The organism is Kangiella marina (genome assembly GCF_039541235.1).
GTDB classification, from domain to species: Bacteria; Pseudomonadota; Gammaproteobacteria; order Enterobacterales; family Kangiellaceae; genus Kangiella; species Kangiella marina.
The window spans coordinates 1,210,955-1,268,625 of sequence record NZ_BAABFV010000001.1; the positions used below are offsets into that span (position 1 = coordinate 1,210,955).

Annotated in this window: 51 protein-coding genes, 1 other RNA gene and 1 pseudogene (2 of these 53 running past the window's edge); 16 read left to right on the forward strand and 37 right to left on the reverse strand. The window is 45.0% G+C overall.

Translation table 11 applies throughout. From position 1 onward, the window contains the following. From ABD943_RS05420 to ABD943_RS05430, 3 genes are all read right to left on the reverse strand, one after another. On the reverse strand, positions 1 to 44 hold the start of the coding sequence (locus tag ABD943_RS05420; protein WP_345292162.1) for a thymidylate synthase. The gene continues 751 nt to the left of window position 1, outside the view; only the first 44 of its 795 coding nucleotides appear in the window; the start codon lies at positions 42 to 44; the stop codon falls past the left edge of the window. Between the two features lie 207 nt (positions 45 to 251). Next, positions 252 to 1,034 (reverse strand): prolipoprotein diacylglyceryl transferase, encoded by a 783-nt coding sequence (gene lgt, locus ABD943_RS05425; RefSeq protein ID WP_345292163.1) that lies wholly within the window; start codon positions 1,032 to 1,034, stop codon positions 252 to 254. 39 nt (positions 1,035 to 1,073) lie between these two features. Next, entirely contained in the window at positions 1,074 to 1,880 is an 807-nt protein-coding gene (locus ABD943_RS05430) for a sulfite exporter TauE/SafE family protein (RefSeq protein ID WP_345292164.1), read from the reverse strand. 116 nt (positions 1,881 to 1,996) lie between these two features. Between ABD943_RS05430 and ABD943_RS05435 the strand changes: the two genes are divergently transcribed. Beyond that, positions 1,997 to 2,632 (forward strand): DUF938 domain-containing protein, encoded by a 636-nt coding sequence (locus ABD943_RS05435; RefSeq protein WP_345292165.1) that lies wholly within the window; start codon positions 1,997 to 1,999, stop codon positions 2,630 to 2,632. 55 nt (positions 2,633 to 2,687) lie between these two features. Here ABD943_RS05435 and ABD943_RS05440 read toward each other — a convergent pair whose 3' ends face one another. Both ABD943_RS05440 and rppH read right to left on the reverse strand, forming a co-directional pair. Then, positions 2,688 to 2,930, reverse strand: coding sequence for a hypothetical protein (locus ABD943_RS05440; RefSeq protein ID WP_345292166.1), 243 nt, complete (start codon positions 2,928 to 2,930; stop codon positions 2,688 to 2,690). Between the two features lie 285 nt (positions 2,931 to 3,215). Beyond that, a pseudogene (gene rppH, locus ABD943_RS05445) lies at positions 3,216 to 3,740 on the reverse strand (RNA pyrophosphohydrolase); the annotation flags it as partial. Between the two features lie 69 nt (positions 3,741 to 3,809). On the opposite strand from rppH, the gene mutH reads away from it, so the two are divergent. Further along, the gene (gene mutH / locus ABD943_RS05450) at positions 3,810 to 4,481 is read left to right on the forward strand and encodes a DNA mismatch repair endonuclease MutH (protein ID WP_345292168.1); all 672 of its coding nucleotides are present in this window, start codon (positions 3,810 to 3,812) and stop codon (positions 4,479 to 4,481) included. On the opposite strand, the gene ABD943_RS05455 is transcribed toward mutH, so the two are convergent. Continuing rightward, the gene (locus ABD943_RS05455) at positions 4,462 to 5,547 is read right to left on the reverse strand and encodes a tetratricopeptide repeat protein (protein ID WP_345292169.1); all 1,086 of its coding nucleotides are present in this window, start codon (positions 5,545 to 5,547) and stop codon (positions 4,462 to 4,464) included. The genes mutH and ABD943_RS05455 overlap by 20 nt on opposite strands. A gap of 105 nt (positions 5,548 to 5,652) precedes the next feature. Between ABD943_RS05455 and ABD943_RS05460 the strand changes: the two genes are divergently transcribed. After that, entirely contained in the window at positions 5,653 to 6,057 is a 405-nt protein-coding gene (locus tag ABD943_RS05460; RefSeq protein ID WP_345292170.1) for a MutH/Sau3AI family endonuclease, read from the forward strand. A gap of 1 nt (position 6,058) precedes the next feature. Here the strand turns inward: ABD943_RS05460 and ABD943_RS05465 are convergent, their stop codons facing one another. The 8 genes from ABD943_RS05465 to gcvT form a co-directional block, all read right to left on the reverse strand. After that, on the reverse strand, positions 6,059 to 7,123 hold the full coding sequence (locus ABD943_RS05465; RefSeq protein ID WP_345292171.1) for a tetratricopeptide repeat protein: 1,065 nt from the start codon (positions 7,121 to 7,123) through the stop codon (positions 6,059 to 6,061). A 3-nt stretch (positions 7,124 to 7,126) separates the two neighbouring features. Further along, a complete protein-coding gene (locus tag ABD943_RS05470; RefSeq protein ID WP_345292172.1) occupies positions 7,127 to 8,017 on the reverse strand; it encodes a tetratricopeptide repeat protein in 891 nt (296 codons plus the stop codon). Positions 8,018 to 8,201: 184 nt separating this feature from the next. Continuing rightward, the gene (locus ABD943_RS05475) at positions 8,202 to 9,266 is read right to left on the reverse strand and encodes a tetratricopeptide repeat protein (RefSeq protein ID WP_345292173.1); all 1,065 of its coding nucleotides are present in this window, start codon (positions 9,264 to 9,266) and stop codon (positions 8,202 to 8,204) included. A gap of 56 nt (positions 9,267 to 9,322) precedes the next feature. Beyond that, positions 9,323 to 10,105 carry an SAM-dependent methyltransferase gene (locus ABD943_RS05480; RefSeq protein WP_345292174.1) on the reverse strand — a complete coding sequence of 261 codons (783 nt, stop codon included), beginning with the start codon at positions 10,103 to 10,105 and terminating at the stop codon, positions 9,323 to 9,325. Beyond that, positions 10,105 to 10,332 carry a hypothetical protein gene (locus tag ABD943_RS05485; RefSeq protein WP_345292175.1) on the reverse strand — a complete coding sequence of 76 codons (228 nt, stop codon included), beginning with the start codon at positions 10,330 to 10,332 and terminating at the stop codon, positions 10,105 to 10,107. The genes ABD943_RS05480 and ABD943_RS05485 overlap by 1 nt, the downstream gene beginning before the upstream one ends. Positions 10,333 to 10,453: 121 nt before the next feature. After that, positions 10,454 to 13,318 carry an aminomethyl-transferring glycine dehydrogenase gene (gene gcvP / locus ABD943_RS05490; protein ID WP_345292176.1) on the reverse strand — a complete coding sequence of 955 codons (2,865 nt, stop codon included), beginning with the start codon at positions 13,316 to 13,318 and terminating at the stop codon, positions 10,454 to 10,456. A 369-nt stretch (positions 13,319 to 13,687) separates the two neighbouring features. Next, complete coding sequence (gcvH, locus tag ABD943_RS05495; protein WP_345292177.1) at positions 13,688 to 14,074, reverse strand: glycine cleavage system protein GcvH; 387 nt, start codon at positions 14,072 to 14,074, stop codon at positions 13,688 to 13,690. 142 nt (positions 14,075 to 14,216) lie between these two features. Further along, positions 14,217 to 15,305, reverse strand: a complete 1,089-nt coding sequence (gcvT, locus tag ABD943_RS05500) for a glycine cleavage system aminomethyltransferase GcvT (RefSeq protein WP_345292178.1) — start codon at positions 15,303 to 15,305, stop codon at positions 14,217 to 14,219. 218 nt (positions 15,306 to 15,523) lie between these two features. On the opposite strand from gcvT, the gene ABD943_RS05505 reads away from it, so the two are divergent. Beyond that, on the forward strand, positions 15,524 to 15,712 hold the full coding sequence (locus ABD943_RS05505) for a hypothetical protein (RefSeq protein WP_345292179.1): 189 nt from the start codon (positions 15,524 to 15,526) through the stop codon (positions 15,710 to 15,712). Here ABD943_RS05505 and ABD943_RS05510 read toward each other — a convergent pair. The 7 genes from ABD943_RS05510 to ABD943_RS05540 form a co-directional block, all read right to left on the reverse strand. Continuing rightward, on the reverse strand, positions 15,709 to 17,352 hold the full coding sequence (locus tag ABD943_RS05510) for an ABC transporter permease (protein ID WP_345292180.1): 1,644 nt from the start codon (positions 17,350 to 17,352) through the stop codon (positions 15,709 to 15,711). The two genes, ABD943_RS05505 and ABD943_RS05510, sit on opposite strands and share 4 nt — an antisense overlap. 79 nt (positions 17,353 to 17,431) lie before the next feature. Next, on the reverse strand, positions 17,432 to 18,514 hold the full coding sequence (locus tag ABD943_RS05515) for a Fe(3+) ABC transporter substrate-binding protein (protein WP_345292690.1): 1,083 nt from the start codon (positions 18,512 to 18,514) through the stop codon (positions 17,432 to 17,434). Between the two features lie 118 nt (positions 18,515 to 18,632). Continuing rightward, the gene (locus tag ABD943_RS05520; RefSeq protein ID WP_345292181.1) at positions 18,633 to 19,841 is read right to left on the reverse strand and encodes a UbiH/UbiF/VisC/COQ6 family ubiquinone biosynthesis hydroxylase; all 1,209 of its coding nucleotides are present in this window, start codon (positions 19,839 to 19,841) and stop codon (positions 18,633 to 18,635) included. Beyond that, positions 19,838 to 20,815, reverse strand: a complete 978-nt coding sequence (locus ABD943_RS05525; protein ID WP_345292182.1) for a hypothetical protein — start codon at positions 20,813 to 20,815, stop codon at positions 19,838 to 19,840. Before ABD943_RS05525 ends, ABD943_RS05520 begins: the two co-directional genes overlap by 4 nt. Further along, positions 20,805 to 22,028, reverse strand: coding sequence for a 2-octaprenyl-6-methoxyphenyl hydroxylase (ubiH, locus tag ABD943_RS05530; RefSeq protein ID WP_345292183.1), 1,224 nt, complete (start codon positions 22,026 to 22,028; stop codon positions 20,805 to 20,807). The genes ABD943_RS05525 and ubiH overlap by 11 nt, the downstream gene beginning before the upstream one ends. Positions 22,029 to 22,035: 7 nt before the next feature. Continuing rightward, a complete protein-coding gene (locus tag ABD943_RS05535) occupies positions 22,036 to 23,358 on the reverse strand; it encodes an aminopeptidase P N-terminal domain-containing protein (RefSeq protein ID WP_345292184.1) in 1,323 nt (440 codons plus the stop codon). A gap of 14 nt (positions 23,359 to 23,372) precedes the next feature. Continuing rightward, positions 23,373 to 23,930 (reverse strand): UPF0149 family protein, encoded by a 558-nt coding sequence (locus ABD943_RS05540; RefSeq protein ID WP_345292185.1) that lies wholly within the window; start codon positions 23,928 to 23,930, stop codon positions 23,373 to 23,375. Positions 23,931 to 24,125: 195 nt separating this feature from the next. Between ABD943_RS05540 and zapB the strand changes: the two genes are divergently transcribed. The 7 genes from zapB to ABD943_RS05575 all read left to right on the forward strand — a co-directional run bounded on the left by zapB (position 24,126) and on the right by ABD943_RS05575 (position 27,409). Further along, on the forward strand, positions 24,126 to 24,323 hold the full coding sequence (gene zapB / locus ABD943_RS05545; protein ID WP_345292186.1) for a cell division protein ZapB: 198 nt from the start codon (positions 24,126 to 24,128) through the stop codon (positions 24,321 to 24,323). Between the two features lie 96 nt (positions 24,324 to 24,419). Then, a complete protein-coding gene (locus ABD943_RS05550) occupies positions 24,420 to 24,761 on the forward strand; it encodes a cell division protein ZapA (RefSeq protein ID WP_345292187.1) in 342 nt (113 codons plus the stop codon). A gap of 14 nt (positions 24,762 to 24,775) precedes the next feature. Continuing rightward, a non-coding RNA gene (gene ssrS / locus ABD943_RS05555) (6S RNA) lies at positions 24,776 to 24,956 on the forward strand. Continuing rightward, a complete protein-coding gene (locus tag ABD943_RS05560) occupies positions 24,956 to 25,555 on the forward strand; it encodes a 5-formyltetrahydrofolate cyclo-ligase (RefSeq protein ID WP_345292188.1) in 600 nt (199 codons plus the stop codon). The genes ssrS and ABD943_RS05560 overlap by 1 nt, the downstream gene beginning before the upstream one ends. Before the next feature lie 73 nt (positions 25,556 to 25,628). Further along, positions 25,629 to 26,099: an EVE domain-containing protein gene (locus ABD943_RS05565; protein ID WP_345292189.1), complete on the forward strand. Its 471-nt coding sequence runs from the start codon at positions 25,629 to 25,631 to the stop codon at positions 26,097 to 26,099. Then, on the forward strand, positions 26,096 to 26,755 hold the full coding sequence (gene rpiA / locus ABD943_RS05570) for a ribose-5-phosphate isomerase RpiA (RefSeq protein ID WP_345292190.1): 660 nt from the start codon (positions 26,096 to 26,098) through the stop codon (positions 26,753 to 26,755). Before ABD943_RS05565 ends, rpiA begins: the two co-directional genes overlap by 4 nt. A 201-nt stretch (positions 26,756 to 26,956) precedes the next feature. Further along, a complete protein-coding gene (locus ABD943_RS05575) occupies positions 26,957 to 27,409 on the forward strand; it encodes a hypothetical protein (RefSeq protein ID WP_345292191.1) in 453 nt (150 codons plus the stop codon). Between the two features lie 44 nt (positions 27,410 to 27,453). On the opposite strand, the gene prsR is transcribed toward ABD943_RS05575, so the two are convergent. From prsR to ABD943_RS05590, 3 genes are all read right to left on the reverse strand, one after another. Then, positions 27,454 to 28,809, reverse strand: a complete 1,356-nt coding sequence (gene prsR, locus ABD943_RS05580; RefSeq protein WP_345292192.1) for a PEP-CTERM-box response regulator transcription factor — start codon at positions 28,807 to 28,809, stop codon at positions 27,454 to 27,456. Next, the gene (gene prsK, locus ABD943_RS05585) at positions 28,796 to 30,802 is read right to left on the reverse strand and encodes an XrtA/PEP-CTERM system histidine kinase PrsK (protein WP_345292193.1); all 2,007 of its coding nucleotides are present in this window, start codon (positions 30,800 to 30,802) and stop codon (positions 28,796 to 28,798) included. Before prsK ends, prsR begins: the two co-directional genes overlap by 14 nt. A 113-nt stretch (positions 30,803 to 30,915) precedes the next feature. After that, complete coding sequence (locus ABD943_RS05590) at positions 30,916 to 31,179, reverse strand: acyl carrier protein (protein WP_345292194.1); 264 nt, start codon at positions 31,177 to 31,179, stop codon at positions 30,916 to 30,918. A gap of 231 nt (positions 31,180 to 31,410) precedes the next feature. Here ABD943_RS05590 and serA point away from each other — a divergent pair, with 231 nt between their 5' ends. Further along, positions 31,411 to 32,643 carry a phosphoglycerate dehydrogenase gene (gene serA, locus ABD943_RS05595; RefSeq protein ID WP_345292195.1) on the forward strand — a complete coding sequence of 411 codons (1,233 nt, stop codon included), beginning with the start codon at positions 31,411 to 31,413 and terminating at the stop codon, positions 32,641 to 32,643. A 78-nt stretch (positions 32,644 to 32,721) separates the two neighbouring features. Here serA and ABD943_RS05600 read toward each other — a convergent pair whose 3' ends face one another. From ABD943_RS05600 to ABD943_RS05625, 6 genes are all read right to left on the reverse strand, one after another. Then, a complete protein-coding gene (locus tag ABD943_RS05600) occupies positions 32,722 to 33,234 on the reverse strand; it encodes a hypothetical protein (RefSeq protein ID WP_345292196.1) in 513 nt (170 codons plus the stop codon). A gap of 74 nt (positions 33,235 to 33,308) precedes the next feature. Then, on the reverse strand, positions 33,309 to 34,373 hold the full coding sequence (gene fba, locus ABD943_RS05605) for a class II fructose-bisphosphate aldolase (protein WP_223577018.1): 1,065 nt from the start codon (positions 34,371 to 34,373) through the stop codon (positions 33,309 to 33,311). A gap of 75 nt (positions 34,374 to 34,448) precedes the next feature. After that, a complete protein-coding gene (locus ABD943_RS05610; RefSeq protein WP_345292197.1) occupies positions 34,449 to 35,624 on the reverse strand; it encodes a phosphoglycerate kinase in 1,176 nt (391 codons plus the stop codon). A gap of 246 nt (positions 35,625 to 35,870) precedes the next feature. Next, on the reverse strand, positions 35,871 to 36,872 hold the full coding sequence (gene gap, locus ABD943_RS05615) for a type I glyceraldehyde-3-phosphate dehydrogenase (protein ID WP_345292198.1): 1,002 nt from the start codon (positions 36,870 to 36,872) through the stop codon (positions 35,871 to 35,873). A gap of 110 nt (positions 36,873 to 36,982) precedes the next feature. Further along, positions 36,983 to 39,019, reverse strand: coding sequence for a transketolase (gene tkt / locus ABD943_RS05620; protein WP_345292199.1), 2,037 nt, complete (start codon positions 39,017 to 39,019; stop codon positions 36,983 to 36,985). A gap of 153 nt (positions 39,020 to 39,172) precedes the next feature. Beyond that, positions 39,173 to 43,726, reverse strand: a complete 4,554-nt coding sequence (locus ABD943_RS05625; protein ID WP_345292200.1) for an EAL domain-containing protein — start codon at positions 43,724 to 43,726, stop codon at positions 39,173 to 39,175. 142 nt (positions 43,727 to 43,868) lie between these two features. On the opposite strand from ABD943_RS05625, the gene elbB reads away from it, so the two are divergent. Further along, the gene (gene elbB, locus ABD943_RS05630; protein WP_345292201.1) at positions 43,869 to 44,525 is read left to right on the forward strand and encodes an isoprenoid biosynthesis glyoxalase ElbB; all 657 of its coding nucleotides are present in this window, start codon (positions 43,869 to 43,871) and stop codon (positions 44,523 to 44,525) included. On the opposite strand, the gene ABD943_RS05635 is transcribed toward elbB, so the two are convergent. Next, positions 44,522 to 46,588: a thioredoxin domain-containing protein gene (locus ABD943_RS05635; protein WP_345292202.1), complete on the reverse strand. Its 2,067-nt coding sequence runs from the start codon at positions 46,586 to 46,588 to the stop codon at positions 44,522 to 44,524. The two genes, elbB and ABD943_RS05635, sit on opposite strands and share 4 nt — an antisense overlap. Positions 46,589 to 46,704: 116 nt before the next feature. On the opposite strand from ABD943_RS05635, the gene ABD943_RS05640 reads away from it, so the two are divergent. Further along, positions 46,705 to 47,412 carry a DUF599 domain-containing protein gene (locus ABD943_RS05640; RefSeq protein ID WP_345292203.1) on the forward strand — a complete coding sequence of 236 codons (708 nt, stop codon included), beginning with the start codon at positions 46,705 to 46,707 and terminating at the stop codon, positions 47,410 to 47,412. 9 nt (positions 47,413 to 47,421) lie between these two features. On the opposite strand, the gene ABD943_RS05645 is transcribed toward ABD943_RS05640, so the two are convergent. Next, positions 47,422 to 48,003, reverse strand: a complete 582-nt coding sequence (locus tag ABD943_RS05645; RefSeq protein ID WP_345292204.1) for a DsbA family protein — start codon at positions 48,001 to 48,003, stop codon at positions 47,422 to 47,424. A 109-nt stretch (positions 48,004 to 48,112) separates the two neighbouring features. Next, the gene (locus ABD943_RS05650; protein WP_345292205.1) at positions 48,113 to 48,736 is read right to left on the reverse strand and encodes a c-type cytochrome; all 624 of its coding nucleotides are present in this window, start codon (positions 48,734 to 48,736) and stop codon (positions 48,113 to 48,115) included. 132 nt (positions 48,737 to 48,868) lie between these two features. Between ABD943_RS05650 and yihA the strand changes: the two genes are divergently transcribed. Together yihA and ABD943_RS05660 are read left to right on the forward strand one after the other, a co-directional pair. Next, positions 48,869 to 49,486, forward strand: a complete 618-nt coding sequence (gene yihA / locus ABD943_RS05655; RefSeq protein ID WP_345292206.1) for a ribosome biogenesis GTP-binding protein YihA/YsxC — start codon at positions 48,869 to 48,871, stop codon at positions 49,484 to 49,486. Between the two features lie 5 nt (positions 49,487 to 49,491). Then, entirely contained in the window at positions 49,492 to 50,358 is an 867-nt protein-coding gene (locus ABD943_RS05660; protein ID WP_345292207.1) for a tetratricopeptide repeat protein, read from the forward strand. A gap of 416 nt (positions 50,359 to 50,774) precedes the next feature. Here ABD943_RS05660 and polA read toward each other — a convergent pair whose 3' ends face one another. From polA to ABD943_RS05680, 4 genes are all read right to left on the reverse strand, one after another. Further along, a complete protein-coding gene (polA, locus tag ABD943_RS05665) occupies positions 50,775 to 53,504 on the reverse strand; it encodes a DNA polymerase I (RefSeq protein WP_345292208.1) in 2,730 nt (909 codons plus the stop codon). Between the two features lie 210 nt (positions 53,505 to 53,714). After that, positions 53,715 to 54,845, reverse strand: coding sequence for a hypothetical protein (locus ABD943_RS05670; RefSeq protein ID WP_345292209.1), 1,131 nt, complete (start codon positions 54,843 to 54,845; stop codon positions 53,715 to 53,717). 442 nt (positions 54,846 to 55,287) lie between these two features. Further along, positions 55,288 to 55,899, reverse strand: a complete 612-nt coding sequence (locus ABD943_RS05675) for a hypothetical protein (protein WP_345292210.1) — start codon at positions 55,897 to 55,899, stop codon at positions 55,288 to 55,290. Positions 55,900 to 56,123: 224 nt separating this feature from the next. Further along, positions 56,124 to 57,671: the 3' portion of a serine hydrolase domain-containing protein gene (locus ABD943_RS05680; RefSeq protein ID WP_345292211.1), read on the reverse strand. It continues 138 nt past the right edge of the window; only the last 1,548 of its 1,686 coding nucleotides appear in the window; its start codon lies beyond the right edge, outside the window; its stop codon occupies positions 56,124 to 56,126.

Consider the following 57,671-nt stretch of genomic DNA (forward strand, 5'->3'; position numbering starts at 1 on the left):
CCATTGTCTAAAACATGGCGCATCATATCTAAATATTCTTTCATAGGACTTGTTTCATAATACCTGTTTTATAAGCTCAGCCTTATAACTCTGTCATTCCCGCGGAAGCGGGAACGACGCATCCAATTTGTTTATTAAAACGACATTTTTGTTCACACGTAAGACAAAATACTTTTTGAATCACGGAGTTTACTATTATGTAAATGAGTATATTCTAACAGTATTTTAACACCACTATGGGAAAGGCCGTTTTAAGGCTTCTGATATGCCTTTACCAACAAATATACACCGATAACGATCATCGGTACACACAGCACCTGCCCCATGGTTAACCACGATATCACTTTACCTAAATGGGCATCTGGCTCGCGGAAAAACTCAACGCCGAACCTAAAGACACCATAACCAATCAAGAACAAGCCTGATACCGCTTTTCTCGGTCTAGGCTTTGCTGAATAAAACCACACGACGAGAAACAGTATCAATCCTTCAAATATCGCCTGATAGAGCTGCGAAGGATGGCGCAAAATACCGTCGGGGTCTTGTGGGAAACGTATGGCTAAGAAAAAGTCCGAACTTGCGGCTCTGCCCCACAGCTCTCCATTGATAAAGTTCCCTATTCGGCCAAACATCAAGCCCAAAGGCACTAACGGCACCACAAAGTCAGTTACTTCAAAGAAACTTTTCTGGTTCTTTCGAGCAAAATACCAACCCGCCAAAGCCACCCCCAGCAAACCACCGTGGAATGACATACCACCTTCCCATATCTTGAATAGGTAGAGCGCGTCCTGAGCCCAAAACTCCAATCCATAAAATAGCACATACCCAATACGGCCACCGATGATGACGCCAATGAAACCGAAGAACAAAAAGTCTGACACTTGCTCTGCCGTCCAACCTGAATTTGGCTGTTTTGCACGATAGGTGCCTAAGCCCCACGCAGCTAAGAAGCCGAGCAAATACATAAAGCCGTACCAATGCAGTGCTATCGGTCCTATCTCAAACATGACGGGGTCAATTTTCGGGAAATCCATAAATATCTCTTTTCTAAGAAGTTATTGTCTTTTATTAGCTTACAGGTGGTCGATAATGATTTTTATAGCCACAACGATCAGTAATACCGCGAATATACGTTTAATCACTTTGGTCGGTAATCGATGAGCCAAATAAGCCCCAAACGGTGCCGTCAGCATTGAACCGATCGCAATGGCAATCATCGCAGGCCAGTAGACATAGCCGATATGGTTTACCGGCAGTGAATCCGTACCCCAGCCCGTTATGATATAGCCTGCCGCCGCCATAATCGCTAACGGTAAGCCACATGCCGCTGCGGTACCAATGGCAACCACTAATTTTTCTTTATGATACAACAAATAAGGGACGACCACACTACCACCGCCAATACCCACTAGCGACGAAACAGCCCCCATCACCACTCCTGCGGGTAATCGCTGTTTGCCTTGGGTTTTCTCGCCTTTTGCCTCAGGGTTAACGCCTGATAACAGTTTTATTCCAACAAGGATGGCAAAAATACTAAAAGTCCAAGCCAGCCAAGCCGTATTCATGTACTTAGCAAGAATGGCCCCCAGCAAACCTCCAATGGCGATTCCCGGAATTAACACCTTTAGCAAAGGAACACTGACCGATCCTCGTCTGTAGTGTGAGCGTGCTGAAGACAGTGCGATAAAGCAAATTGTCGCCATTGAAGTGCCCAGAGCGACATGCATCACGTGTTCAGCAGGCACCCCAAGCTGCGGCGCCAACCAAATCATCGAAGGCACTATCACCATGCCTCCACCAATCCCCAAAAGTCCGGCTAAAACACCATTAAATAGACCCAATGCTACAAACGCCAGCAGCCACAAAAACTGTATGTCCAAGCGATAAACTCTATTGTTATGAGAGTCCTGATTATTGCATAAATCCGTTATTATTTAAGGCCTTTCTTCCCCTTAAGCCTAGCTAGTGTCGCTTTATCGCTGTTCCAGCTTACGGTATGATTATTGATATCATCATACAAAACACAGACACTATGCGCCGATTTAGCGAAGCCTGCGAACGCAATCAAGGCCCCATCCTTGATGCTATAAAACCCTATTTAACCCACAGTAACGATGTGCTCGAAGTGGGCTCAGGCACCGGTCAGCATGCAGTCTGGTTTGCTGGCGCCATGCCTCATCTAACGTGGCATACCAGCGACTTACGCGAGAATCATGGTTCCATAATTGCATGGCTAGAAGCGAGTGATTTACCCAACATTCGCAGCCCAAGAAGCCTCAATGTTGGCCAGAAAGTTTGGCCAGTCAATCAAGTTGATGCCATTTTCACTGCCAATACCTGCCACATCATGTCTTGGGATCGCGTGAAAGACCTATTCCACGGCGCTAACCGTGTCCTGAAGCCAGGAGGTTACCTGCTAATTTATGGCCCCTTTAACGTCAATGGCGATTACACCTCTGAATCTAACAAAGACTTTGACCAGTTTCTTAAGGAGCAGGATCCGGATAGCGGTATTAGAGATTATGACGACATGAATCGTGCCGCTAGGCATAACGGGCTACAGCTCGTAGAACGCCACGACATGCCCGCCAATAATATGCTGCTGGCTTATCAGAAGAATTCTTCGTTCTAACGCTCGTCACATAATTCGCCAGATTTAAAACACAAAAACCTCTTTTTTGTTCGCTCTAATACAAGCTTAAAAAAGGAGGTTTCATGCTTATTAAATTTATTATCTTTTGTCTTCTAGCAACGTTTAGCTCTACTCTTTTCGCCTGCGGAGGATCTAGCTCACCAACACTCGAGAATCTTGCTCTAATATTTTCTTCCGGACTTATTCTTAGCTGCTTTTTCCTTTTGCCACTTGGAATCATCATGCTCAATACCAGCAACTCTTCTCGATACCTATGGCTATTTTCTGTGTACTTCATAACAGCTGTCTTTACCATAGTGACGATGTTCTTCGTAACTAATAACATGGCGGCATACTTAAGCTTGCTACTATGCGTGCTTTGTACTCTTCCAACATTCCACACCGCTTATTTGGCATATAAAAAAAGAGCAGCTAATTAGCTGCTCTCTGACTCTTTATTCACGTTGTTGCGGTAAGGATGTCGGGGTCTTCGACGTCGGTTGCCTTGGCGCTGCTGACTATTATTTGAGTCGGCGGCTGGCGCCTGCTCCTGCTTTCCTTGTTGTGAGTGACGGGAGCCACCACCTTTTTTATGCTTCTTTTCTGGACGATGACTGGACTTACCTTGCATCTGAAAACGAAACATAGCCCCCATCAATTCTGATAGTGCTGAGCGGTAAACATCCCTTTTGAAATTAACTACATTTCGTACCGGGTACCAATAGTTAACCCAGATAAAACCATCAAACTCCGGATGGTTAGTCGCTTCAAAGTCAATTTTACTTTCATCGCTCACCAGCTGTAACAAAAACCACTTCTGTTTTTGGCCAACACACAGTGGTTGGGAGTTCTGGCGAATCAGTCGTTGCGGCAATCGGTACTTGTACCAATGCTGCGTACTCCCTAGAATACGGACATCATCTTTTTCAAGGCCGACTTCTTCGTATAGTTCTCGGTACATGGTTTGCTCTGCACTTTCGCCCGGGTGCACGCCCCCTTGCGGGAACTGCCACGATGTCTGTCCAAAACGGCGCGTCCAGAGTAACTGGCCTTGGTTGTTACAAATGATGATGCCGACGTTGGCCCTAAAGCCGTCTGCGTCGATCATCTATTCATCCAAATCATAAAACTTTGATATCATTGTTCCACATACCGATGCTTTCGACAATAACAAATTATGCAATACGATAACCCGCAAGCCCTACTAGACCACGCCCAGAGCTTCGCAGGCTCTACCTTAGGCGAGCTTTGTGAGCGCTATAAAGAACAGGTTCCTCAGCAGTTATTGCATAAAAAAGGCTGGGTCGGCCAATTCATTGAAATGATTCTCGGAGCAACGTCCGGCTCGCTGGCGCAACCAGACTTTCCTGACATTGGTGTTGAACTTAAAACGTTGCCGATTGATGAACAAGGACGCCCGCTTGAATCAACCTACGTCAGCGTCGTTCCTTTGATTGATATCCAAGGCTTATGCTGGGAGAACTCTGTCGTCCGACACAAGCTCATGCACGTTCTTTGGGTGCCCATCGTCGCCAGTCGGGAAATTCCTATTGAGAAACGACAAATTGCAATGCCCTTCCTATGGCAGCCAAGCGTTGAACAAGAGCAGACATTAAAACAAGACTTCGAGGATATCCTTGATCATGTCTCAATGGGGGGTATTGAACAAGTGGATGCTCGGCTTGGCGAGATATTACAAGTAAGACCAAAAGCCGCAAACTCGAAAGCATTGACTGATGCCATAGGGCCAGATGGCTCAACCATTAAAACATTGCCCCGAGGTTTTTACTTACGCCCACAGTTTACCAAGCATTGTTTACAGCAGTACTTTACTGAGACTCAAGTTTAGCTAATGCTTCAGCTCGTAATTCCTGTCGAGCTTGATCGTAGGCCAGTTTTCTCTGACGACTTGCTGTATTGATCTTTTTCTCCAACTCCATATACAGCTGATAGTATTCAATTGCTTTATCTTTATTCTTTAGCTTAGAGTGAGTCTTCGCTAATATTTGGGTAGCATTTCTCATACGCTTAACATCTCCTGCGTCTTCTGACACTGAGAATGCTTTACTCGCGAACTTTTCCGCTTTGTCATAGCGACCCGTTTCAAAATATAAGTTTGCCAGACGGATTTCGGTAAGCGACGTTAAAACGGGCCAACCATACTTCTTAACATCGATGTAGCTCTTTTCTAACAACCTTTTTGCTTTAGTAAATTCCTTCCTACTCATCGCAATATCAGCTTCAAGATTTGGCAAATGTAGTATGAATAGTCCTTCATTAGCTTTTCGGCAAACCTCATAAGCTTGATTTAGACGGTTACCCGCTAATGCATATTCTTCCGCAGAGATCTCGATGAATGCCATCTCGTAATGTGACTGACATTGCTTGGCCAAGTCCTTTGTTTTTATTGAAAGCTGTAATAATCTTCTTGCATAATCCATCGCATAATCGACCATTCCGGAGTCATTATAAAAACTTACGGCATTCTGCAACACATTGGCTTTATATTCTTCGTCCTGCATCTTCGGTATCAAGCCTAAAGCTTTATCAAAGTGCATATAGGAGCGTACGTACTTTCCTTGGAGCTGAGAAACCGCAGCAAAAATCGAATGTGCCCGACCTTTATAGTCAATATCAGCATCGCTGTTAATGATTTTCAACAGTAACCTCTCTGCTTCAGCGAAATCACTCTCCATGGTGGCAGAGTGAGCCATCAGCAGCCAATATAAATGCTTCTCACTATCCGAAAACTCAGACTTGTATTTAGATATTTCCTGTAAGGACTGCTTTGTACCTGACAAGTCTTTAATTCTCTGACTCTCAATTGCTTTGAGATCATTATAATAATCGGCCCCAACCAAGCTTTTGGTCAACAGACATAAAGCAATACCAGATATAAGTTTTTTAACATTCATAGATTACAAGTCTCTCGTATTAGTAACATCAAAGGCAAGCTTTCTTTGACGTAACTTTATATCTCTTTCATTACTTAAGCGTCTATAAATCCGAAAGTACTTTAGATGCTCAAAGCTTTGCAGGATCGATCTTGGGCGAACTCTGTGGTTAGTCATAAGCTAATACACGTGCTTTGGATGCCCAACGTCGCTAGCCGTGAGCTCCCTATTGAACAACGACAAATTGCCACGCCCTTCCTGTGGCAACCCACTTTCGAGCAGGAGCAGACGTTAAAAAAGGACTTTGAGGATGTTCTTGATCAGGTCTCCATGGGGAATGTAGAGCAAGTCGATGCTCGGCTTGGTGAAATACTACAGGTAAGACCTAAAGCTGCAAACTCAAAAGCACTAACGGATGCGATTGGGACGGACGGTTCCACTATTAAAACGTTACGCAAATCTTTTTACTTACGTCCACAATTTGCCAAGCAGTGCTTACAACAACAGTTTAGTTACCTAAGTCCAACTTAGATTACTGCTCTACTCTAAGCCACTGTCTCGCCTGGTCATAGGATAACTTTCTTTGACGGCTTGAAGCGCTTAATCTTTTCTCAAGCTCCATGTACATTAGAAAGTATTTGATAGCCTTATCTTTTTCGCCGAGTTCAGAATATATATTTGCCAAGATTTCAGTAGCACCTTTGGCACGCTTGATGTCGCCTATCTCCTCTGAAGCTTTCAATGCTTTTAAAGCTAGCTTTTCTGCCTCTTTAAACTCATCTATTTTAGAGTACAAGTTAGCTAACTTAATTTCAGTGCTTGCACTGAGAATCTTCCAACCATACTTTTTGACTTCAGTATAATTTTCTTCTAATAACTTTCTTGCTCTTGAGGTATCGCCTTTCTGTATTGCTAAATCAGCCCTTACATTTGGCAAGTGCAATAAAAATAACGTTTCATTCGCTTTGTTACATATATTATCTGTTTTAGTTAATCTATCTTCTGCTAATTCATATTTATTTGCTGATAACTCGATAAACATCATCTCAAAGTGGGCTTGGCACTGATTCGATAAATCTTTTCTTTGGACTCCAAGCTTCAGTAATCGTCTTGCATGATCCATCGCATAATCAAACATGCCTGAGTCATTATAAAAACTTACAGCATTTTGCAGAATATTCGCCTTATACTCTTCATTGTCCATTCTTGGGACATGTCTTAATGCTTTGTCTAAATGCAGATAAGATCTTACGTACTCCCCTTGAAGCTGTAATACCGCAGCAAAAACCGAATGAGCCCGGCCTTTATAGTCAATATCAGCATCACTGTTAATGATTTTCAGCAGTAACCTCTCTGCTTCAGCGAAATCACTCTCCATGGTGGCAGAGTGAGCCATCAGCAGCCAATATAAATGCTTCTCACTATCCGAAAACTCAGACTTGTATTTAGATATTTCCTGTAAGGACTGCTTTGTACCTGACAAGTCTTTAATTCTCTGACTCTCAATTGCTTTGAGATCATTATAATAACCTGCACCAATCAAGCCTTTGGTCAACAGATATAAAGCAATACCAGATATAAGTTTTTTAACATTCATAGATTACAAGCCCCTCGTATTAGCAGTATCAAAGGCAAGCTTTCTTTGTCGTAACTTTATTTCTCTTTCATTACTTAAGCGTCTATAAATCCGAAAGTACTTTAGGGCTTTATCATTTTCTTCTAGGGCTGAATAAACTTCAGCCAAAATTCCCGAAGCATTTTGCAATCTCTTTTTATCTTTCCTATAAGAGGACATATTAAAGCCTTCAAGTGCATACGCCTCGGCCTCCTCGTAACTTTCAGTTTTGAGTAATTGCTTTGAGAGGTTAATGTATACAATATAGGCTCCCATATCCCATCCATACTCTTCAGCTTTTGGAATCAAATTTCTTAATCTGGCAATAGCTGATGCAACGTTCCCTTGCTCCCCTTCTATTCTTGCAATCTCATCATCTATTCCAAGTAAAAACATCGTCATCTTTGCTTTTTCACAATACTTTATGCTTTTTAGTAATCTATCTAAAGCTAAATCATAAAACCCAACCTTCCTCTCAATGGATGCTAGCTCATAATTAGCAACACAACGATCCGTATTTTTCCTTGTTTTTTCTGCTTCTAGCTTTAATTGGCGGCTACTTTCAAGTGCATACTCATATAGCTCCGCATCTTTATATATAGATGAAATATTTTGAAGAATCCGAACCCTGTAATCATTATCATTTACTTTAGGTAATAACTCATTGGCTTTTTTTATGTATATAAATGAATCAATGGCTTTCCCTAAAGTCCAAGCTGAAGCTGCCGCTATCGAATATGCTCTTGCTTGAATATTCGAGTTGTTTGTTGATTTTGCCAAATCACTTAATAAAGTCTTAGCCTCATTATGTTTACCTTCAATATAATAAAAGTGACCCTTGATAAGTTGGTACAGATCTCTCTCTTTTTGACTCATTGACTCGCTTTTCTCACCGAGCTTAGTAAGAGACTGCTTTAGCTCTACTAGACTTTTCAGATTGCTGGATTCGATCCTTTTGAGCTGTATATAGAAGCTCGCAGACAGAGCGCTAGAAAATATAAGGATAAAAAGAGAAACTGTTAATTTCATGATTAATATGTCTTTTGACTCCAAAGCGAGCCTACTCTAACTTTCCGCGCCTGGCCATATCAAAAGCCATCTTTCTTTGTCTTATCCTAGTCTTGTTCGCATCGTTCAACTCCATATACTCCTTATAGAACTTTATAGCTTCTTTATCATTTTCTAATTCTGTATATATTTGTGCTAATAAACGACTTGCAACTTCCATTCGTTTTCTATCATTTGTCTTTTTAGCAATCTTATAAGCTTTTTTTGCATGCTCTTCTGCTTTTTTAAAGTTTGCTTCACTTAGTTCTAATCTTGCTAGCATTGAGTGTGATGCTGAAATAAGTACATCCCACCCATAATCTATCATTTTAGGATGTAGCTCGTTTGCTATTTCTCTTGCTTTATCTAATTTTCCTGTTTCAATTCGTAACTCTAATATTGAGTAACTTACACCCAAAAGTAAAATTTTATGTTGCGCTTTCTCACAGTACGACTTGGCGCTTAACAATCTATTCTCTGCCATTTGATATTTTTTTGTCAGCAGTTCAATTGAAGCCAACTCATAAGTGGCATCACAAATTTTAGAAGGGTCCTTCAATTGATTTGCTAAAACTAGAGCTCTACGCCCATAATCTAAAGAAAAATCAATTAAATCAGCATCTTTATAGAGCCCCACCGCATTAATTAAGATTCTTGATTTGTATTCTTGTTTTTTTATTTTATCTAGTAGGTCTAACGATTTATCTAGCGAAACAAAGGCCTCTACACTATGCCCTTTATAATGATTTATTGATGCAGTTAGAAGATGCTTAATTCCTTCTCTTCCTGCACTGCTAGTTTCCAGCTTATCCAGATGGCCTAATAGCTCTAAACTTTGATCTGGTTTGTTTTGCAAAAGAAGGATATGAGCTTTTAACAAATTAAAGAAATAGATCTCTTCGCTATTAAATTCATTTTTATTTTTAGATAAAGACTCTAACTTTTGAGCAGATTCTGATACATTGTTGGTTAAGCTTTCTTCGATTTTCTTAAGTTCAATGAAAGTAGTAGTTTCATTTGCAAATACTGAACTTACTACTAGACTATAAACAACAAAAACATTAAGTAGCTTGATCAACTAAATACTCTCCTGAAATTTTCCGATAACAACTTCATTACTCCTATACTCTTTTGTTACTTCGAACTTTTCTGAGCCAACTCCTCAGCTAATTCTCTATCAAAACTTATTGCATCTACAGGCGGTATGACAAGCGTGGTATGCAACTTCAGCTCTACTTTATGAACATCTTTCAAAGCTACTTTCTCACTCCTGACTTTATCTATAGGGAGAAAAGCAGCTTCATATAATATTACTTCATGCTCACTATCATACCATTGTTTTAAATGCTCAGTCAGATGCTTTACTTTCTCTGGATCTGTCTTAAAGGTCTTAGCTGTGGTATCTCCTGCTAATGCAATCTGCCATAATAGTAAGTAACTGTATTTATTAGGCTTATGACCATAATAAAGAAACTGCGTAGCTTCATAACTTTGCACACCACACGAGCCAGGGTCAATGAGTAGATCTGAGTACAAACATGCCTCTGCTGAAATCCCAGGCTCCATATACGCAAAATAACCTTCATTTTTTGCTCTTTTTATGGATTCATGTGGTACCCAAGAAAATACCCCTGCATGCCCATAAAAGGCTCCACAAACGCTTCTTCCTTTCCGTACTTCTGCAAGTATCGCTTCTATCATTTCTTCATATGTTTCTTTTCTGTATTTTCCTTCACCATAATAAGGTTGCAAACTTATATGCTCCTTACTAACAGTTTCAAGCCAGCTCTCAGCTATTGGATGAGGCATTAATGAAAACACAACATCTGCATCCTCTATTATTTTTTTCGTTCTTACAGAAAGGTGGCCTGCTAGTAGTATTCCTGTGCTAACAGCTATATAGGTTCCTTTAGTCATTATTCTTTATCATCGCTTTTCATCATTGTAACCATAAAAATGCAAACGGCTTTAGTACCTAAAAGTTTCTCCACCTCTTTTGAATCTCCTTTCATTACTGCTGTAATTTCTTTATCTTCTAAACCAAAGTCTTTCATGACTGCCTCTGGGTTTTCTACATAAGATTGATTGAGCTTTGGGTCTTCTGAAAGTTTAATGACAAACTCTTCTAACTTCTTCTTTGACATAGCCTTGTTCCTTTACCCTAAATACATGCGCTTCAAGCCAAACGCTCCATTTATAGCTTACGATTACGAAAAAAGCCAGCAAACGCTGGCTTTTGAGTCAAGTAACTGGCTCTCAACTTAGTTACTCAGCATACGTTTCTGTCGCTGGGCAACTGCACATTAAGTTTCTGTCGCCGAACACGTCATCAATTCGGTTTGTGGTTGGCCAGAATTTACTTAAAATCGTGGCTTCCGACGGGTAAATCGCTTCCGCTATCGTGTAGGGCTTATCCCAGTCACGTAAATCGGCTTGAGTGTGCGGTGCATTAACCAGTGGGTTGTTGTCTTTATCCCACTCACCACTTGCGACTTTCTTAACTTCCTGACGGATGCGGATCATGGCATCTACAAAACGATCCAGCTCATACTTTGACTCACTCTCCGTCGGTTCAATCATAAAGGTTCCAGCGACTGGGAAACTCATTGTAGGCGCATGGAAACCGTAATCCATCAAGCGCTTAGCAAGGTCAACCTCACTAATACCCGTTTCATTTTTAATGTCACGTAAATCAATGATGCACTCGTGAGCGACTTTATCGTTACGACCGACATACAATACAGGGTAATGCTCCGAAAGCTTATTTTTCAAGTAGTTAGCATTTAATAACGCGACTTCCGTTGATTTGCGTAAACCCACTTGACCTAGCATTTTGATGTAAGCCCACGAAATTGGAAGAATCATTCCGCTGCCGTATGGTGCTGCTGATACCGCATTGTCACGAGCTTCTACACTGTGGATTTTGCGTACCGAGTGGCCTGATACAAACGGCGCTAAGTGCGACTTCACACCAATAGGCCCCATGCCAGGGCCACCACCGCCATGAGGAATGGCGAACGTTTTGTGTAGGTTTAGGTGTGAGACGTCTGAGCCAATATCGCCCGGACGTGAAATACCGACCTGAGCATTCATGTTAGCGCCATCCATGTAAACCTGACCGCCGTTGTCATGGATGATGTCACAAATGTCTTTAATCTCTTCTTCATAAACGCCGTGTGTCGAAGGATAGGTCACCATCAGTGCAGCTAAGTTGTCTTTCATCTCTTCAGCTTTAGCTTTCAGATCGTCAACATCAACGTTACCGTTGTCATCACACTTTGTAATCACCACTTTCATGCCCGCCATTTGCGCTGAAGCGGGATTAGTACCATGCGCGGAGCTTGGGATCAGGCAGATATTACGGTGTCCTTCGCCTTGGCTTTCATGGTATTTCTTAATCGCGATAAGACCCGCGTACTCGCCTTGTGCACCTGAGTTAGGCTGCATCGATACAAAGTCGTAACCGGTAATTTCCACTAAGTCCGCTTCCAGTTCCTTGATCATCTTGATGTAACCGTAGGTTTGGTCTTCTGGCGCAAACGGATGAATGCATGCGAATTTTGGCCAGGTTACTGGCATCATCTCGCTGGTCGCATTCAATTTCATGGTACACGAACCTAGAGGGATCATGCCGTGCACTAATGAAAAGTCTTTAGTTTCCAAACGCTTGATATAACGCAACATATCGGTTTCAGAATAGTAGTCGTTAAATGTTGGGTGCGTTAGGAAATCCGACTGGCGAACTAACTGTTCTGGAATCGATGACTGAGCTTCATTATCTAAACCAAATATGTCTGACTCTGCGCCAGTAATAACTTCGATTAATTGCTCAATATCCGCTTGGCTTTTCGCTTCATCGATAGAAAAGCTGATTAAATCACCATCATAATGCAGGTTCACGAGTGCTTCTTTGGCACGATCTTGAATAGCCTCTACATCCGAAGCACGGAAAGTGACTGTATCAAACCAGTGATCATTCACCACTTCCAAGCCAGCATTGACCACCGCTGATGCAGCAATAGACGCATAACGATTAATACGGTTAGCAATCGTCGTTAAGCCTTTTTTGCCATGGTAGACCGCATAAAAACTGGCAATATTGGCGAGTAATACCTGAGCTGTACAGATATTAGACGTCGCCTTCTCACGGCGGATGTGCTGTTCGCGGGTTTGCATCGCCATACGCAACGCATTATTACCACGAGTATCTTTTGATACCCCAATAATACGGCCAGGCAACGAGCGCTTGAATGAGTCGCGTGTCGCGAAGAATGCAGCATGCGGGCCACCAAAACCCATCGGAACGCCAAAACGTTGCGCAGAGCCAAATACCACATCAGCACCCATCTCGCCGGGAGATTTCAGCATCACCAAGCTCATAATATCCGCTGCGACACACGCCACGGCTTTTTTGTCGTGTAGCGCCGCGATAATACTTTCTAAGTCAACAATATCGCCATGGACATTGGTGTATGACAATAAAGCACCAAACACATCATGGTTAGCAGCGTCTTCAATTGGCCCAATGATTAAATCCCAGCCGTAATGCTCAGCGCGTGTCTTTACCACATCAATCGTTTGTGGGAATGTTTTTTCGTCAACAAAGAAGGTATTGCACTTTTTATTCTTCGACGAACGCTTGGCTAAGCCCATGGCTTCAGCAGCGGCTGTCGCTTCATCCAGCAATGAGGCACTGGCCAGCTCCATTCCGGTCAAATCCATCGTCATTTGCTGAAAGTTTAAAATAGCTTCCAAACGACCTTGTGCGATCTCAGGCTGGTAAGGTGTGTAAGCCGTGTACCATGCTGGATTTTCCAAAACATTGCGCTGAATAACTGCCGGCGTGACTGTGTCGTAATAGCCCATACCGATGTATGACTTTGCGACAATATTTTCATCCGCCAATGACTGCAAATAATCCAAGGTTTCACGCTCTGAACGTGACGCTTCAACGCCAATCGGTTCCTTAACTTGGATTTTGTGCGGAACAGCCTTTTCCACCAAATCGTCTAACGACGACAAGCCCAACTCAGTGAGCATTTCCTGAATCTCGTTCTCACGAGGGCCTAAATGGCGGCGGATAAAATCATCCGACTGCTGTAATTCTTGCAAGCTTGTTTTATCAGTCATACTGGTCGCGACCTACTTATTTCACTTATGCCGATCTGCATAAACTGTTGAATCGAAAAAGCCTCGAACAACTCGAGGCCCTTAAAGCGTGCCACTGCTTATATAGTGGCCGATGGGTTACGCCTCTCGGCTAACCCATCCTATTTATTTAATGCTCAGCTCAGAGCATTTAGCTCCAAATCTTAAAACTTTAGAAAACTAACCAACTAAACTTTTATTGCGTTCAGAGCATTTAACTTCAAATCTGAAAATTTAGAAAAACGTCTTTAGGCGAGGCGAAGTCTTCAGTGAAGAAAAGGAGTTTACATAAGTAAATGACTTTTCTGAGCTAAGGCTTCAACAACGCATAATGGCGTTTTAATAATTTTTCTATTCGTCAGCGATTTCTTCAGCGTACTGCTCTGCCGACAGTAGCGAATCCAAATCACCCGAATCAATTTTCATCTTGAACATCCAGCCATCACCATAGGGATCGCTATTGATTAATTCTGGTGAATCTTCCAGCTCTTCGTTGACTTCGGTGATTGTGCCCGCTAATGGCGCATAGATATCTGACGCAGCTTTTACTGACTCAACCACTGCGATTTCGTCTTCTACATCAACTTCGCTATCCACTTCTGGCGCTTCTACAAACACCACATCACCAAGCAACTCTTGCGCGTGCTCAGTAATACCAACGGTTACAATGCCGTCACCTTCATCACGAATCCACTCATGGCTCGATACATATTTTAATTCAGCTGGAATTTGGCTCATTGTCTCTTCCTCTATAGCCCCCGACACCCATTGAGGTGGCTATCAGTTTAAAAATTAATCGTATTGTATATCAAAGTTAAACGCTGCCCAAGCGTTTATCCTCGGGCAACAAAGGTCTTTAAGTCCTAGCTTTCGGCCAACATTAAATCAATGACTTACCTTTACGCACAAAGCTTGGCTTGACCACTTTTGCTGGAATTTGCTTCTTACGAACTTGCACTAGTACATCTTCGGCATCAACAGAACGCTGCACGCGTGCCATCGCAATGCTTTTACCCGTTGTTGGCGACATAGTGCCAGAGGTAACAACGCCAACAACCTCATCATTCAGCACCACTTCTTGACCTTCACGCATAATGCCTTTGCCGTCCAGTACCAAGCCAATCAACTTACGTGCAACACCGTTGGCTTTCTGCTCTGTTAGCGCTTTACGCCCCACAAAGTCACGGCCTTCAGGCTCCCACGCAATGGTCCAGCCCATGTTTGCTTCAAGCGGCGACACCGTTTCATCCATATCGTGACCATACAGGTTCATGCCAGCTTCAAGGCGCAAGGTATCGCGCGCCGCTAAGCCGCATGGCTTCACACCTGCATTAATCAACGCATTCCACAATTCAATGGCTTTATTGTCTGGAACTAGAATTTCGTACCCGTCTTCGCCGGTATACCCTGTACGAGCAACGAACAGATCGCCTGCGTAAGCGGCCATGAATGGCTTTAATTCTGACACTGCTGCTTTTTGTTCATCACTAAAGGTCGCCTGCGCTTTTTCTATCGCTTCAGGCCCTTGAACAGCAATAATCGCCAAATCTGAACGCTCCTCCACGGAGACATCAAACTGCTGGGCAACGTTCTCTAACCACGCCAGATCTTTCTCGCGAGTCGCCGCATTCACGACCACGCGATAATGGGCATCATTCAAGTAATAAACGATAAGATCGTCAATCACGCCACCATCTTCATGTAACATGCCCGTATATAGCGCTTTGCCAGACTCTTGAAGCTTCGCCACGTCGTTTGCTAATAAATACTGTAGATACGGCTTCGCTTCGCTGCCTTTAATCTCGACGATGGTCATATGCGATACGTCGAACATACCCGCCGCTTCACGCACTGCAGCATGTTCATCAAGTTGTGAACCATAGTTTAACGGCATATCCCAGCCGCCAAAATCGACAATGCGTGCCTCAGCATCAACATGAGCTTGATATAAAGGTGTTTTGCTACCCATAACGACACCGTTCCTTAAACAATTGAGTGGTAATAATGGCGCATGATTATACAGGGGTTCTTAAGACAAAAGAACCCGAAAAGGTAGAGTCAGACCAGTAAAACACTATCCCAAATAGCTTTTGATTATATTCAGAAAAATATCCTTACACTTAAGTGCTTGAAGAGATTGGTGGCCATCTCCATAATTCATCCGTATTTCAAACACAAGGATTGGGAATGTTGAACTTGTTAAAATCTATCGGAAAGGAAATACTTTTCTTACTTGCTGCGATTGTTTCTTTTACTGTTGGTTATCTAGCAGGAAATATTCTATCCGGCTTTCTCAGCCTTATGGCTTTTAGTCTAATCGGAAAGTTCATCGGTAAGAAGCTAGCCGAAAGCCAAGTAAACTCTACACAAGCTTAAAGCTCACTCTTCTTAATCAGCAGAATTACCGGAATAATACCTACGGCTACAAGCATGATGGCTGGGAGCGAAGTCAGCTCCCACTGACCTTCAGCGCTGAGTTCGTAGATCCGCACCGCAAGCGTGTCCCAGCCATAGGTACGCAATATCAGCGTTGCCGGCATTTCCTTCATCACTTCGACGAAGACTAGCAATAAAGCAGTCAGTACGCCTGGGCGCAACAGCGGAATATACACGCGGAATAAACGCTCACGTTTTCCAGCACCCAAAATTCCAGCGGTTTCTACCACACTTGGTTTAATTTGCCCCATCGAGCTGGCCAATGGTCCGTAACCAATGCGCAAGAAGCGAATCACGTAAGCCAGTAACAACGCAAACAATCCAGTTGCTAACCATTGGCTTTGATCATCCATAATATCGGCAATCCAACTGTCGATACCGTTGAGCGCCATCATGATGCCTACCGCCAATACGGTTCCTGGCATGGCGTAACCAAGCTGCGAGACCTCGGTCATCACGCCTCGTGGTTTGGTTTGCTTATGACGCTGCGCCCAGACCATAATACTGGCGACAAGCAGTGTGATTACCGCAGCAAGCACGGCTAACAGTACCGTGTTGATCAGTAAATCAATGGTACCCTCCGTGTGTTGCTCAAAACTACTGACGACCCAATATACCAACTGAATGACTGGCAATATAAAGCCTAAGGCGAAGACCAACCAAGCACCGCACTGTGCCACTAGGCCCCAGCCACCGCTTAAACGCTGACGGTACTGCTTCAGCGCTGCTCCGGATTGTTCATAACGCCCTTTTCCGCGGCCCCATTTTTCAGCAATCACCGCCATACTGACAAAAAGCAATAACAAGCACGCGAGCTGCGCCGCAGTGCCGTGACTGTAAAACCCATACCATGACTTATAAACGGCAGTGGTAAAAGTGTTGTAATTAAAAATACTCACAGCACCAAAGTCAGCCAAAGTTTCCATCAACACCAGCGCCAGACCCGCCACCCATGCAGGACGCGTTAGCGGAATAACCAACCGCCAGAACGCGGCGGCTTTGCTGTAACCTAATGTGCGGGCACTTTCGTAACTTGAGCGGCCTTTTCGTTGCAAGGCACTGCGCATCAGTAAATACACATACGGGTAAAGCGATAAGGTGAACACCAAGCCCACGCCCAAAGGGTTACGCATATCTGGCAGCCACTCAATGCCCAGTCCAAGCGCAAACAAAAACTGCTGCATCGGCCCGCCAAAGTCAGTAAAGCCTAACAAGACGAACGCTAATATATAGGGCGGGATCGCTAGCGGTAGCATCAGACCCCACTGTAAAATACTACGCCCGGGGAAATCGTACATCACCACCAACCACGCCAAACTGACGCCGAGCAGGAAACTGGCTGTGCCTACTAAGGTGATCAGAATAATCGTATTAGAAAAGAGTTGTCGTAACTCGGTTTGCCAAAGATGTGACCACAGTTCAGGTTCAACCTGTCCCCATGAAGCTAAAAGAGGCACCAACGGCATGACACAAATTGCAAACACGGCGGAAAGCAATATGACCGGCAACCAAGCGCCCATACGTTGACGCCAGCGATGAACGCTGGCGTCGTTAGATCTTAATAATTTATTGCCGATCATTATTTGAAGTCATTTTAGGCTAGCAATGACACCTATTGTTATTTTGTCATCCCGCCCTTCGACGGAATGACAAGTGTATTTATTTATAGCCTGATCGATCCATCACTTTAACCGCTTGCGGTTGAAGCTCGCCCGCTTTTGATAAATTCATATCATCGGCTTTAAAACTTCCCCAAGCTTCCACTTCTGGAACAGGCTTAATCTCTGCATTCGCTGGATATTCCATATTGTGACCAGCGTACATTTGCTGTGCGTCTGCACTCGATAGCCATTCTATCAGCTTTGTCGCATTTTCGACATTAGAAGAGTGCTTGGTGATACCCGCGCCAGAAATATTAACGTGGACGCCCGACGTATCTTGGTTTGGCCAGAACAATGCTACCGGTATTTCTGGGTTTTCTTTTTCCAAACGACCAAAGTAATAGGTGTTAACGATACCCACATCACAAGCGCCCGCTTCAATCGCGTTCATGACCTTAGTGTCGTTTGAGAAAGGATCCGTTGCTAAGTTGGCGACCCAGCCTTCAACAATCTCTTGCGCCTTTTCTTCGCCGTGACGAGCAACCAACATTGCCACTAGCGACTGGTTATACACTTTCTTCGAGGTTCTTAAGCACAAGCGACCTTTCCATTGCTCATCACCCAAAGCTTCATAGGTTGTCAGGTTTTCGGGATTAACACGCTCCTTACTGTAAACAATCGTTCGCGCACGCACCGTTAAACCAAACCACTCGTTACCGGGATCTTGAAGACTCTCTGGAATATTGCTTTCAAGTACATCGGATTCTATCGGCTGTAAAATACCTTCCTGAGTCGCCTGCCATAAATTGCCCGCATCGACTGTCATCAATATATCCGCTGGCGAGCGCTCGCCCTCAGCTTTTAATCGACTGATTAGGGGTGCTGCGCCATCAGTGATATAGACCACTGGAATACCGGTTTCTTTCGTGAACTGCTCAAAGAACGGTTTGATCAAGTGTTCTTTACGCGAGGAATAGACCACAATTTCTTTTTGCGCCGCACCTTGCTTTTCAGCGGCTGGAGACTGCTGTTCTGGTGTAGCAGATTGCTCATTAGTTTTAGCTTGCTCTTTCTCAGAGTCACCACAAGCCGTTAGCGTTAAAGCAGAAGCCGCTACTATTGAAACAAGCCATTTATTCATTGTTTTCATTTAAAAAATCCTGGGGATTTCCCGTAGAGATATAATGCACAAATGATAATTATTATCATTTGTAATTTCAAGCAGAGTTTTATGACAATCGCGTTATTCAGCGACTCACTTACAAGCCCATCGCTTTTCTAATCAGGGTTTGCTTTAGTAGGGGGTGTTTATCGGTCATAGCTAAGCCATAACTGCGCGCCATTTGTAGCGCTGGTATTTCTTGCTCAAACAGTCGCTTAAAGCTCTGCATCGCCAACTGCATCGCCTTAGTTTCTGACTTGCGCGCTCGCTCAAAAGGTCGCAAACGATGCTTTAGCCCAATATCCGCGCCTTTCGCTAATGAGGTTTCAATCACCTTAGCAAGCTCTAAGGCATCGGAAAATCCAAGGTTCACGCCCTGCCCCGCAAGCGGATGAATGGTATGAGCGGCATCACCGATTAAAGCCAATCGATGCAGAGCCATGGCGCTCGCTGTTCGCTCATACAATGGGAAAGACACTGGCCTAGATTCCAGCGTCACTTGCCCCAAACTCATTTCAAAGGTCTGACTCAAGCGCTTTTCAAAATCAGCGACGTTGAGCGTTAATAATTCCTCGGCATAAGCTTCATCAACCGACCATACAATTGAACACAGATGACTGTTCGCCAAGGGAAGAAAAGCCAAAGGACCATGATGGTCGAATCGCTGCCAAGCCGTTTTCTGATGGGGCTTTTCGGTTTTGACCGTACAGACGATAGCCTTGTGTCCGTATGCTTGCTGCTCTTGACCAATGTCGCTGGCTTTGCGTAGCCATGAAAAGGCACCATCCGCGGCGACCAATAGCGAGGCCTTCATTCTCTTACCTGAAGCTAAGGTAAGCTCCGCATAGTTTTCTTGATAATCAACAGCTTGGCACTTTTCAGGGCACAGCCAATCCACCGTTCGAACGTTCTCAGTCGACTGATACAAGGCACGACGCAACACTCGATTCTCAATAATGTAACCTAAATTTTGCTCCGCAATTAAGCTGGCATCAAACGCAATTTTGCCACGTGATGATTCACCATCCCAGACAAACATTCGCTGATAATCAGACCGATACGGTGCTTCGATTAGCTGCCAAGCACCGACGTCCTGAAACAGCTTCTGACTGGCACGAGTCATCGCGCTAACACGAGCATCCACGGTCTTTTCGTCCCAGCTGAGCTCCACAGGTTTCGGATCAATAACAGCCACACGCAAATCGAGTTGCGCCAACTTAGCCGTTAACGCCAACCCTACCATGCCACCACCAACGATGATGACATCATAATCGAGTTTAGCTTGTCGGTTACTCTTACCTATCATCGTGAGCCCTTTTCATCCTCAAAACACGCTTTAAACGATTCCAACGGATTTCCAGTTTCACCAATCACAAACGCCAAAAGTTCTGGTAGCGGCGGATGGTTTCGTAGCTCTATCCCTAATCGCTGTCGTTGCTTTGTTATGTCATCAACTAAAGCATCCGTCCGTTGCTTGATGAGCTGTTCATCAAATTCATTTTCAATCTCGTTGACCATGTTTCCGGTAATTTTTCCGCCCAGCTGGTCGCCAAGACGATCCGTGGCTTGCTCCCACGCTAAATATTCCAACTCCAATGCTTTCAAGCGCCCACGATCGGCCTCTTCGCCCTCTTTACGCCGCTCTTCATAAATTCTCGTCGCTAAGTAGGAAGATTTACACATCACCAACGCTGTGTAGCCATCAGCAATTGCTCGGTCACAATACGGCTGTGCGCGCTTCATATTGTCTTTGTCACCCTTGATGTACAGTCGATAAGCAAGCCGGACATTGGCCATCGAATCGCCCGCCTTGGCCATTTCTTCCAGATCATCGATTTCGTAATAGTCGTAATCCGAGCGTTTCTTTATATCAAGATTGCCTTTGCTGTACTCAGTTTCAAAATACCCACGCGAGAATGCCCACGCTTTTACTTCGTCCATAAACTTTTCGGATTCATAACTATCGCCTTTCGGGTACCAATCATCGTATTGATCTACCAGCTGACAAATTTCCTTGTTCTCGTTATCGGATGCCGACTCGTTTTGACGCTTAGCGACCACTGCCTTAGGTGGCGTTGGCTGCTCGTCCTTATCAGTTAGCTCAACCGATGCATCAGTTTTTTCAGTCGCTCTCGCTGGTTGTGAAGCCTCAGTGTTCTCCATTGGCGTCGTCGGTACGTCTTCAATCAACACACCCTTGTCTTCACTCCATAAATGATAGGCCACCAACGCCAACACGATCACCACCGCAGCAAGCAGCCCAATAATTTTATTCGTCATTAGCTGCTAGCTCACTGTTATTGAAATTAAAGCCCATGGCCTGTTGGGCAAACACGCCTTTAGCAAAAGGGGCTAAGTCCAAGCCTTTTAACAATACATTTCGCGATAAGGCCAACGGTGCCCATGGATTAGAAAAAAGTCTCGCCAAGGACTCCGTCACCCACAAAGCTTGCTCCCGATCGGTCTGCCGTTGCTCGGCGTACTGTCTTAGGGTTGAGTAGCTGCCATAGTCCTCATCATCAACCTGCCCTAGGCATTGACTTAAATAGGCCACATCCCTTAAACCCAGGTTAAAGCCTTGTCCCGCAATCGGGTGTAATGATTGCGCCGCATTCCCAATGAGCACACAACGTCCACGAAACAGCGTTTCCGCTTTCAGTTGCACCAAAGGAAAAGCACTGCACTTACCGACTTTGGTAATACTGCCTAGACGCGCTCCAAGCTCTGACTCTAGGGCTTTGGCAAAGTCGCTCTCTGACAGGGATAAGTACGGTTCGATTTGCTCGTTTGGTTTTGACCACACCAACGCCATTCGGTTTTGCGTTAACGGCAACAACGCCAATGGCCCATGCTGAGTAAAACGCTCAAAAGCACAGCCCTGATGCGGCTGTTGCGTTGCAACATTGCACACAATCGCAGAAGTTCCAAAATCGCGTTGCTCACAATCAATGTGTAAGCTCTCGCGCAGTGGCGAGCGCGCGCCATCCGCCAGAATCACCAGCGAAGCTTTAACGCCAACGTCTCCATCGGCAGTCTCAATTCGCAACTCTGCTTGCTCGCTGCTCTGCTCAAGGTCCACCACCTTTGTCGGTGCAAACCAGTCAATGAGTTCCTGCTGATCGATCGCTTGATGCAAAATCTTGCCCAACTGCCAATTTTCAATCACCGCACCTAATTGCTCGACCTTAAAGTCAGCGGCATTTAACCTCGAAAACCCAATATGCCCTTGCTCAGACACATGGATCTGTTCAATCGGCTCAGCTGCACGTAGAAGGTTATCGTTAAGGCCAAGGTGGCGCAGAATATTTAAGGATGCCGCAGATAATGCGACGGTACGATCATCGAAGCTGGGCTGGCTTGGAGTGTCTGCAGCAAAAGCCTCAAAAACAGCACAAGCAATACCCTGCCGAGCCAAAGCTAAGGCCAAACTCGCCCCAGCCATGCCACCACCGACAATGACGACGGGATATTTTTCTTTAGGCTTTGCTGTCATGCTCTGCTTAACCTGCCATTAAACGTTCGATCTCGTCCCGTGTTTTAGGAACATCTTTGGATAAAATATCGTAACCCTTACTGGTCACCAATACGTCATCTTCAATTCGGATACCGATTCCACGCCATTTTTTAGCAATATTATGCCCGTTAACGCGAGTCATACTATGCGGAATATAGAGCGCTGGCTCGACAGTTAAAACCATCCCAGGCTCCAATACACGAGGCTCTCCGTGCAAGTGGTAATCACCAACATCATGCACATCCAATCCTAACCAGTGTCCCGTTTTGTGCATATAAAACTCTCGGTAAACGCCACGTTTGATCAAATCGGTTGCATCCCCCTTTAGAATATTAAGCTTGATTAACCCTTTGGTTAACACTTCAACGGCTTTATTGTGGATATGATCCCAATGATTTCCCGGCTTGACCATCTCAATCGCCGCCAATTGCGCCTCTAACACCACGTCATACAGCGCGGCCTGCGCATCACTGTATTGACCACTCACCGGAATGGTCCGGCTAATATCAGACGCATAGTGCTCAAATTCACCACCGGCATCAACCAACAACAGGTCGCCTTCTACCATCTCATCCTGATTTTCGATGTAATGCAAAATATTTGCATTGTCGCCGGACGCGATAATCGAAGGGTAAGCAGGATAGCGACAGCCCCCTTTGGCAAAGTGGTAATGTAACTCAGTTTCCATTTCTCGCTCTGACTTCCCCGGGGCACAAGCTTTGATGAGCGCGATATGAGCTTTCGCAGAAGTCTTTGCTGCATGGCGAATACGCTGTATCTCGGCTGCTGATTTGATTAAGCGCATATCGTGTAAATGATGCCCAATATCAATCAACTCACCCGGCGAGGCAGTACGTTTTGCTGGTGAAGTCATCAGCTCGCTGCGCCACTCCATGACCTTATGATCAAATTCGGAGTTCGCGCCTAATGCAAAATAAATCCGATCACGCCCTTCCATCAATCCGGGCAAGATATCGTCAATATCATCAATGGGGAAAGCATCTTCCGCACCCAACTGCTCAATGGCGCCATCCTGTCCTAAGCGTTTACCGTGCCAACGCTCTTGCGTGGTATCTTTTTCACGGTTGAAGAGAATAAACTCCGCCTGTTTACGGCCGGGAATCAACACCATAACCGCATCAGGCTCATTAAAACCGGTCAAATACCAGAAGTTGTTATCTTGTCGAAAGGGAAAGTTAACATCATGACTGCGTACTTTTTCTTCAGCAGCCGGTAAAATCGCAATAGAGTTTGGCCCCATCCATTGCATTAACTTTTTGCGTCGCGCGGCGAAATTAATGGCTCTCATACAATGCTTATTGGTTAGTGAATCTGTTGCTGCTCTGGATCAGGAATCGGCTCAGGCTGGTTTGCCTGAAACAATATAAGCGCTGACATTTTAATGTGTTCACACACCGTCACAAATGCTTTTTCCATCGCTTCGTCAGGCTCAGACATTTCAAAATCAATTTTTGCTATTTCGCCGATATCCTGTAAGGCCTCTTTAGACTCGCCTTCTAGTTCTTTATTGTCCTTGCTCGGCACAAGACCATAACCAACCAAATAGCCCTGACACCATTCACCAATGGCTTTGGCGCGTTGCTCCAGTGGGTAATCGTCCTCAGGCTTCATCAGATCAATCGAAAAAGAGTCGGCCTGGTAATCTTTTTGACAAAAGGCGATGAGTTGTTCCAGTCCCTCTAATGCAGGTTCAGGCAACGGCTCACCAGACGCTAAATATTCGCTCATGTGCTGTTGCCAACGGCCAGCTTCAATCACAAAACCATGGCCGAAGAGACCATGAATCATCCCTGCAAGCTCTGATGGCGTTAGATCGGGGAAGAAATTTTGACATAACTCAGCTGCTTGAGTGTAGTTCATAGAAAAATACAGTGAAAACGGTTAATTCTGGCGTTAGTGTAACCCTTGTTAAAGACAAAACCCAGTTTATCGCTAAAACTTAGCCGATATGTCGCGAAACAGTTGGCTTTGTAATTGATTATTGATTGACCACTCATTCTCAGAACTTTATAGTATACTTTAACAAAATTGGGTAACTTGCTATCTCGGCTCACTATGACAGAAAGTCAATTTGAACAGTTAGAAGAAAAAGTTGATGCACTATTAGCGCGTTTCAACACCATTGATACTGAAAATAAACAACTTAGACAACAGGTCAATGAACTTCGTGTTGAAAGAGATCGTTTGCACAGTCGTAACGAGTCTGCTCGTAAGCAGATTGATTTAATGATATCTCGCTTAAAATCTATTTAAGAGCGATTCACTATAAAAAGCACAAGCAAGCTTGCAGTTACATAATTTTCGGGGGCGTCCTGTAAACACTTTAACCGACAGGAAGATGAATAAGAAATGGCTGATACCATGGCTAAATCCAAAGCTACTCCGGTGAATATCACCATACTGGGGAAAGAATTTCAGGTTGCAAGTCCTGAAGACGAGCACCAAACCTTGTTACAAGCCGCTAACTTTTTAGATAAGCGTATGCGAGAAATACGCTCCTCTGGAAAGGTCCTAGGGCTTGAGCGCATTGCTATCATGGCAGCACTCAATCTAAGCTATGAACTCCTAAACTCGCCAGGTATCGATTCGGACGAGATGTCAGATATGGAACAGCGTATTCAACTGATACGCAATAAAATTGATGACGCACTCCAAGAAAGCGAACAAATAGGGCTGACGGATAATCCCTGATTTTGTTATACTGGGCTCACCTGGGCTGTTCGTCAGTAGTGACCGTCCTCGAGCCGATAATTGTTATTTAGGGATTCCTCAATGTGGGTGTTGCGCAAGTCCGCTTAGACCGGAAAGCCTGATCCCGCACATGGACTCCCCCCTTGAAACTCCGGGTTTCAGGGCTATTACCTACAACGGCAGTCTGGGTTTTTATGAACGAATTTGTCGCACAAAAAAACTATATTCGTACACGAATCAAGCATGATCGGCAGAACCTTACCTCGCCCTTTATGCAACGTTCAGCCATTGCCTTAATGGGCCATGTCTCCAAAGCCGAGCTGATTGAAAACCATGACAATATCGCTTTTTACCTACCAATAGCCGGTGAAATTAGCTGCTTGCCTATCATTGAATACGCCTTATCTTTAGGCAAAAAATGTTATGTCCCAAAAATTCGCAGCGGACGCAAACGTTCCATGTGGTTTCTGCCTTACACTGGACGAGATTCCGTGGAAAAAGGGAAGTATGGCATCTTAGAACCCGTTGCCAGCTCTAGCAAAGCCATCGCTCCTAGTGAGCTGTCATTAGTTTTTATGCCACTGGTTGCCTTTGACGGTACCGGCAATCGACTGGGTATGGGAGGCGGTTATTACGATACCGTTTTCTCCGATATGCCCACTGACAAGCGACCACTCCTGATTGGTTTAGCCTATAATTTGCAGAAAATCTCCAAAGTGCCCACTGAACAGTGGGATTTAAAGATGGATGGCGTCATCACACCTAATCACTACCATCGGTTCTTCGACCAGTAACCGCTCGCCCCTAACATTTTCCTCTGCCATGTTTTATACTTGGCGTCATCAATAAAACAACCAAACGAGAATTATGGCCTACTGGTTAATGAAATCTGAGCCTGATGTTTTTGGTATCGAGCACCTTAAAGCTTTGCCTAAAAAAACCGACCATTGGGATGGCGTGCGCAACTATCAGGCACGCAACATGATGCGTGATGATATGAAGGTTGGCGATCAAGTCTTCTTTTACCACTCGAACTGCAAGCCACCTGCGATTGTTGGCGTCATGGAAGTAACGAAAGAGGGTTATGTCGATCATACCGCGTTTGATCCCGACGAAAAGTATTACGATCCGAAAAGCAACCCTGATAAGCCGCGTTGGTACATGGTTGATGTTACCCATGTCCGTGATTTAAAACGTGAAATCCCGTTGGACGAGCTTAAGGGTTACCCGGAATTATCCGATATGCGTCTTGTTCAAAAAGGCAATCGCCTATCGATTATGCCGATTGAGAAAGACGAATGGGACTTTATATTAAGTATTGAGGACGACAAAGCATGACCCAAGACGAACTCAAGGCGTTGGTTGGCAAAGCCGCCATCGATTATGTCGAAGAAGGCTCAATCGTTGGTGTCGGCACTGGCTCGACCGTCAATTTCTTTATCGATGAGCTAGCGACGATAAAGCACAAGATTCAAGGCGCCGTTTCTAGTTCAGAAGCCTCAACCAAACGGTTAAAGTCTCACGGCATCGAAGTATTTGAGCTTAATGATGTTGATAGAATTCCAGTTTATGTCGATGGCGCTGATGAATCGAATCACCTGCTCGAACTCATAAAAGGCGGAGGTGGCGCTTTAACACGCGAAAAAATCATTGCCGCTGTCGCTGAAAAGTTTGTTTGTATTGCTGATGAATCAAAGCTCGTACGTCGCTTGGGTGAGTTCCCATTGCCGGTCGAAGTGATCCCCATGGCTAGGAGCTATGTCGCAAGGGAAATCGTGAAGTTGGGCGGTGATCCAGTTTATCGCTCAGGCTTTACGACTGACAACGGTAACGTGATTCTCGATGTGCACAGTTTAGAAATCAACGAGCCTATAAAGTTAGAACGCATCCTCAACAATATCGTCGGCGTTGTCACCAATGGCCTCTTCGCTGATAGAGCGGCGGATGTCTTACTACTCGGAAAGGCTGACTCAGTAGAAACCTTAACTCGCTAGAGTTCGGGGCTCAATCATAAGCTTTCCTACTCTGTGGGGAAGCTTTGATTCACCCTCAAAGCCTCCTATTACTCCTAAACTCACCAAAACTTGATTCCTTCGGCAGTTCCATAGCCCAAACTCCGCTATGATTAACCGCTTAAAAATAGCTCCATTAGAATCCAAGAGATGTCGCATTCCATAAAATCCACGCCACAACCGATGGCCAAACCCTGGTTGGCGCTTTACCATTTACTGCTCTTTTACCCTTTGTATGTGGCCTGTTGCTGGCTGCTGTTCCATGGCGTAAATTTTGCTTGGAGTGATTTTATGGAGCCGTCGACAGCTGACTTGATCGCCTACAGCCACTTATTTTTCGCCTGCATATTACTCGGCTGGCAGTCACTGCAACTAAAGTCGGGCTATCTCAAACTTCGGCAATGCTCTCACTATGAGAGCTACCTCAATGAACTTTTTGACAACAGGACACGTAATAGACCCGCTCAAAACGCATCCTTATTGGAAGTGGTGCGAAAACAGCGCAAAGCGAACAATGTCATTCGTGGGGATGCAGAAAGCTATCAGCAAACCCACTATACTCTGCTCTTTTTTGGCTTGCTGACACTTTTTATCGGTAGCCTATTTCTATTGTTAGCGCAGATTTTAAAGCTCTAGCGCGCTAAACACAGAGCACCGTTCGAACCACTCTTTAATAAGAGCTAAGAGTGGATACTGTATTTATCCATTAAACTGTATAGCGTTGGTCGAGTTAACCCCAACAGTTTAGCCGCTTGCGAAATATTCCCATCCGCCAGAACAATAGCCCTTTGAATCGCTCGTGTTTCAGCTGCCTCGCGTACCTGACGTAAGTTCAGTGGCATTTCGCGCAGCTGAGACTCTTCAATTTGTAGGTCTTCTGACGATATTTGCGTATTTTCAGACATCACCACCGCACTTTTGATTTTATTCTCCAGCTCACGAACATTGCCCGGCCAAGCATAAGCCTCCATTGCTTGTACCGCGTCTTTCGTAAAGCTTCGAATATTTCGACCAAACTGTTTGTTGAAGCGGTTTAGCATGGCTCGCGCAATCAGAACCACATCGCCATCACGCTCCGCCAACGGTGGAATCACAATATTAATTTCATTCAACTTGTAAAACAGGTCTTCTCGGAACTTGCCTTCCTGAACCTGCTTTTCCAGCTGGTTGTTGGCAGCACAGACCACGCGAATATTCACTTTTTTAGCGTCTCGGCTACCGACACGCTCTACCACAGAGTCCGTGAGCACTCGCATGAACTTTGCTTGTAAGGACATTGGCATCATCCCTATTTCATCCAGAAATAGAGTCCCGCCATCAGCTTCTTCAATTTTGCCTTGGCTGTTACTCGCTTGGCCTTGGCTAAACCCCGTCGCGTCATAACCAAACAGCTCGGTTTCCAATAAATTTTCTGGGATTGCTGCACAATTTAAGTACGAGAACGGGCCATCACTGCGTTCACTCAGGTTATGAACTGCGCGGGCCAAAACCTCTTTACCCGTACCACTATCCCCTTCTAACATCACGCTAAGATCGGTCGGTGCAACTTTTTCAATCTTCTGACAAACGGCTAACATTTTCGGGCTGGTCGCGACAATGCCATGAAAACGCATATTCTCATTGCGACGATAAACACGACTTTCCTCTTCCAAATTGGCCAACTCAAAAGCCCGATTAATGATCAACTTCAACTCTTCGGGTTGGATCGGCTTATGGTAATAATCGTAGGCACCAAGCTCTACAGCCCGCATCGCCACTTCACGCTCATCGTTGCCCGTAACAACAATGATTTTGCTGGCAGGTGATAGCTTTAAAATCTCTTCAAGCAACTCCAAGCCCGCGCTAGCGTTGGCTGGGTCGGGCGGCAATCCTAAATCGAGCGTGATGACTTTGGGCTGAAACCGTCGCAGCTCAACCAGTGATGTGTCTTTATCTTCTGACAGCACAACATGGTACTCATCCAGTGACCATTTGAGCTGTTTTTGGAGTCCTTTATCGTCTTCAATGACTAATAATTCAGGTTTATTCTGTGCCATATTCCCCATCCCTCTCTCCTGCTGGAGAGGCTAGAATCGCGATACAATGCGTACCTTGATTAACTTCACTATGGATAATTAAATCACCACCGAAGCTTTGTAGCAAATAGCGGCACTGATAAACACCAATACCAATCCCTGCGTTGCCTTTTGTGGTGACAAACGGTTTGAACAGTTGCTTTCGCATAAATTCACCATCCATGCCACTTCCTTGGTCATAGATATGCCAGTGAACCTGATCATTTTGTAACTCAACTCGGTGCGTGACAAGACTCTCGCCATCACTTGCCTCCAGTCCATTTTGATGCAAATGCTGGATAATATTCAATAGTGCATCTTTTTCCGCGATCACTTTTACGTCAGGGACATCTCCTGTCCACTTCAGTCGCTCGGCATTCTTTTGAAAACTGTCCACAATCCAGGTTAAATCGCAAACCTTGCGCAGGTCCGTAGTGGAACGGCCCCGCTTGAGTTGCGTTAACATCTTGTTCAGACGATTGGTCGCACTGGTTACGGTTTCAAAAGTATCATCAATAAATTCTTGATTGTCCCGATAGCGCTCAGCGTTATGAGTGATCAACTCCAGTTGTGCGGTTACGTTTTTTATATCATGAACCACGAAGGCCGAAAGACGGTTGAAAGCATCGAAGTGTTGTTGCTCATAGATTTGTGTGGTCGCCTCAAACATGGCTAAATAACTGGCCATCTGTAACCCAGCTGCTTTCAACAGATCATGATCTTCCCAGTTTAAGATAGGCTTACTATAACTCGACGCCAAGCCGACGATACCGATCAACTCATCATTGCGTCGTAGCGGGATAAAGATACGATGGTTTCTGAATAACGTATCCGCTAGATCAATCTCAAGCCCACGATACATATCGGCATTCTTTTGATACTCCTGAATATCAATGACCCAGTTAGTTTTATCAATAAAATCGCTGAGTGATCGTGGTAGCTGGTAGCTCATGTCCTCTGAGAGCGGCGACTCCCAGTGATCAACAAAACCAAAACTGTCGTTACGCAAACTCCATAGCTTTCCTGCCGGACTGCCGATAATATTGCCAATCGCTTTAATCGACAGCTGGTAATAATTTCCAGTAACATTGGCTTCATCCAGCGCTCGGTTAAATCGTATCCAGCTTTCGCGGTAATCGTATTTATAGGCGGAGAATAGTTTGCGGTATAAGATCTTTAGCTGGCCAAAGAAACGTTTGTTATAGGCCAAAACCATAAAGCCAATACCCGCCGTCAGTAAGAAGGCGAGCGCTAATTCGGCGTTATGGGTTGCTCTTTCAATTAGGATATAGCCAACCACCGCAATCCAGCAGTAAATCGCAAAAATATTCAACCCGCTCTCAGGGCGATACCTTGGCAACACCTCATTCAGCTGAAAGCGGCTATGCTCAATCCCTTGCAGGTGGATAATACTAAAGCTGATGGCCAGCGAGGTAACGATAGAGCGTGAGATATCCAAAACTTCTGGAGTGCGCGATTGATCGAGCATCAGCAATAGCATGCACATCAAGTCCCAAACCAGAATAAAGCCGATTGCTCCGGCTAATGTAGCGATTTCTCGTCGGTAAGTTTCGGCGAACTGATTGCCAGCGATCTCAACCAAGTGCAGCAGAAGGAGCAAAATCAGTCCTGCAAAACCCGGGTTGATTAATGCCCCAACGGCGTCTAAATCTTGGAATTGGGCAAACAGCCACACCGCCAGTACCACGCAGACAGCCAAATTAACCCAGTGGCTTGGACGAGCGAACTTCCACATGAAGAGTGCTAAGGTGCAGAAAAAACCGAAAAGGCGAATCCACTCTAACAACCAGAATGGCAAATTGTAGACATCTTCGAGTAACTTTGCGCCACCCCAGATTGCCATTGTCAGCGCAACCACAGATAGCGGCCAAAACAAAGCAATACGCCGCCAGCGCATTATTGTTAACACTAAAAGATAAATAGCCAGAATAATACTGGCGATGAAACCTGCCATGGTATTTTATTCGTTTGAATGAATCTTTGTTATAAAAGAATTGCGCCTAAAGATCCACTCTTTAAGCCTTAAAAATCAATAATATAGTATTTATTTAGAAGTGCCAGAAATGGCTAAATTGCAGTAGCAGCTTGCTGTATCTCAACGAACTCAGTCAACGACTGTACCGACTCAAACACCTCACCGGATAATTCATCGTCAGGAATCTCAATTCCAAAGTCTTCCTCAATCTGCATTAAAATTGAGACGATTGCCATGGAGTCGAATTCCGGCAGATTACCAATAAGTTGAGTATCTGCAGATAATTCATCAGCAGAAAGCGACAAGGTATCGCTTAACAACTCAATCATTTTATTGATATTGACTTCGTATGCCATACGGCAACTCTCCTCAAGCAAGCCTCAAGCAAGGCCTAAATAACGTGAATCACAGCCTTTAGAGGCTAATTGGCGGCAAATTGTAGCAAAAACAACCCTCGCAAACACCTTTTTTGTCATTCAAATGCAATAATTTACAGAAACCCTTTCTATCGCTTTTTTGTTTTGCTTAAATGAACTGATTAGACCATTTACCACAGTAACCAAGAAGGAACGCATTCGCGAATTGCCATGCCAGTTAACACCTCTTTCAACAAACACGATTTAAAAGTTCTCCTTTTAGAGGGGGTTCATCCTGTTGCTGAAGATATCTTCCGTCGCGACGGTTATGAGAATGTGACCTACCATAAAACGGCACTTTCCGAGTCAGAATTACTGCAAACGATTGGTGATTACCACTTTGTTGGTATTCGCTCTCGCAGCCAACTGAGTGAGCAGGTGCTTTCAGCCGCCAATAAATTAGTCGCTGTTGGCTGTTTTTGTATTGGCACCAACCAAGTTAACCTCGATGCTGCTCAGCTCAAAGGCATTCCGGTTTTCAACGCCCCTTACTCAAACACCCGCAGTGTCGCCGAACTGGTGTTAGGCGAGATGATTATGTTATTGCGTGGCATTCCTGCTAAAAATGCCGCCGCTCATCGTGGAGAATGGCAAAAAACAGCGACGCTTTCCAATGAAGCCCGCGGTAAGTCTTTAGGCATTATCGGCTATGGCCATATTGGTACCCAACTCGGTATTTTGGCCGAAGGTATCGGTATGAAAGTACGCTTTTTTGATATTGAGAACAAGTTAACGCTGGGTAACGCCGAGCAAGTTACAGAGCTTAACGATCTATTAGCCACTTCAGATGTTATTAGTCTGCATGTCCCTGAAACGCCTGAAACTAAAGGTATGATGGGGGTTAAACAGATTGCACAAATGAAAACCAACAGCATTTTAATCAATGCCTCACGAGGCACGGTGGTTGATATCGATGCACTCGCTCAAGCGCTCGAAGAAAAACGTCTTGCCGGAGCAGCAATCGACGTATTCCCGACAGAACCTAAGTCAAATAACGAAGAGTTCCAATCGCCTTTACGTCAATTTGATAACGTGATTTTAACGCCGCATATTGGTGGCAGCACCCAAGAAGCACAAGAAAATATTGCGATTGAAGTTGCCGATAAGATGATCAAGTACAGTAACAACGGCTCAACCATGTCAGCAGTGAACTTCCCCCAAGTGTCGCTTCCGGAGCATGATAACCGTCACCGAATCCTGCATATTCACCACAATCGACCTGGCGTCCTGACCCAGATCAACCACATCTTGTCTGACAATAACGTCAATATTTCAGGACAATACCTGCAAACGCAAGGGGAGCTTGGCTATGTGGTCACTGATATAGAAGATGGGTCGAGCGAAACTGCACTCGAAAAAATGCGCCAAATTGAAGGCACTATTCGAGCCAGAATTTTGTATTAATATTTTATACTGTCATTCCCGCGAAGGCGGGAATGACGAAAAATTATAGATTATTTATAAGGGGCTATGCCACTACAGCTAACTTACCTTGGTACTTCTCAGCTTATAAATTAAGCCGACTAACCCTTTATTTCCTAACAATAACCATAGCCCTACAGCAAATTCAATAATCATCGGTATTAAGAAAAAAGCAGTGATATTAACCCCCTGACCAAACATGGGCATGAATATTACAGTTAATAAACCAATTATAGAACTGGCGACAAAATACAGTCCGATTATTGAAACCAGAGGCATTATGAAGCTTTCAGCCGTTGGATATACATCTTCCTTAGGTAGGCCCGATATCTTATTTAGTAGTAATGTTGGAAAAAACCAAAGAATGATTATTAATAAAACCTTGGCAAGGAAGGGTAGTAATACGGAATAGTCGACAACCAGCTTCTTCTCTAAAGGGTTATCATTATAGCCTCCGAACTCAAGCATAGGTACATCTCGCACTAAGAGTTTACCTATATCATCAATAGAAGTAACCAACAAAATTAGAGCCGTCACTCTAAGCGCTACAATTAAAATTGCTTTTTGATTCATTATTATTCCCTTCGGCTGTTCTAGTTACAAAAAAGGCCAGCAAGTTGCTGGCCTTGGTAAGATAGCAGAAGTGATTACTTCACGCGAGGATCAAGTTTGCCTGCTTTATAGTCCGCAGCCATTTGCTCCATGTTAATCGGCTTAATTTTAGCCGCATTACCCGCTGTGCCGAACGATTCATAACGCGCTTTACAAATCGCTTGCATCGCGTCTTGTGCAGCTTTGTTATATTTACGAGGATCAAATTCTTTCGGGTTGTGCTTCAAGAATTTACGTACCGCACCTGTTGCTGCTAAACGTAAATCTGTATCGATGTTCACTTTACGTACGCCGTGCTTAATACCTTCTTGAATTTCTTCAACTGGCACGCCGTAAGTTTCGCCCAAGTCACCGCCGTACTCGTTGATCACTTTCAACCAGTCTTGCGGTACTGACGAAGAACCGTGCATCACTAAGTGCGTGTCAGGGATACGCTCGTGAATTTCTTTGATGCGCTTAATCGAAAGCACGTCGCCTGTTGGTGGACGCGTAAACTTGTAAGCACCGTGAGACGTACCGATGGCGATTGCTAATGCGTCAACGCCCGTATCTTTTACGAACTGCGCCGCTTCTTCTGGATCCGTTAACAACTGATCCATGCTCAACTTGCCTTCCGCGCCAGAGCCATCTTCTTCGCCAGCCATACCGGTTTCTAATGACCCAAGGCAGCCTAACTCACCTTCAACCGACACACCGCACGCATGCGCCATATCAACCGCTAACTTAGTCACTCGTGCGTTGTACTCATAGCTTGCTGGCGTTTTCATGTCTTCTTCAAGTGAGCCATCCATCATCACTGATGAGAAGCCTAATTGAATCGACTGCTGGCAAATCGCTGGTGACGCACCGTGGTCTTGGTGCATACACACTGGGATATGCGGGAACTCTTCTGTCGCCGCCAAAATTAAGTGGCGAAGGAAGTTTGAACCTGCGTACTTGCGAGCGCCCGCTGACGCTTGAACGATAACAGGACTATCAGTTTCATCCGCAGCCTGCATCACAGCACGCATTTGCTCAAGGTTATTCACGTTAAATGCCGGAATACCGTAATCATTTTCTGCTGCATGATCCAGTAATTGGCGTAATGTAATTAATGCCATCTTGTTATCCTCTTAAACTTTGTAACTGTTTAATATTTAAATGCTTCACGCTCTGTCAGTCAGCTATTTAAATAGCTACTTCGCACGCTCTTCTAAAATCGCTACTGCCGGTAACTCTTTACCTTCCAAAAACTCTAAGAAAGCACCGCCACCGGTTGAAATGTACGACACTTTGTCATTGATGCCGTATTTATCAACCGCCGCTAACGTATCGCCACCACCGGCAATTGAAAAGGCGTCGCTTTGTGCAATCGCTTTAGAAATCGCTTCGGTACCAGCACCAAATTGATCAAACTCAAAAACACCCACTGGACCATTCCACACAATGGTTTTAGCGTCTTTCAATACTTCGGCTAGATGCTGTGCTGACTTTGGACCGATGTCAAAAATCATATCGTCTTCTGCTACATCATCCACAGACTTTGTTTCAGCTGCCGCATCTTCCGAAAACTCTTTACCGGTAACGACGTCCACAGGCACCGGAATTTCACCGCCTTTGGCCTGCGCCTGTTCAATCAATCGCTTCGCTTCAGGGATTAAGTCTGCTTCGCACAGTGACTTACCTACTGGCTTATCCGTCGCAGCAATAAAGGTATTGGCGATACCGCCGCCAACGATCAACTGGTCGACAACTGTGGAAAGCGATTCAAGAACCGTTAGCTTAGTCGACACTTTCGAACCGCCAACAATCGCCACCATCGGGCGCGCTGGATTATCCAAAGCTTTACCTAATGCTTCCAACTCGCCAGCCAATAAGGGGCCAGCGCACGCCACTGGTGCAAATTTAGCGACACCATGGGTCGACGCTTGAGCACGGTGCGCGGTACCAAATGCATCGTTAACAAACACATCGCAAAGACTTGCATACATCTTTGACAAACGTTCATCATTGGCTTTTTCACCAACGTTACAACGGACGTTTTCAAAAACAACCACTTCGCCTTGCTCAACGTCTACCCCTTCAAGGTACTCACTGACCAAGCGTACTGGTGCGTCCAGTGAATCATTTAAGTAATCAGCGATTAAAGCCATCGAATCTTTTTCCGTTAATACGCCTTCTGTCGGACGACCACGGTGCGACATCACCATCACCTGCGCGCCTTTCTCCAGCGCTAACTTGATCGTCGGTAACGATGCTTGGATTCGAACATCACTGCTAATTTTGCCATCTTTAACTGGAACATTCAGATCTTCACGAATCAGTACGCGCTTACCGTTTAGATCCAAATCTGACATTCTCAAAACGTTCATGTTTTAGAACCTTTATTCATTATTTCAAACGTAACTTTAAAGATACCTTTAAAGTACAAAAAGACTTTCCGCAAAAAGTCTTTTGTTTTAATCAAGCGTCGCCTTACTCTCATAGCACTTAAAAACTAGTGTTTAAGAGATAGTTACTTGGAAGACGAGGCTTGGCTGATTTTTGAATGCGTAGCGTATATAAGTACGTGAGCATCGAGAAAATCAGCCGTAACGAAGTATTACGAGTAACTAGCCTTAAACACTCATCATTTTGATAGCGACGTCTAACATACGATTACTAAAACCCCACTCATTATCATACCAAGTAACCACTTTAACCAAGTTACCGTCCATCACACGAGTTTGGCCTGCGTCAAACGTAGAAGACGCTGGAGTATGATTAAAGTCGATAGAAACCAAAGGCTCATCGTTGTAATCAAGCACGTGACCGTCTGCTGCTTTCTTAACGATTTCGTTAATTTCTTCAGCCGTCGTATCACGGCCTGCAGTAAAGGTTAAGTCTACGCACGATACATTGATCGTTGGTACACGCATGGCGAAACCGTCCATCTTGCCATTCAATTCTGGAAGCACTAAACCTACTGCTTTAGCAGCACCTGTTTTCGTTGGGATGATGCTTTGTGCAGCTGCACGTGCACGACGCAAATCAGAGTGTTGGTTATCGATCAATTTCTGGTCGTTGGTGTAAGCGTGAATCGTGTTCACCAAACCTGATTTGATACCGACTGTGTCGTTTAATACTTTCGCTAGTGGTGCTAGACAGTTTGTTGTACAAGATGCATTTGAAACAACTTTGTGCTCTGGCTTTAAGATGTCATCGTTAACGCCGAACACTACCGTTGCGTCTACGTCTGCTGCGCCAGGTGCAGAAATTAGAACTTTCTTTGCACCACCTTTGAAGTGTTTTGATGCACCTGCTTGGTCTTTGAAGACACCAGTACATTCGAATACCACGTCAACATCTTGATCACCCCAAGGGATTAGCTCAGGGTTACGCTCGGCGTACAACTTAATTTTGTCGCCATTAACGATTAGGTGCTCACCATCCGTCGAAACGTCAGCATTAAAACGACCGTGAGTCGTATCATACTTTGTTAAGTGCTTGGTTGTTTCTGCTGGGTGCGATGAGTTGATCGCCACAACTTCGATGCGGTCACGGTAACCGTGCTCATAAATTGCGCGTAACGCTGTACGACCAATACGACCATAACCATTAATTGCTACTTTAACTGTCATTTGATTCTCCAAATCTTTTCAGTTTAGGGCTTATGTTGTAACCATGCTAAGCAAGTCAGCTCCACGCTTATGGCTTTCGCTCACCGTGGGTGCTTCCCTACTGTTTATGATTAATCGAGTAAGCCACCTTCGTCTAACATGTCTTCAGCCACAGCTAATACGTTCTCCACTGTAAAACCGAAATGCTCAAATAAATCACCAGCTGGCGCTGACTCGCCGAAGCTTGTCATGCCAATAATTTGACCTTCAAGGCCAACATACTTGTACCAATAGTCCGCCATCGCCGCTTCAATCGCAATACGTGCTGGAACATCGGCAGGGAGTACGCTTTCTTTATAACTCGCGTCTTGGGCGTCAAAGGTGTCTGTTGACGGCATCGAAACCACGCGAACTTGCTTGCCTTTCGCCGTTAATGTTGCAGCGACCTCTACCGCAAGACCGACTTCGGAGCCTGTGGCGATCAAGATCAGTTCAGGCTTTTCCGCGCTATCAACTAAAACATAAGCACCCTTAGCAACATCGGCTAATTGCTGCGCATCACGCTCTTGATGCGGTAGACCTTGGCGGCTTAAGCTTAGCGCTGTCGGACCATCACGACGCTCAATGGCTGCTTTCCACGCCACAGCAGTTTCAACCGCATCGCAAGGACGCCATACTGAACAGTTTGGTGTGGTGCGTAAATTCGCTAATTGCTCAATCGGTTGGTGCGTCGGACCGTCTTCGCCTAGACCAATGGAGTCATGAGTAAAGACATAAATCGCTTGCTGCTTCATTAACGCCGCCATGCGAACCGCATTTCTCGCGTATTCCATGAAGATCAGGAAAGTACCGCCATACGGCATTAATCCACCATGCAAGGCCATACCATTCATGATGGCACACATACCAAACTCACGAACACCGTAGTAAAGGTAGTTACCGCTAGCGTCTTTGGCTGTGATGCCTTTTGACTGTTCATTGATGGTCAGGTTAGAACCTGCTAAATCCGCAGAACCACCTAACATTTCAGGCAATAAAGGCGCATAAGCGTTTAACGCCATCTGTGATGCCTTACGGCTGGCAACGGTTTGGCCTTCTTGTTGTAGCTGCTTGATATACTTATCCGCTTCTTCTGCAAAGTTGTCTGGCAAACGCTTATCCAAACGACGCTTTAACTCAGCGGCTAATTCGGGATGTGCTTCTGTGTAAGCAACAAACTTCTGATCCCAGTCGCTTTCTAACTGCTGACCGGCATCGCGCTTATTCCATGCACTGGCTATATCTGCTGGGATCTCGAAAGAAGCATGTGGCCAGTTCAGTTCTTTACGGGCCAACTCAATTTCATCGTCGCCAAGCGGCGCGCCGTGGCATGATTCTTTACCTTGTTTATTTGGCGAGCCAAAACCAATCACTGTTTTACAGCAAATTAGGGTCGGGCGGCTGTCATCCGCACGCGCTTCTTCAATCGCTTTTTTGACCGCTTCAGGGTTATGACCGTCAACGTCGGCAATCACTTGCCAGCCATACGACTCAAAACGTTTCGGTGTATCATCAGAGAACCAGCCGTCGACCTCACCATCAATCGAAATACCGTTGTCGTCCCAGAAGGCAATCAGCTTACCCAGGCCCAAAGTCCCCGCCAGCGAGCACACTTCATGGGAAATACCTTCCATCATGCAACCATCACCCATGAACGTGTAGGTATAATGGTCAACAATGTCATGGCCTGGGCGGTTAAACTGAGCCGCTAATGTTTTCTCAGCAATGGCAAAACCCACCGCATTGGCGATGCCCTGACCCAGCGGTCCTGTGGTGGTTTCAACGCCGGGCGTGTAACCGTATTCAGGGTGACCAGGAGTCTTCGAGTGCAACTGTCTGAAATTCTTAATGTCTTCAATGCTGACGTCGTAACCCGTAAGGTGGAGCAAAGAGTAGACCAGCATTGAGCCATGGCCATTAGACATCACAAAGCGGTCACGATTTACCCAGTCTGGGTTGCTTGGATTGTGGTTTAAAAAATCGCTCCAAAGAACTTGAGCGATATCCGCCATCCCCATTGGGGCGCCAGGGTGACCTGACTTGGCTTTTTGAACGGCATCCATACTGAGTGCGCGGATGGCATTGGCTAATTGAAAACGACTCGGCGTGTCATTACCAGAAGTGGGCATCGAATCTCCTAATAGATGTGAGTAAGGCCAGCAATTTTTAGGGCGCTTATTGTCTCAAACCGTGCTCAGCCAATCAAATAAATTGGGCGTTTTTTGCTCAAATTAACGATCTTTTGCAGCGGTTTAGTACCGAAAGTGACTTTTACGCCCGATCTAACCTTCTTCTTCCTCTCGTAGCTCTTCGAGAATACTGAACAAGCTGCATTCAGGATCGGTCAGCATGGCCTCTATTTCCCACGGCGGTACCGGCTTACTAAAGATGAAGCCTTGGATTTCTTCGCAGTCCATCGCGCGCAGAGCTTCCACTTGCAACACGGTTTCCACTCCCTCGGCAACCACCTTGATATCGAGGTTATGGGCCAGAGTCACAATCGATGCCACTAATTTCTGATCACGTTCAGAATCTTCTAAGTCCCACACGAAAGAGCGGTCAATTTTTAGGGTATCAATAGGGAAGTCCTTGAGATTGCCGAGCGACGAATAGCCCACACCAAAGTCATCAAGCGCCAAACTGATCCCCATTTCTCGTAGCGTTCTCATTTGCTCAATCGAGTGCGCCAAGTCCTGCATAACCATGCCCTCAGTAATTTCGAACTCAAGCGCTGAAGCATCGATTTTAGCAATGTGTAGCGCCGTCTTCACCGTTTCCCACAAATTTTCATGATAGAACTGCACCGCGGAAAGATTGACCGCAATCTTACCGTCATAAATACCCCGATTTTTCCAGTCACGTATTTGAAGGCATGTCTTCTCAATGACTTTCTGACTGATCGGAATAATGAAGCCTGCTTCTTCAGCAAGCGAAATAAACTCGGTTGGCATCACCAGGCCGCGGTTTGGATTACGCCAGCGAATAAGCGCTTCCATACTGGTGATTTTACCAGTCTGAAGGCTTACTTTGGGTTGATAGAAGACCACAAACTCATCTTTTTCAATGGCTTGGCGCAACTCACTTTCAAGGTTAATCCGGAGTTGTGCCTGTTCATTCATTTGGCGCGTATAGAATTGATAGGTATTTTTACCCTTCTTCTTAGCGTAATACATCGCCATATCCGCATTTTTTAACAACTCTTCTGCTGTCTCACCGTTTTCTGGGTGCATCACAATACCAATACTGGGCGACACCACTACTTCTGCGCTGGATAAAGGCAGAGGCTTGGAGAGTTGATCTAAGATTTCTTGAGCGTATTTTGCAGGCTGGCTCCAAGTATCGACATTACTCAATACGATGGTAAATTCATCACCACCCAATCGTGCCACAATACCATCATTATCACGCGTAATATCCAGCAGTGCCTTTGCTACCGAGGTTAGTAACTCATCACCAACCCCGTGCCCTAAGGAGTCATTGATTCGCTTAAAGTTATCCAGATCAATGAATAACAGCGCGTGCTGATCGGACTCGCCCGATAAGGCCAGCAATTCCTCAAAACGTTGTTTAAAGCTATTGCGGTTACGCAACCCGGTTAGCTGATCGACAGTAGCCAATCGACGTAATTCTTTCTCCGCTTTTTTACGGAACGTAATATCTGAGAATACGCCAACATAGTTGATAATATTGCCATCACCATCACGCACCACGTCAATGTTAATTTCAATCGGATAAATCTGGCCATTCTTCCGTGTTGCTTCTAACTCACCACTCCAACTCCCTTCAGAAACCAATACCTCTTTCAGCTCATCAATAAAATTATCCGGTGCGTTTACAATAGTCGATTCTCGGATAGGACGGCCAATAACCTCCTCCGACTCAAAGCCTGTAATTTTGGTGTATGCTTTATTGATGGCGATGTAATTATAATCTTCATCCAGAATCCAGACCGCGTCTGAAATATTATCGAATGACTTAACCACCATACTCAACTGCTGCTCTGTATCCTTTAAGTCACTGATATTTTTGAGCGTTCCCGCCATCCGTAACGGCTTTTTATCATCATCTCGGGCGACCACTTTGCCGCGGTCTAAAACCCAAATCCACCCACCTCGCTCGTTGCTGATACGATAAGTGGTTTCAAAGTGCATCGATTTACCCGCTAAATGCGCATTAAGTGATTGCTTCACATACGGCAGGTCATTCGGGTGAATATTAGAATTCGCCATCGAGTAACCACTTCGAATACCATCACGCGGGAAATCAAACGGCCATTCATTGGACAGGTGTAACGCTCCTGTATTGACCTGCCAGTCCCACAACTCATCACCACTTCCCCACAACGACAGCTTCAAGCGCTCTTCACTTTCTGCAAGCTGCATAGCTGCAAACTGCCTCTCACGCATTCTTGACCAGATCAGGTAAGAGAAAGCCAAAATAATTAAGCCCAGCAAGAATCCGTAAATGGTGTAAGCAAAGGGTGATAACCAGGATAAGGTTTGAACCTCAACATCAATTCCCGCCGGCTCTTCACTCCAAACACCATCCTTATTAGCAGCATAGACTTTAAAGCGGTAGGAGCCCGGCTTCAGATTGGTATAAGTGACACGGCGACTTTGGGCGTCGGTCTCGGTCCAGTCATTGTCATACCCTTCTAATTTATAGCGAAAGCGGTTACTCCAAGGGTCTGTGTAGTTAAACCCTGAGAAATCGAAGCTTACGGCTGTATCTTGTGGATAAATTCTTACTTCTTCAGCGATATTGGCGGGTTTGCTTAATCTCGGACGATTTTCTTCGCCAACCACAATCGAATTGTTGTTCACTAAGATATCGGTAATAACGGGCTTTGGCGGTTTTTCATCCTCAGTGTACGACGATGGATTAAAATAGATGACGCCATTCATCCCGCCAAAATAAAGGTTATTCTGACGGTCTCTCGTTGTGGCGCCAGTATTAAATTCGATGATTGGCTGATCTTCCGTCACTGAAAACTGTGACATGCTGAAATCCGAAGCATCAATACGGTAAAGTCCACCACCCGTTCCAGCCCACACCGTTCCCGATTCATCTTGTAGCAATGAATAAATGGTTTCATGCAGATTACTCACCGCATTATTCAAAATAGTATGCTGCTGGCTAATGAGGTCAACCACAACTAAACCGTTACCGAAAGTTCCTACCCACAGTCTTGAGTTCTGATCCATGGCTAAGCTTAATATAGCATCTTGGGCCTGCGGGGGGAGGTTGGTAAATAAGTTGTCTAACGAAATGAAGCTTTCATCACTCTTACTAAAACGATAGACCCCACTATCAGAGCCAATCCACAAGTAATCTTCATTGTCATCACTTAATAAAACATTGACTCGATTATCACGATGATAGTCGATATCCACTAGTCGGTATTTTTGAACGGAATTATCACTCGCTAAACGCCACAGGCCTTTTCCCGTACCGAGCCATAAATACCGCCCATCATAATGTGCCGTTGTGAAGTAATCCTGAGCCCCTATCGCTTGGTAGATTAATTCAAATGATAACTTTAGCTCGTCAAACTTCCACACCGACTGTTCCGCAATCAACCAATGCCTTCCAGCACCAATTTCAATCAGTTTATTGATACTCTTGCCTTCCAGCTCAGGCGGTAGCTCAACGTCCATAGACTCCACCCCATTAGGCGTTCGCCCTAGAACGGTCAAGCCACTAACACTGCCACCGACCAGTAAATGATCGTAACTCGTTGCCAGCAAAGAGTAGGTAATGGCCTCTTTTAGTGAGCCTTGTTCTCTTGGGTTATGATCGAGGAAAACAAAGTTAATGGCATTGGGGTTAATTTTATTCAGGTACGATGAAGAGCCGATCCACATGATGTCGCTGCTATCTTGAAATAGCACATTAATTTTGTTGCTGCCCACGGCACCTTCTTTGCCGTAAGTATGGTGCTCAACAATCTTACCTTCAGCTAAAGTAAATAAACCTTGCTGTAAGGTACCCGCCCATAATCGTTGCTCTTTATCAAAATAAAGACTGTTTAACTGAACCTGCTCATTTTCAAAGCCCAGCTCCGTCAACTTGACGCGAGAAAAGTTTAAATCATCGGGGTCAAACTCGACCAATCGCTCTTGGTTCGACAGTAACCACAGCTTACTTTCTGGTGTTTCTACCATGGAATCAACCAAACCCAATGACAACATCTCTGGGTTTTCAATAACCATGAAGTGATTCATGGTCGGCAAATACCTGGCTAAGTCACCTCGCGTCGTCACCAACCAAACTCGCTGCTGACTGTCGACCATGATGTCCCTAACTTCAGATAAGGTTGCCGGAATCCGACGATTTTTCATCACTGGTACAGTGCGGAATCCTTTGATCTTAGGATCATAATAAGACGGCCCGCTGTAGGTACCCACCCAAACGCCGCCCTGATTATCTACCGCTAAGCTAGACACAAAGTTATCAGCGATTGAAAACGGTTCCTGTGCGTTATGGTAAAAGTTAATAATTTTTGCTGAGTCTTGCTGAAATAAGGCGAGTCCGTTTTGAGTGGCAATCCATAAGTCACCATTCGAGTCCAGTGCCAAGTCTTTTATTCGAGTGCTCGGCAGCTGACTATTTTGCTTATTATAGATTTTTACACTATAGCCATCGAACCGATTCAAGCCATCTTGGGTCCCGATCCACAAGAATCCATACTGGTCTTCAACGATCGAAGTAACCGTGCTTTGTGAGAGTTCACCTTCGAGCAGGGCGGCGGCTGACTGAGCGCGCACGAAAATGCTGCTTGTCAATAACCAGCATCCTAGGAGCAAAGTCAGTAAGGCCAAGATTTTTTTGGGCATTAATTTCCTATGTAGGCAGACACTACCTTTATATAAGTCCTTAGTTTCAACTAAATAACTTTAAAAATCAAAACTCTGTACTTTAATTTCTTATGTTTTATATATTATCATCAAAGATAACATTCATGATATGGAGTTATCCATGAAGAAGATTGCAGTAGTTTTGTCAGGTTCAGGCGTTTTCGATGGCGCAGAAATCCATGAAAGTGTCTTAACATTATTAGCACTCGAACGGCATCAATTTGAGTATCAATGCTTTGCACCGAATAGTGAACAAATGCACGTGATCAATCACTTAACTGGCGATGTCGCAGAAGGCGAGTCACGCAATGTTTTAGTAGAATCAGCTCGAATAGCTCGCGGTAACATTAAGGATCTTGCCGAAGCTAAAGCTGATGATTTCGATGCAGCAATTTTACCCGGTGGTTTTGGCGCAGCGAAAAACTTATCCAATTTTGCTGTCAAAGGCAGCGACTGCACCGTGAACCCCGATCTTGTCACTTTCATCAAAGGTTTTGCTCAGGCTAAAAAGCCCGTGGGTTTTATGTGCATTTCGCCAGCTATGCTACCCCATATTTATGGCCAAGGAACCAAACTGACAATCGGCAATGATGCGGACACTGCCGATGCGATTGAAGCCATGGGCGGTGTTCACCAAGCGTGTCCTGTTGAAGATATTGTGGTCGACGAAGACAAAAACTTAGTCACGACGCCAGCCTATATGCTTGCCTCAAGCGTTTCTGAGGCCGCAAAAGGCATCGATAAATTAGTTGATAAGATCGCCCAAATGCTCACCTAAACTTGTTTCTCGACGAAACGTTTTAGCGCTTCAAAATCATTCAGTGCGGGAAAACACTGACGCTCCCGGCAACAATAAGCGGCCATGCCGTCGGTTGCTGGGAACTTACTTTCCAGGGAGACATCATTGACACCATGCTCCACCCCGAAAACCCAACACCCTGGTTTTAATCCGGTGGACAAATATTCTTGCCAGGAGGGTAGTTCGAAAGATTCACCGCGTATGACCCATAACTCTAACCCTTGACTCCAAACCTCAAGCAAGCGGATCACTGACGGGTATTGTAATGGCGCTTGCTTTGCTTCTACGCTTGCTTGCTTAAGACTCTTTTCTACAAAGGTCAACCACTCGGTATTGTTAGTCATCTCTGCCACCACCCAAAGCGCTTCTAGCGCCTGTGCCGAACTGCTTGGCATCGCATCATCACTCCAGCTTTTGTGGCGAGTAATAACCACTTCCTGCTCGCTGGCGGTAAAGTAAAATCCCCCCTGCTGCTGATCAGCAAACTGTTCCCACAATGATTGGCAAAGCAGCATCAACCACTGCCAATGCTGCTGATCAAACCGATCGCTTAAGCGTAACAACAAAGCTTTTGCTAAATAGCCATAGTCATCTAAAAATCCATCTTGATAAGCCTGACCATCTTTAAAGCAAGCCGTGAGTTTTGAATCTCGCCAGACTTTTTCATGCAAGAAGTTCAGACACTCATTCACTCGCTCCTCACTGACGGCTTTACTGCCCGCCTTCTTCGCCAACAGGAGTCCTTGTAAGGTCAGCGCATTCCAGCTGGTAATGACCTTGTCATCTCTAAAAGGCAGCTCTCTTTTATCGCGCACCATTTTCAATTGCTGCCGAGCGGACTCCATCAAAATCGGCGCCTGCTTCTGATGAATATCTAAAACGTCAGCAATCTCTCGCCATGGTTTTCGAGTCACCAAATGCCACTCGCCCTCAAAGTTTGCGGCTTCATCCAACCCATAATATGCCTTAGCAAATCGTTGTTCCTGTTCGTCTAAAAACTCCATTTCTTTTGCATCCCAACAGTAGTAAGCACCTTCTCGGCTTCGCCCCTCAGCATCTAAACTGTCAGCATCTAACGCCGAATAGTAACCTCCTTCTGGCGACAGCATTTGCTCTTGTAACCAACCAATAGTTAAATCTACCGACTGCATTAAATCGCCATCGGCAAAATAATGTCCGGCTTCTGATAACAGGCTAAGCAACTGGCCATTGTCATACAGCATTTTCTCAAAATGCGGAATCTCCCAGCGCTCATCGACACAGTAACGAAAGAAGCCTCCTGCTAAGTGATCGAATAGGCCATAACGACTAAAGCCGTCGAGGGATCGTCTCACCACCTGCTCTAACTGTTCCGCGGTTACAGCGATAAGCTCTTTTGATTGGGTTAAGTGTAGGGCCGCATGCCACACTGCTGGCTGTGGAAACTTTGGCGCACCTTCCATCCCACCATAACGACTGTCGTGTCGCTCGATAATACTCTCAGCTAACTCGCGAGCAAGCGAGTCCACCTCGCCTTTTTCCTCGGCGCCTCCGCTGGCAACGGTTTTCAACGCGTCTGATAAACGACCATTTTGTTCCGTAATTTCGTCTCTTCGCTGCTTAAACACGGTGCTGATATTGGTCAACAGCTCAGTAAATGCTGGCAGCCCATAACGCGGTTGTTTTGGAAAGTAGGTACCGCTGAAAAATGGTACTAGCGTTTTTGGATCTAACACAGCGGTCAGCGGCCAGCCACCCGCCTGACGATTTAATAACTGATGTGCCAATTGGTAAGTTTTATCGAGATCTGGACGCTCTTCACGGTCAAGTTTGATATTAATAAACAAATCATTCATTACCGCCGCAATTTCGTCATCCTCAAATGACTCATGAGCCATTACATGACACCAATGACAAGAAGAGTATCCAACGGATAGTAGGATTGGCTTATCCAGCTGTTTCGCCATCGCCAACACCTCATCACTCCACTGTTGCCAATGAACGGGATTATCTTTGTGTTGCTGTAAGTAGGGACTACTCGCTTCGCTCAAAGTATTGCGCATACTTTTCCTTATTACCTTGATAACTAAGATTTGCTTGTATTAGATCATAAAGCATGGCACTTTTACCCTAATCAATGCAACCGCAAAACGACACAACACTTATGACTTTTTCTTTCATGCCACCCCTCGATTGGTTCGCGCTTGGCTGGTTTTTAGTGTGCTGGATAGGGTACACCTATTTTGCTCGCATCAAGCAAAGAAACACCTCGACCATTGCCAATCAGCTAGAAGCCAACCGTGTCGAATGGCTCGAGCGGATGATTCAACGTGAAGTGCGTATGGCGGATGTGAGCGGGCTCGGAATCTTACAGCGTAATGTGACTTTTTTTGCATCAACCACGATTTTTATCATCGCCGGTCTTTTGACAGTACTCGGCTCTACCGATAAAGCGATCCCGCTGCTTGAAGCTTTGCCTTGGATTGAAATTGATTCCCGCGCCACTTGGGAACTGAAAATCTTAATATTAGTAGTGACCTTTGCCTATGCTTTCTTTAAATTCACATGGTCTATGCGTCAATATAACTTCGCCATTGTGCTTTTTGGCTCGGCGCCAGATGCTGAAGACCCAGCCGAAGATAGAGACATTTTCATTAAACACACCAACTGGTTACTCAGCCGCGCCTCGAATTCCTTTAATTACGGTTTAAGAGCTTACACCTTCGCTTTGGCGACCTTGGGTTGGTTCTTTAATCCGATTGTTTTTATGGTTGCAGCAACCATCGTTGTCGGTGTTTTATATCGTCGTGAGTTTCGCTCAGCGACCTTGGCCGCGCTGTATAACGCCAGTCACCACAGTAATGAAAAAATATTAAGTGGTGACTAGAGTCAGCCTTTAGAGCGATTTCAAGAAGTTAAGAACTTCACGGAATTTTTTAATGGTCATGGTGCTACGCGCATCTGTTGCATATTGACCTTTCACCACCACCGTTGGCGCATATTGGATCTTATAGTTTTTAGCCAAGGCTTCCGCTTGGCTAATGCGATTATAGAGCCGTCGATCTTCTAATAATTCTGCGACTTGTTCCTTGTCATATCCCAGCTCAAAGATTGCCTCAAACAATGCTTTTTGATCTGTCGGATCAAGTTCACCCTCATCAATTTGTTGCTTTATCTTAAGAAGTGCTTCTGCCTCACCGTCCAACATCTGGATAACATAGAAAACCTTAGCTGCCGGTCGCCAGTTTTGACGCGCAATTAGAGGCACCACTTCAAAGCCTTCCAAATCTTGACTTAACTCGGCCTCGATTTTTCGACAAGAATCACAACCGAGCCATGTGAAAAACAAGTTATCATCTGTTGCGACGGGTATGCCTTCAGGCTGAGCTATCTCCCAGTACTCTTTACCTTCTGTGAATTCCGCAGTAACGGTGTAGGACATCAATGCCAATCCTAAAGCTATCAGAAGTTTACGCATGTACTCACCTTTATCTTCAAACTCTCAAAAAAACTCTTTGCGCCAGTAACAAAAAAGGCGACTAATGAGTCGCCTTTTTACCTTGAATCTTGCGTTAGATGCAAGTCAATTAGTGTAAACCCAACATAAAGTGAGCTACCGCTTCAATCTGCTGATCTGACATACGAATAGCAATATCACGCATCACCGCATTAGCATCATTAGCACGCTCACCGTGTGAGAACGCTTTTAATTGCTTAATCACATACTCAGGGTGTTGACCAGAAACAACCGGGTAGCCCGCTAGGTTAAGGCCTTGACCGGTAGCACCGTGACAGGCGGTACAAGCCGGAACTTTACGCTCAGCGTCGCCTTGGAAATAGATTTTCTTGCCCAACTCCAAGAATTCTTTCTTCACTGCGCCCATTTGGACTTCTTGCGATGCAAAGTAAGCTGATAAATCGGCAATGTCTTGCTCGCTAAGGTTCTTAACCATCGGCGCCATTGAGGCGTCATAACGTCCTTGGCTTTGATCGATACTACCAGCTTGGAAGTCTTTGATTTGCTTCTCAAGATACTGCTCACTTTGACCTGCTAACTTAGGCCACATTGGATTACCACTGTTACCGTCTTTACCGTGGCAAGCGGCACAGCTAGAAGCCAATTCCGCACCCTTAGTAACATCACCCTCTAGGGCTGTCGTTGGTGTACTCCACGCTACAAAAACAAAAGCAAAAATAGCTAACTTTCTCATCAGGTTACCTACTAAAATATAAAAACTATCTGCGGCTTCATGGCCGCTGACAAAATAAAATCGAAAAGCTCGGTGAATTATAGGGAACTAACCGTTAAAATGCCAATATCCTAAGACAAAAAATCGATATTTATGCATTATCAAAAGGCCAAATACTTGCTTGGAGCGGCCAAAATTAGCCAACTTCCGGCTGATGAAGGGATCGAAGTCGCTTTTGCTGGGCGATCGAATGCAGGTAAATCCAGCGCCCTTAATGCGCTTACGCAACAGAAAAGCCTCGCCCGCACCAGTAAAACCCCTGGCCGCACTCAACTCATCAACGTTTTTACGCTTGAAGAGGATGCTCGTTTAATCGATTTACCCGGATACGGTTACGCCAAGGTCCCGGAAGCGACCAAGCTCTTGTGGCAGGAAGAACTCTCTCGCTACCTACAAGAACGCCAGTGTTTGCGTGGTCTCGTTCTGCTGATGGATATTCGTCACTTCCTCAAAGACACCGATCAACAAATTCTTAAATGGGCGTATGACGTCGGACTGCCCGTGCACTGCCTACTCAGCAAAGCCGACAAACTGAAACAAGGCGCCAAAGCAAAAGCCTTGCTGCAATGTAAAAAGCAACTTAATGAGCTGCACCCCGAGGCCAGCGTACAAGCCTTCTCATCCACCAAGAAAGATGGCTTAAGCCAACTTTTCGCAAAGCTTGATGCATGGTACGCTCGCCCTGAACAGTCTTTGCAAGATAAGGATTAACCATCATGCTAAAGTCACTACTTAAAACCACACTCTCAGTATTGCTTCTCTTCGTCAGTGCAGCGACTTTTGCCGCAGAAAATCAAGACAAAAAAGCTACCCAACCCGAGAAGACCAGTAGTTACCAACCGTTAATCGAACGCTATATCCTCGATGAATTAAAAGCGGTCCGTCAGGATCAGCAAACACTCAGAGCTGAAATGGAGGAAAAAGTTGCGCATGCGCGACTGGATGCTTCTGACAGAGCCATTCGATATACCTCCGATACGCTCAACAACATGTTCATCATTATCACCACGGCAGCATCAATTTTAGTCTTGATGGGCTGGCGCTCGATGCGCGATGTTCGCAGCAAACTTAACGAAGTAGTAGAAACTAAAATTAATGAACTAACCAGTGAGTACGAAGATCGTCTACACGAACTCGAAGGTAAACTGCGCAAACGTTCGCAAGAAATCATCGATGCTCAAGAAGATATCTCACGCTCCAATGAAGTCCACTCGATTTGGATGCGCGCCGGACTGGAAAGCAACCTGCATCAAAAGATTAAACTGTATGATGAAATCATGGCCATTAAGCCAGAAGACATCGAAGCCTTAATTTACAAAGCAGACGCCGCTTTTGAACTGGGTGATTACGAGTGGGCATTCAGCCTTTCCAACCAAGCGATTGAACAAGACGCAGATTATGGTCTAGCTTATTGGCAGCGTGCTTGTGCTAATGCGGCTAATGGTGCTACCCAAGAAGCCATCAACGATATCAAAATTGCCATAACCAAAGCACCTAAATTAGTCGACGAATTGGAACGAGAAGCGGCCTTCGAAGACTTACACAAACTCGAAGAATTCGAAGCTCTCAAACCCAAAGCGTAATAACTTTCCCAACAAAAAAGCCAGCAAACGCTGGCTTTTTTGTATTCTAGGAACAATCACTTTTTCTACTGCCCCCTTCTCTTTCGCTATACTCTAGTCTTACTTATAGAGAATCATAAATTTTAGGCATAAAAAAAGGGGTGGCCTGAGGGAACATAGGAACCACCCCAAATACGCAATTCAGCTTGGGGAAACCGAATTGCAAAGTCCCGCTGTAAGGAGGGAGTCGCGGGGAGCACTTCATTGTGCTCATTAAGATAGACCCACGTTTAGGGCGTTTGTTTCAAGAGTTTTGTAAGGTTGTGTAAAGAAAATTTCAAAGTGTGACATTAACCGACGATCGCAGCAAAAACCTGCGCTATATCACACGTTAAGTGATAAATGGCGCAAGTTTATGCCTTTGGATTTGCCGGTATTTAGTGTGCTTCATCCCAGTTATCGCCGACATCGACCTCGGCGATTAAAGGCACCGATAGTTCCGCCACGCCCTCCATCAACTCTGGAATCTTTTTCTTCGCTAAATCGAGGTATTGCTCTTCAACTTCAAAGACCAATTCATCATGAACTTGCATGATCATTGTAATTCCCGGCTGGTCTTTTAACCATTTATCGACCTCAATCATCGCTAACTTAATGATATCGGCGGCACTGCCCTGCATCGGCGCGTTGATCGCGGTTCGTTCCGCCGCTTTGCGACGCATGCCATTTTTCGAATGAATTTCTGGAAGATACAAGCGGCGACCATACAACGTTTCTACATACCCTTTATCAGCAGCTTTTTCCCGCGTGTTGTCCATATAAGCTTCTACGCCCGGGTACCTGGCAAAATAGGTGTTTATGTAATCTTGTGCCGTATTGCGATCGGCGTCAATCTGCTTGGCTAAGCCAAACGCTGACATGCCATAAATCAGTCCAAAATTAATTGCCTTTGCATCGCGACGCTGATTAGCACTCACATCGTCCAACGCCACATCGAAGACTTCAGCCGCCGTCGCAGCATGCACGTCCACCCCTTCTTCGAAGGCTTTTAATAAGCCTTTATCCTGCGACAAATGCGCCATAATGCGTAATTCGATTTGTGAGTAATCCGCAGCCAAGACTTTGCAGCCTTCTGAGGCAATAAAGGCTGTACGAATACTTCGCCCTTCTGGCGATTTGATCGGAATATTCTGCAAGTTTGGTTCGGTTGAAGATAAACGCCCGGTGGCGGCTATCGCTTGGTGATACGACGTATGCACGCGCTTGGTTTCTGGGTTGATCATCCTCGGCAGTTTATCGGTGTAAGTTGATTTCAGCTTACTTAAACCACGGTGTTCCAAAATCAGCTTGGGTAATGGGTAGTCTAAGGCAAGTTCCTGCAAGACTTCTTCAGCCGTAGAAGGTTGTCCTTTGGGTGTTTTTTTAATGATCGGCAACTCTAGCTCTTCAAATAAAATAGCTTGCAACTGCTTTGGCGAACTGAGGTTAAATTCTTTGCCCGCCAAATCAAAAGCCTCGGACTCCAATTCTTTTAGGCGCTGCTCAAATTGGCGACTTTTTTCCAACAACAATGTGCCATTAACTAAAACACCATTGCGCTCTACTTTCGATAAAATTCTTAAAAGCGGCATCTCAATATGCTGGAAAACTTGAGCCGGCCCTTCTTCTTTTTTTAAGTCGCCCCAGATTTTTTGGTGAAGCTTCATGGTGATATCAGCATCTTCGGCGGCATAAGGGGCTGCTTTCTCTAGCTCAATCTGATCAAACGTTAGCTGATTCTTGCCCTTACCGGCAATTTCCTCAAACTTTATCGTCGCATGGTTGAGGTATTTCAGTGACAATGAGTCCATGTCGTGGCGGCTTGCGACCGAGTTCAGACAGTAAGACTCAAGCATGGTGTCAAACTCAATACCACCTAGCGTGATGTCATAACGAGCCAAGACGCTCATATCGTATTTTAAATTCTGCCCAACTTTTTTGATGTCCTCGCTTTCCAACAAAGACTTCATTTGCTTTAAAACATCATCCCGATCCAGTTGCTTCGGCGCGCCCATGTAACTGTGTGCCACTGGTAAATAAGCCGCTTCACCATTATCCAGCGCAAACGACATGCCGACTAAATCCGCCTCCATGTAGTTCAAGCTTGTTGTCTCAGTATCAAAGGCGAATAATTCAGCCTGCTGCAACTTCTCTATCCACGCATCCAGCGCATCCTGACTTAAAATGGTCTCGTACTTGCTGCGATCGATGGCAGACTCTTCGGCTTCGTCCTCACCTTCAGCAACCTCTTCCCCACCTTCTTTTAAGACTTCCGTTAACCAGCGACGAAACTCCATCTTGCCGTATAAATCCTTTAATTCGGCTAACTCCGGCTCTTTTAAGGTTAACTCTTTAGGTTCAAACTCGAGTTCACAATCCAGCTTAATAGTTGCCAACTCATAAGACAGTGGCAACTGCTCTAAAGCTTCCCGCAGATACTCGCCAATCTTACCGCCCACTTTATCAGCGTTTTCCATCACACCCTGCAGCGAACCATACTCATTCAGCCACTTTACCGCCGTCTTTGGGCCGCATTTATTAACGCCTGGAATGTTGTCGACCTTATCCCCAACCAACGCCAAATAATCAATGATCTGGTCCGGCTTAACGCCAAACTTCTCGATCACACGATCATAGTCCGTGATCGGGTTGTTCTTATCCATGGTGTTAATCAAGGTGACGTTGTCGCTGACCAGCTGCGCCATATCCTTATCGCCCGTTGAAATCACCGTTTCACGCCCTTCGGCGCAGGCTTGTTTGGCCAAAGTTCCAATGACATCATCAGCTTCGACGCCATCGACCACCAACAGGGGCAAGCCCATGGCTTTGACAATCTGATGAATAGGTTCGATTTGTTGACGCAGGTCTTCCGGCATTGGCGGTCGGTTCGCTTTGTAATCTGCGTATAAATCATTACGGAAGGTTTTGCCTTTAGCATCAAACACCACCGCCATGTGACTTGGCTGATATTCATTAATCAGGCTTTTCAGCATGTTAATCACGCCAAATACTGCGCCCGTCATCATGCCCTCAGAGTTCGTCATGCGCTGTAATTGGGGCACATGATACGCACGAAATAGATAAGAAGAGCCATCGACTAAGATGAAAGGACTGTGTTTTTCTGACATGACATTTAAGGGTTTCTGGAATTGGTTTAAGTGTAACGCAACTTCTTCAACGTTCCTACTCTATGTGTTGATTGTTATCAAACCGCTTATCTTTCCCGATGACTGCACGCATAAAAAAAGCCCAGCAACAGCCGGGCTTTTCCTATTTCTACATTACTTAATGATCACATCAATAATCAAACATTGTGTGTGCTTTTCGGTTAGGAAGTCCTAGAGTCTTCTACGACCTAAACTAAAGAGCACCAATAGTAATAGTGCCATTAGCCCCAAACTACCCCCCCCACTATTATCTACAGCATCTAGAAAGTCTGGTGTACCGTCTCCATCTGAGTCTGGGCAAGGGGAACCATTAGGACACTCCTTTTTGTCACTAATTCCATCGTTATCAGAGTCTGGGTCAACATCATTAGAAAGACCATCTCCATCTGCATCATAGCTACCTTCTTCAGAATCTATAATGCCGTCATTGTCATCATCAGTATCCGCAGCATCTCCAATACCATCACCATCTGTATCGGTTGCTTCTGTAGGGTCTAATGGGAAAAGATCAACTTCATCCTTAATACCATCGCCATCATCATCGTCATCCACACCATTGTCACAAAGACCATCAGAATCTGTGTCTGTTGGAACAGAAGTAGGGTCTAGTGGATCGCTTCCGCAAGTATTTTCGTCAATATCTGAATATGTATCATCGTCATCATCTAAATTAACAATCAAATCAATTGCGACGTTAATACTGTCTATTTCATTGTTCATATCTGCTACTTGCTGTCGTAAAGCTGCTAATGTCTCGACTTCTGCAGATACCACAGAGTAATTATTAATCTTTTCTAAATTAATCAGATCAGAGTCATTAATAGCTTCTGCAAGATTTACTACCCGACGCAATAGTGCTGCTTTACCAACGGTCACCGTTTCAACTTCAATTCCACTTCCGCTACCCAAAGATACAGCCCCATTTAATTGAGCGCTCGCATCTGAAACGCCTAAAAACAATGCACTCTCTACTTGATAGTCTACCGACTGCTGACAAGTCCAAGTACAAACATAAGGAAAAGGAGTGCTAAAGTCGCAGTTGCTAGCTGAGTCTATGAGTTGTGCTGTAATATAGGGGTCACCGACTTCAAGAGTTCCTATAGGGTCTGGTGGGGAATTGCTGGTACCAGGAATTGAGCAATCATACTCTGGCACTGGACCGTCAATAGCTTGAACGACCCTATCGAAGTCTTTCTCAACAGACTTGATTTGAACGTTAAAGTAAGACGGTCCACCATTGGCACTAGAGTTTGCTTCAATATTCCAACTTTGGCCAAATGTATTGCCAAAAGCAGTATTCACAAACCTAACTCTCAAGTTATTTTCTTTTAATTTAAGGGCATCTCCATTAAAATTTTCGCCATTGTTACAATCCTGCCCTACGCACATATTCGCTGTTGCGTTAGCACAATCATATTCCTGAGAGGGCTCTCCGGTAACAGGGTCATTAACCACGGGGCCTTTAGGTGTAACATTTATCGCAGTGTCACCTGCAGGTATAGTCCCTAAATCACTAACATCAAAATAACCTGAATTTCCAGGTGTTGGAGACATGTTTATTGGTAGTAACACTCCTGCTGTGCAGTCATATGCAGGTGCAGTACCATCGCTGAGTCCCGTTAAAATCAAGTCGTCATTATAAATGACATCTGCATATGTAGTTTGGACAAAACTCCACACCAGTACTATCAATAGTAGTTTTTTCATAGTTTGCTTCACTTATAGTTAAATTGAATTCAATTGCTTATTGCAAAGCATTTAAACGGGTGATCACCTCATCTAACCGTTGATTCAATAAAACCATTTCAGCTTGCAAATCTGAAATTTCTGCGTTTACCGCCGCGACATCTGTAGCTGCAGTCGCCGCCGCATTAGCCTCAAAGGAATTAAACTGGCTTAGAGTTACTGCATCTGTGTTATTTACCGCATCAGCAACATAGGCGATCCTACGCTCGCTTCCAGAGCTACCAACAGAAACAGCACCAGTAACAATCTCTGAGCCTGCACCTAAAGCAACCCCACCATTGAGCCCACTTTCAATTTGCATGACTCTCACACTGCTGGTTTCATCCTGAATGTAAAACACACTGTTCACATTCATTCCAGCACTTATACCCATTAACCAGTCTTGGGTAGGAAAAGATGCTGAGGTGCTTGTATCTTGAAATCGAATTTGTGGCGTATCCGATTTTATTTTTAAAGTATCAAAATCAAAAAACTCATCGTTTATACACGGAGTTCCAACACATGCGGAGCCATTAATGATGACATCATCAAGTATTACTTCATCTGCCGTCGCAAAAGTAGAAACTGACAGAAAACAAGCTGCCAGTGAAAGTTTAATCCTAAAATCCATGTTATTTCCCCTTTAAACAATTGATGTTCATACAGGTATCACGTTGATACCTCTGTATTGTTTTACTTTTAATACCTGTCAATTTGATAAACCAGACACCACAGAAACCAGAACTGGTTCACATAATTACTTATATAACGATTCGCCTCATAAATCCACAAATCTCACGCTCAAGCATAAAAAAGCCCAGCTAGTGCTGGGCTTTTTTAGGTATTCTTGCCCCCTCACTTCATCAAGATATGAGGCACTCCACGCTGAGTAATAGTCAGTTGCCCGTTCTCTACATCAAACTCAATCACGATATCTGCAAGTTTAAAGGCAAATTTCTTTTTACTAATTGGGGTTAGAGGAAAAGCCGATTGACCCGTTGCTTGCGCATACAAGCTTTCTCCTTTGAGCATGACCTCAATATCCAAGGGGAAATCATCACTTTGATACAACCCAACATACTGCTGTAAGGTCTCCACTGGCACTACAAGTGTCTCTACACTCTGCCCGCCCTCATCATCGACTTTGATGAAAATATCAGCGCGACCGCCTTGCTTGATCTCAAACTGTGCATTCTCACGATCAAACCGGATTTCGATCCCAGCTTTGGCGAACTCAAATGTATTTTCATCTAATGCCGTCAATGGGAAGCCGCCCTGACCCGTTGCTTGCCCATAAAGCGTATTGCCGACCACACTGATGGTAATATCCAGAGGGTGCGTTTCACTTTTATAATCCCCGGCGAGTGGAAGCATCACCGATTGTTTCAATTCTACTGCTTGGCCAAACTCAGGTACCACGACATCCTGACCAAAATAGGCATCTAACATGGTTTCGTATAACTGGCGAATGTCATAGTTCATGCCGTTAGTCAGTACAACCACGGTAATATCTTTTTCAGGGTAATAGGCTAGGTGCGAAATAAATGACTCAATACCACCATTATGCCAATACCCTTGCAGTTTCTTGTCGCCTAACTGGTAAGTCGTGCTGAAAATACCACTACCGAATCCATTACTAAGCGCAATCATTTGCTCTAGACTTGCCTGCTGAATAAGTTTTCCTTGAAACAAACCTCGAATAAAGGTCTTTAAATCCTCGGCAGTTGAAACTAGTGCCCCCGCTGAATAGGCTACGGACATGTCCCACTGCGGCGTTTCTTCCCATTGCTCGCCACTCCACCCGTATGAGAAAACTTCGTCGTTCTCCGAATTAATGGCTTGCCCCAGTAAAGTATTCTCCATCCCTAACGGCTGATAAACTCGCTCTTTCAACAGTTTTTCAAAGGGCTTGCCTGTCACTTTCTCAGCGATGTAACCTAGCAGCAAGTAGTTACTATTGCTGTATGCTGCTTTCTCGCCAGGCTCAAAATTCGGTTCAAAGCTTTCAATCTTTTTGATCAAAAATTCCTTTTCTTGCGGCGAGCGGTGATAGCTCAAAAACGCTGGTTCATCGGTGTAATTGTAAAGGCCCGAGTGGTGATTAAGCATCTGCTTGATGGTGATCTTATCCGCATTCGCAATGTTGGGAAAATAAGTCTCCAAAGTCGTTTCCAATGACAAATCACCAGCTTCCACAAGCTGATAGATCAGCGCTGCGGTGAAGGTCTTAGTAATTGAACCGATTTTGTACTTAAGCTCCTTCTCCACCAGCTGGGTTGTTTCGCCCTGCGGTACCAAGGTTGACTGATACACTTGTTTATCCCCTTTATAGAGGGCTACCGTCGCTATCAAACGGTTACCCTCAGCTAACGCCATAAAGTAGGGATCAAGTTTGCTAGCCAC

Coding starts and splice junctions, on each gene's coding strand:
- lgt (WP_345292163.1), bottom strand. CDS start 1,034: ATGGATTTCCCGAAAATTGACCCCGTCATGTTTGAGATAGGACCGATA.
- ABD943_RS05435 (WP_345292165.1), top strand. CDS start 1,997: ATGATTATTGATATCATCATACAAAACACAGACACTATGCGCCGATTT.
- ABD943_RS05440 (WP_345292166.1), bottom strand. CDS start 2,930: ATGAAGTACACAGAAAATAGCCATAGGTATCGAGAAGAGTTGCTGGTA.
- mutH (WP_345292168.1), top strand. CDS start 3,810: ATGCAATACGATAACCCGCAAGCCCTACTAGACCACGCCCAGAGCTTC.
- ABD943_RS05455 (WP_345292169.1), bottom strand. CDS start 5,547: ATGAATGTTAAAAAACTTATATCTGGTATTGCTTTATGTCTGTTGACC.
- ABD943_RS05460 (WP_345292170.1), top strand. CDS start 5,653: ATGCTCAAAGCTTTGCAGGATCGATCTTGGGCGAACTCTGTGGTTAGT.
- ABD943_RS05465 (WP_345292171.1), bottom strand. CDS start 7,123: ATGAATGTTAAAAAACTTATATCTGGTATTGCTTTATATCTGTTGACC.
- ABD943_RS05470 (WP_345292172.1), bottom strand. CDS start 8,017: ATGAGTCAAAAAGAGAGAGATCTGTACCAACTTATCAAGGGTCACTTT.
- ABD943_RS05480 (WP_345292174.1), bottom strand. CDS start 10,105: ATGACTAAAGGAACCTATATAGCTGTTAGCACAGGAATACTACTAGCA.
- ABD943_RS05485 (WP_345292175.1), bottom strand. CDS start 10,332: ATGTCAAAGAAGAAGTTAGAAGAGTTTGTCATTAAACTTTCAGAAGAC.
- gcvP (WP_345292176.1), bottom strand. CDS start 13,318: ATGACTGATAAAACAAGCTTGCAAGAATTACAGCAGTCGGATGATTTT.
- gcvH (WP_345292177.1), bottom strand. CDS start 14,074: ATGAGCCAAATTCCAGCTGAATTAAAATATGTATCGAGCCATGAGTGG.
- gcvT (WP_345292178.1), bottom strand. CDS start 15,305: ATGGGTAGCAAAACACCTTTATATCAAGCTCATGTTGATGCTGAGGCA.
- ABD943_RS05505 (WP_345292179.1), top strand. CDS start 15,524: ATGTTGAACTTGTTAAAATCTATCGGAAAGGAAATACTTTTCTTACTT.
- ABD943_RS05510 (WP_345292180.1), bottom strand. CDS start 17,352: ATGATCGGCAATAAATTATTAAGATCTAACGACGCCAGCGTTCATCGC.
- ABD943_RS05515 (WP_345292690.1), bottom strand. CDS start 18,514: ATGAATAAATGGCTTGTTTCAATAGTAGCGGCTTCTGCTTTAACGCTA.
- ABD943_RS05520 (WP_345292181.1), bottom strand. CDS start 19,841: ATGATAGGTAAGAGTAACCGACAAGCTAAACTCGATTATGATGTCATC.
- ABD943_RS05525 (WP_345292182.1), bottom strand. CDS start 20,815: ATGACGAATAAAATTATTGGGCTGCTTGCTGCGGTGGTGATCGTGTTG.
- ubiH (WP_345292183.1), bottom strand. CDS start 22,028: ATGACAGCAAAGCCTAAAGAAAAATATCCCGTCGTCATTGTCGGTGGT.
- ABD943_RS05535 (WP_345292184.1), bottom strand. CDS start 23,358: ATGAGAGCCATTAATTTCGCCGCGCGACGCAAAAAGTTAATGCAATGG.
- ABD943_RS05540 (WP_345292185.1), bottom strand. CDS start 23,930: ATGAACTACACTCAAGCAGCTGAGTTATGTCAAAATTTCTTCCCCGAT.
- zapB (WP_345292186.1), top strand. CDS start 24,126: ATGACAGAAAGTCAATTTGAACAGTTAGAAGAAAAAGTTGATGCACTA.
- ABD943_RS05550 (WP_345292187.1), top strand. CDS start 24,420: ATGGCTGATACCATGGCTAAATCCAAAGCTACTCCGGTGAATATCACC.
- ABD943_RS05560 (WP_345292188.1), top strand. CDS start 24,956: ATGAACGAATTTGTCGCACAAAAAAACTATATTCGTACACGAATCAAG.
- ABD943_RS05565 (WP_345292189.1), top strand. CDS start 25,629: ATGGCCTACTGGTTAATGAAATCTGAGCCTGATGTTTTTGGTATCGAG.
- rpiA (WP_345292190.1), top strand. CDS start 26,096: ATGACCCAAGACGAACTCAAGGCGTTGGTTGGCAAAGCCGCCATCGAT.
- ABD943_RS05575 (WP_345292191.1), top strand. CDS start 26,957: ATGGCCAAACCCTGGTTGGCGCTTTACCATTTACTGCTCTTTTACCCT.
- prsR (WP_345292192.1), bottom strand. CDS start 28,809: ATGGCACAGAATAAACCTGAATTATTAGTCATTGAAGACGATAAAGGA.
- prsK (WP_345292193.1), bottom strand. CDS start 30,802: ATGGCAGGTTTCATCGCCAGTATTATTCTGGCTATTTATCTTTTAGTG.
- ABD943_RS05590 (WP_345292194.1), bottom strand. CDS start 31,179: ATGGCATACGAAGTCAATATCAATAAAATGATTGAGTTGTTAAGCGAT.
- serA (WP_345292195.1), top strand. CDS start 31,411: ATGCCAGTTAACACCTCTTTCAACAAACACGATTTAAAAGTTCTCCTT.
- ABD943_RS05600 (WP_345292196.1), bottom strand. CDS start 33,234: ATGAATCAAAAAGCAATTTTAATTGTAGCGCTTAGAGTGACGGCTCTA.
- fba (WP_223577018.1), bottom strand. CDS start 34,373: ATGGCATTAATTACATTACGCCAATTACTGGATCATGCAGCAGAAAAT.
- ABD943_RS05610 (WP_345292197.1), bottom strand. CDS start 35,624: ATGAACGTTTTGAGAATGTCAGATTTGGATCTAAACGGTAAGCGCGTA.
- gap (WP_345292198.1), bottom strand. CDS start 36,872: ATGACAGTTAAAGTAGCAATTAATGGTTATGGTCGTATTGGTCGTACA.
- tkt (WP_345292199.1), bottom strand. CDS start 39,019: ATGCCCACTTCTGGTAATGACACGCCGAGTCGTTTTCAATTAGCCAAT.
- ABD943_RS05625 (WP_345292200.1), bottom strand. CDS start 43,726: ATGCCCAAAAAAATCTTGGCCTTACTGACTTTGCTCCTAGGATGCTGG.
- elbB (WP_345292201.1), top strand. CDS start 43,869: ATGAAGAAGATTGCAGTAGTTTTGTCAGGTTCAGGCGTTTTCGATGGC.
- ABD943_RS05635 (WP_345292202.1), bottom strand. CDS start 46,588: ATGCGCAATACTTTGAGCGAAGCGAGTAGTCCCTACTTACAGCAACAC.
- ABD943_RS05640 (WP_345292203.1), top strand. CDS start 46,705: ATGCCACCCCTCGATTGGTTCGCGCTTGGCTGGTTTTTAGTGTGCTGG.
- ABD943_RS05645 (WP_345292204.1), bottom strand. CDS start 48,003: ATGCGTAAACTTCTGATAGCTTTAGGATTGGCATTGATGTCCTACACC.
- ABD943_RS05650 (WP_345292205.1), bottom strand. CDS start 48,736: ATGAGAAAGTTAGCTATTTTTGCTTTTGTTTTTGTAGCGTGGAGTACA.
- yihA (WP_345292206.1), top strand. CDS start 48,869: ATGCATTATCAAAAGGCCAAATACTTGCTTGGAGCGGCCAAAATTAGC.
- ABD943_RS05660 (WP_345292207.1), top strand. CDS start 49,492: ATGCTAAAGTCACTACTTAAAACCACACTCTCAGTATTGCTTCTCTTC.
- polA (WP_345292208.1), bottom strand. CDS start 53,504: ATGTCAGAAAAACACAGTCCTTTCATCTTAGTCGATGGCTCTTCTTAT.
- ABD943_RS05675 (WP_345292210.1), bottom strand. CDS start 55,899: ATGGATTTTAGGATTAAACTTTCACTGGCAGCTTGTTTTCTGTCAGTT.